Origin of the sequence: Caballeronia sp. LjRoot31 (assembly GCF_964253885.1) — a bacterium.
GTDB lineage: Bacteria > Pseudomonadota > Gammaproteobacteria > Burkholderiales > Burkholderiaceae > Caballeronia.
The window spans coordinates 2807918-2864497 of sequence record NZ_CAXURX020000001.1 but is presented as its reverse complement, the minus strand read 5'-3'; the positions used below and the strand labels follow the sequence as shown (position 1 = coordinate 2864497).

53 protein-coding genes, 1 tRNA gene and 1 pseudogene (2 of these 55 only partly in view) are annotated in these 56580 nt (G+C 60.2%); 38 read left to right on the top strand and 17 right to left on the bottom strand.

Annotation, left to right across the window (positions count from 1 at the left end):
• A protein-coding gene (locus ACSQ8V_RS12720) for an MFS transporter (RefSeq protein WP_436205917.1) crosses the window boundary here: on the bottom strand, positions 1 to 525 show its 5' portion. It extends 720 nt beyond the left edge of the window; 525 of the gene's 1245 nt are visible here — the first part of the coding sequence; it begins with the start codon at positions 523 to 525; the stop codon falls past the left edge of the window.
• A gap of 331 nt (positions 526 to 856) precedes the next feature.
• Here ACSQ8V_RS12720 and ACSQ8V_RS12715 point away from each other — a divergent pair, with 331 nt between their 5' ends.
• Both ACSQ8V_RS12715 and ACSQ8V_RS12710 read left to right on the top strand, forming a co-directional pair.
• On the top strand, positions 857 to 2512 hold the full coding sequence (locus tag ACSQ8V_RS12715; protein WP_213767409.1) for a methyl-accepting chemotaxis protein: 1656 nt from the start codon (positions 857 to 859) through the stop codon (positions 2510 to 2512).
• Between the two features lie 200 nt (positions 2513 to 2712).
• Entirely contained in the window at positions 2713 to 3162 is a 450-nt protein-coding gene (locus ACSQ8V_RS12710; RefSeq protein WP_436205916.1) for a hypothetical protein, read from the top strand.
• 111 nt (positions 3163 to 3273) lie between these two features.
• Here ACSQ8V_RS12710 and ACSQ8V_RS12705 read toward each other — a convergent pair whose 3' ends face one another.
• A complete protein-coding gene (locus ACSQ8V_RS12705; protein ID WP_213767408.1) occupies positions 3274 to 4749 on the bottom strand; it encodes an HDOD domain-containing protein in 1476 nt (491 codons plus the stop codon).
• A 229-nt stretch (positions 4750 to 4978) separates the two neighbouring features.
• Positions 4979 to 6991 carry a putative bifunctional diguanylate cyclase/phosphodiesterase gene (locus ACSQ8V_RS12700; protein ID WP_436205915.1) on the bottom strand — a complete coding sequence of 671 codons (2013 nt, stop codon included), beginning with the start codon at positions 6989 to 6991 and terminating at the stop codon, positions 4979 to 4981.
• 637 nt (positions 6992 to 7628) lie between these two features.
• On the opposite strand from ACSQ8V_RS12700, the gene ACSQ8V_RS12695 reads away from it, so the two are divergent.
• The 3 genes from ACSQ8V_RS12695 (at position 7629) to ACSQ8V_RS12685 (ending at position 10164) form a co-directional block, all read left to right on the top strand.
• Positions 7629 to 8969, top strand: a complete 1341-nt coding sequence (locus ACSQ8V_RS12695; protein WP_436205914.1) for an EAL and HDOD domain-containing protein — start codon at positions 7629 to 7631, stop codon at positions 8967 to 8969.
• A 117-nt stretch (positions 8970 to 9086) separates the two neighbouring features.
• A complete protein-coding gene (locus ACSQ8V_RS12690; protein ID WP_436205913.1) occupies positions 9087 to 9650 on the top strand; it encodes a peroxiredoxin in 564 nt (187 codons plus the stop codon).
• Between the two features lie 28 nt (positions 9651 to 9678).
• The gene (locus ACSQ8V_RS12685; RefSeq protein WP_436205912.1) at positions 9679 to 10164 is read left to right on the top strand and encodes a hypothetical protein; all 486 of its coding nucleotides are present in this window, start codon (positions 9679 to 9681) and stop codon (positions 10162 to 10164) included.
• A gap of 90 nt (positions 10165 to 10254) precedes the next feature.
• Here the strand turns inward: ACSQ8V_RS12685 and cydB are convergent, their stop codons facing one another.
• Both cydB and ACSQ8V_RS12675 read right to left on the bottom strand, forming a co-directional pair.
• The gene (cydB, locus tag ACSQ8V_RS12680) at positions 10255 to 11262 is read right to left on the bottom strand and encodes a cytochrome d ubiquinol oxidase subunit II (protein ID WP_436205911.1); all 1008 of its coding nucleotides are present in this window, start codon (positions 11260 to 11262) and stop codon (positions 10255 to 10257) included.
• Positions 11259 to 12722: a cytochrome ubiquinol oxidase subunit I gene (locus ACSQ8V_RS12675; RefSeq protein ID WP_436205910.1), complete on the bottom strand. Its 1464-nt coding sequence runs from the start codon at positions 12720 to 12722 to the stop codon at positions 11259 to 11261. The genes cydB and ACSQ8V_RS12675 overlap by 4 nt, the downstream gene beginning before the upstream one ends.
• A 436-nt stretch (positions 12723 to 13158) precedes the next feature.
• Between ACSQ8V_RS12675 and sugE the strand changes: the two genes are divergently transcribed.
• From sugE to ACSQ8V_RS12645, 6 genes are all read left to right on the top strand, one after another.
• On the top strand, positions 13159 to 13479 hold the full coding sequence (gene sugE, locus ACSQ8V_RS12670; protein ID WP_213767402.1) for a quaternary ammonium compound efflux SMR transporter SugE: 321 nt from the start codon (positions 13159 to 13161) through the stop codon (positions 13477 to 13479).
• A gap of 452 nt (positions 13480 to 13931) precedes the next feature.
• Positions 13932 to 14573 carry a DUF4126 domain-containing protein gene (locus ACSQ8V_RS12665; RefSeq protein WP_436182140.1) on the top strand — a complete coding sequence of 214 codons (642 nt, stop codon included), beginning with the start codon at positions 13932 to 13934 and terminating at the stop codon, positions 14571 to 14573.
• Positions 14574 to 14671: 98 nt separating this feature from the next.
• The gene (locus ACSQ8V_RS12660) at positions 14672 to 17176 is read left to right on the top strand and encodes an ABC transporter permease (protein WP_436206646.1); all 2505 of its coding nucleotides are present in this window, start codon (positions 14672 to 14674) and stop codon (positions 17174 to 17176) included.
• Positions 17177 to 17269: 93 nt separating this feature from the next.
• On the top strand, positions 17270 to 17680 hold the full coding sequence (locus tag ACSQ8V_RS12655; RefSeq protein WP_213767401.1) for a group II truncated hemoglobin: 411 nt from the start codon (positions 17270 to 17272) through the stop codon (positions 17678 to 17680).
• 69 nt (positions 17681 to 17749) lie between these two features.
• Complete coding sequence (locus ACSQ8V_RS12650) at positions 17750 to 18481, top strand: alanyl-tRNA editing protein (protein WP_436205909.1); 732 nt, start codon at positions 17750 to 17752, stop codon at positions 18479 to 18481.
• Positions 18481 to 19071 (top strand): DUF924 family protein, encoded by a 591-nt coding sequence (locus tag ACSQ8V_RS12645; RefSeq protein WP_436205908.1) that lies wholly within the window; start codon positions 18481 to 18483, stop codon positions 19069 to 19071. The genes ACSQ8V_RS12650 and ACSQ8V_RS12645 overlap by 1 nt, the downstream gene beginning before the upstream one ends.
• 20 nt (positions 19072 to 19091) lie before the next feature.
• Here ACSQ8V_RS12645 and ACSQ8V_RS12640 read toward each other — a convergent pair whose 3' ends face one another.
• From ACSQ8V_RS12640 to ACSQ8V_RS12615, 6 genes and pseudogenes are all read right to left on the bottom strand, one after another.
• Positions 19092 to 19838, bottom strand: a complete 747-nt coding sequence (locus tag ACSQ8V_RS12640) for an SDR family oxidoreductase (RefSeq protein ID WP_213767398.1) — start codon at positions 19836 to 19838, stop codon at positions 19092 to 19094.
• 22 nt (positions 19839 to 19860) lie between these two features.
• Positions 19861 to 20445: a TIGR00730 family Rossman fold protein gene (locus tag ACSQ8V_RS12635; RefSeq protein ID WP_436205907.1), complete on the bottom strand. Its 585-nt coding sequence runs from the start codon at positions 20443 to 20445 to the stop codon at positions 19861 to 19863.
• Positions 20445 to 21161 carry a TetR/AcrR family transcriptional regulator gene (locus ACSQ8V_RS12630; RefSeq protein ID WP_213767396.1) on the bottom strand — a complete coding sequence of 239 codons (717 nt, stop codon included), beginning with the start codon at positions 21159 to 21161 and terminating at the stop codon, positions 20445 to 20447. Before ACSQ8V_RS12630 ends, ACSQ8V_RS12635 begins: the two co-directional genes overlap by 1 nt.
• A gap of 166 nt (positions 21162 to 21327) precedes the next feature.
• Positions 21328 to 21825, bottom strand: coding sequence for a diacylglycerol kinase (locus ACSQ8V_RS12625; protein ID WP_436183164.1), 498 nt, complete (start codon positions 21823 to 21825; stop codon positions 21328 to 21330).
• 362 nt (positions 21826 to 22187) lie between these two features.
• A complete protein-coding gene (locus tag ACSQ8V_RS12620) occupies positions 22188 to 23219 on the bottom strand; it encodes a glycosyltransferase family 4 protein (protein ID WP_213767394.1) in 1032 nt (343 codons plus the stop codon).
• A 38-nt stretch (positions 23220 to 23257) separates the two neighbouring features.
• Positions 23258 to 24091, bottom strand: a pseudogene (locus tag ACSQ8V_RS12615) (UDP-2,3-diacylglucosamine diphosphatase); the annotation flags it as partial.
• A gap of 228 nt (positions 24092 to 24319) precedes the next feature.
• Between ACSQ8V_RS12615 and ACSQ8V_RS12610 the strand changes: the two are divergent.
• Both ACSQ8V_RS12610 and ACSQ8V_RS12605 read left to right on the top strand, forming a co-directional pair.
• Positions 24320 to 24532 carry a hypothetical protein gene (locus ACSQ8V_RS12610; RefSeq protein ID WP_436205906.1) on the top strand — a complete coding sequence of 71 codons (213 nt, stop codon included), beginning with the start codon at positions 24320 to 24322 and terminating at the stop codon, positions 24530 to 24532.
• Between the two features lie 148 nt (positions 24533 to 24680).
• Positions 24681 to 25388 (top strand): class I SAM-dependent methyltransferase, encoded by a 708-nt coding sequence (locus tag ACSQ8V_RS12605; protein WP_436205905.1) that lies wholly within the window; start codon positions 24681 to 24683, stop codon positions 25386 to 25388.
• A gap of 130 nt (positions 25389 to 25518) precedes the next feature.
• Here the strand turns inward: ACSQ8V_RS12605 and ACSQ8V_RS12600 are convergent, their stop codons facing one another.
• Genes ACSQ8V_RS12600 through ACSQ8V_RS12585 form a run of 4 tightly spaced genes read right to left on the bottom strand, consistent with a single transcriptional unit; the run spans position 25519 to position 27825 of the window.
• Entirely contained in the window at positions 25519 to 26043 is a 525-nt protein-coding gene (locus ACSQ8V_RS12600) for an RDD family protein (protein WP_436205904.1), read from the bottom strand.
• Between the two features lie 7 nt (positions 26044 to 26050).
• On the bottom strand, positions 26051 to 26800 hold the full coding sequence (locus ACSQ8V_RS12595) for a DUF3106 domain-containing protein (RefSeq protein ID WP_436205903.1): 750 nt from the start codon (positions 26798 to 26800) through the stop codon (positions 26051 to 26053).
• Between the two features lie 18 nt (positions 26801 to 26818).
• Positions 26819 to 27265 carry a DUF3619 family protein gene (locus ACSQ8V_RS12590; RefSeq protein ID WP_213767389.1) on the bottom strand — a complete coding sequence of 149 codons (447 nt, stop codon included), beginning with the start codon at positions 27263 to 27265 and terminating at the stop codon, positions 26819 to 26821.
• Positions 27262 to 27825: an RNA polymerase sigma factor gene (locus ACSQ8V_RS12585; protein ID WP_047844602.1), complete on the bottom strand. Its 564-nt coding sequence runs from the start codon at positions 27823 to 27825 to the stop codon at positions 27262 to 27264. Before ACSQ8V_RS12585 ends, ACSQ8V_RS12590 begins: the two co-directional genes overlap by 4 nt.
• A gap of 384 nt (positions 27826 to 28209) precedes the next feature.
• Between ACSQ8V_RS12585 and ACSQ8V_RS12580 the strand changes: the two genes are divergently transcribed.
• The 6 genes from ACSQ8V_RS12580 to ACSQ8V_RS12555 all read left to right on the top strand — a co-directional run bounded on the left by ACSQ8V_RS12580 (position 28210) and on the right by ACSQ8V_RS12555 (position 35271).
• Entirely contained in the window at positions 28210 to 29973 is a 1764-nt protein-coding gene (locus ACSQ8V_RS12580) for an acetolactate synthase 3 catalytic subunit (protein ID WP_436205902.1), read from the top strand.
• A 114-nt stretch (positions 29974 to 30087) separates the two neighbouring features.
• A complete protein-coding gene (gene ilvN / locus ACSQ8V_RS12575; protein ID WP_047844600.1) occupies positions 30088 to 30579 on the top strand; it encodes an acetolactate synthase small subunit in 492 nt (163 codons plus the stop codon).
• A 68-nt stretch (positions 30580 to 30647) separates the two neighbouring features.
• Complete coding sequence (gene ilvC / locus ACSQ8V_RS12570) at positions 30648 to 31664, top strand: ketol-acid reductoisomerase (protein ID WP_213767387.1); 1017 nt, start codon at positions 30648 to 30650, stop codon at positions 31662 to 31664.
• 136 nt (positions 31665 to 31800) lie between these two features.
• The gene (locus ACSQ8V_RS12565) at positions 31801 to 32445 is read left to right on the top strand and encodes a phosphatidylserine decarboxylase (RefSeq protein ID WP_062084542.1); all 645 of its coding nucleotides are present in this window, start codon (positions 31801 to 31803) and stop codon (positions 32443 to 32445) included.
• A gap of 66 nt (positions 32446 to 32511) precedes the next feature.
• On the top strand, positions 32512 to 33375 hold the full coding sequence (gene pssA / locus ACSQ8V_RS12560; protein WP_213767386.1) for a CDP-diacylglycerol--serine O-phosphatidyltransferase: 864 nt from the start codon (positions 32512 to 32514) through the stop codon (positions 33373 to 33375).
• A gap of 351 nt (positions 33376 to 33726) precedes the next feature.
• Entirely contained in the window at positions 33727 to 35271 is a 1545-nt protein-coding gene (locus tag ACSQ8V_RS12555; protein WP_213767385.1) for a 2-isopropylmalate synthase, read from the top strand.
• Between the two features lie 140 nt (positions 35272 to 35411).
• Here the strand turns inward: ACSQ8V_RS12555 and ACSQ8V_RS12550 are convergent, their stop codons facing one another.
• Together ACSQ8V_RS12550 and ACSQ8V_RS12545 are read right to left on the bottom strand one after the other, a co-directional pair.
• On the bottom strand, positions 35412 to 36068 hold the full coding sequence (locus ACSQ8V_RS12550; RefSeq protein ID WP_436205901.1) for a carbonic anhydrase: 657 nt from the start codon (positions 36066 to 36068) through the stop codon (positions 35412 to 35414).
• Positions 36069 to 36280: 212 nt separating this feature from the next.
• On the bottom strand, positions 36281 to 36790 hold the full coding sequence (locus tag ACSQ8V_RS12545; protein WP_436205900.1) for a hypothetical protein: 510 nt from the start codon (positions 36788 to 36790) through the stop codon (positions 36281 to 36283).
• A gap of 308 nt (positions 36791 to 37098) precedes the next feature.
• Here ACSQ8V_RS12545 and ACSQ8V_RS12540 point away from each other — a divergent pair, with 308 nt between their 5' ends.
• The 19 genes from ACSQ8V_RS12540 to nuoL form a co-directional block, all read left to right on the top strand.
• Positions 37099 to 38487, top strand: coding sequence for a branched-chain amino acid ABC transporter substrate-binding protein (locus ACSQ8V_RS12540; RefSeq protein WP_436206645.1), 1389 nt, complete (start codon positions 37099 to 37101; stop codon positions 38485 to 38487).
• 273 nt (positions 38488 to 38760) lie between these two features.
• Positions 38761 to 39039, top strand: a complete 279-nt coding sequence (gene rpsO, locus ACSQ8V_RS12535) for a 30S ribosomal protein S15 (protein WP_213767382.1) — start codon at positions 38761 to 38763, stop codon at positions 39037 to 39039.
• Positions 39040 to 39405: 366 nt separating this feature from the next.
• A complete protein-coding gene (gene pnp, locus ACSQ8V_RS12530; RefSeq protein WP_436205899.1) occupies positions 39406 to 41553 on the top strand; it encodes a polyribonucleotide nucleotidyltransferase in 2148 nt (715 codons plus the stop codon).
• Positions 41554 to 41734: 181 nt separating this feature from the next.
• The gene (locus ACSQ8V_RS12525; RefSeq protein WP_436205898.1) at positions 41735 to 42751 is read left to right on the top strand and encodes an NAD(P)H-quinone oxidoreductase; all 1017 of its coding nucleotides are present in this window, start codon (positions 41735 to 41737) and stop codon (positions 42749 to 42751) included.
• A gap of 172 nt (positions 42752 to 42923) precedes the next feature.
• Entirely contained in the window at positions 42924 to 43706 is a 783-nt protein-coding gene (tpiA, locus tag ACSQ8V_RS12520) for a triose-phosphate isomerase (protein WP_436205897.1), read from the top strand.
• A gap of 87 nt (positions 43707 to 43793) precedes the next feature.
• Entirely contained in the window at positions 43794 to 44171 is a 378-nt protein-coding gene (gene secG, locus ACSQ8V_RS12515) for a preprotein translocase subunit SecG (RefSeq protein ID WP_436205896.1), read from the top strand.
• Between the two features lie 114 nt (positions 44172 to 44285).
• Positions 44286 to 44370 (top strand) — tRNA-Leu (locus tag ACSQ8V_RS12510).
• Between the two features lie 166 nt (positions 44371 to 44536).
• Positions 44537 to 44896 carry an NADH-quinone oxidoreductase subunit A gene (locus ACSQ8V_RS12505; protein ID WP_213767377.1) on the top strand — a complete coding sequence of 120 codons (360 nt, stop codon included), beginning with the start codon at positions 44537 to 44539 and terminating at the stop codon, positions 44894 to 44896.
• 75 nt (positions 44897 to 44971) lie between these two features.
• Complete coding sequence (locus ACSQ8V_RS12500; RefSeq protein WP_027819582.1) at positions 44972 to 45451, top strand: NuoB/complex I 20 kDa subunit family protein; 480 nt, start codon at positions 44972 to 44974, stop codon at positions 45449 to 45451.
• A 123-nt stretch (positions 45452 to 45574) separates the two neighbouring features.
• A complete protein-coding gene (locus tag ACSQ8V_RS12495; protein ID WP_436182127.1) occupies positions 45575 to 46177 on the top strand; it encodes an NADH-quinone oxidoreductase subunit C in 603 nt (200 codons plus the stop codon).
• Between the two features lie 9 nt (positions 46178 to 46186).
• Positions 46187 to 47440: an NADH-quinone oxidoreductase subunit D gene (locus ACSQ8V_RS12490; protein WP_089164957.1), complete on the top strand. Its 1254-nt coding sequence runs from the start codon at positions 46187 to 46189 to the stop codon at positions 47438 to 47440.
• Positions 47441 to 47598: 158 nt separating this feature from the next.
• Positions 47599 to 48084, top strand: coding sequence for an NADH-quinone oxidoreductase subunit NuoE (nuoE, locus tag ACSQ8V_RS12485; RefSeq protein WP_213767375.1), 486 nt, complete (start codon positions 47599 to 47601; stop codon positions 48082 to 48084).
• Complete coding sequence (gene nuoF, locus ACSQ8V_RS12480; RefSeq protein ID WP_213767374.1) at positions 48081 to 49406, top strand: NADH-quinone oxidoreductase subunit NuoF; 1326 nt, start codon at positions 48081 to 48083, stop codon at positions 49404 to 49406. The genes nuoE and nuoF overlap by 4 nt, the downstream gene beginning before the upstream one ends.
• Positions 49407 to 49437: 31 nt before the next feature.
• Positions 49438 to 51777 carry an NADH-quinone oxidoreductase subunit NuoG gene (nuoG, locus tag ACSQ8V_RS12475; RefSeq protein ID WP_436205895.1) on the top strand — a complete coding sequence of 780 codons (2340 nt, stop codon included), beginning with the start codon at positions 49438 to 49440 and terminating at the stop codon, positions 51775 to 51777.
• Positions 51778 to 52842, top strand: coding sequence for an NADH-quinone oxidoreductase subunit NuoH (gene nuoH / locus ACSQ8V_RS12470; RefSeq protein ID WP_436205894.1), 1065 nt, complete (start codon positions 51778 to 51780; stop codon positions 52840 to 52842).
• Between the two features lie 18 nt (positions 52843 to 52860).
• Positions 52861 to 53349: an NADH-quinone oxidoreductase subunit NuoI gene (gene nuoI / locus ACSQ8V_RS12465; protein WP_050381450.1), complete on the top strand. Its 489-nt coding sequence runs from the start codon at positions 52861 to 52863 to the stop codon at positions 53347 to 53349.
• 189 nt (positions 53350 to 53538) lie between these two features.
• Positions 53539 to 54240 carry an NADH-quinone oxidoreductase subunit J gene (locus ACSQ8V_RS12460; protein WP_436205893.1) on the top strand — a complete coding sequence of 234 codons (702 nt, stop codon included), beginning with the start codon at positions 53539 to 53541 and terminating at the stop codon, positions 54238 to 54240.
• Between the two features lie 14 nt (positions 54241 to 54254).
• Positions 54255 to 54560, top strand: coding sequence for an NADH-quinone oxidoreductase subunit NuoK (gene nuoK, locus ACSQ8V_RS12455; RefSeq protein ID WP_158933863.1), 306 nt, complete (start codon positions 54255 to 54257; stop codon positions 54558 to 54560).
• A 17-nt stretch (positions 54561 to 54577) separates the two neighbouring features.
• Positions 54578 to 56580 carry the 5' portion of an NADH-quinone oxidoreductase subunit L gene (gene nuoL / locus ACSQ8V_RS12450; protein ID WP_213767370.1) on the top strand. Its footprint extends 70 nt past the window's final position, so the window shows 2003 of its 2073 coding nt (coding positions 1–2003); the start codon lies at positions 54578 to 54580; the stop codon falls past the right edge of the window.

Below are 56580 nucleotides of genomic sequence, written 5' to 3'. Positions count from 1 at the left end.
CGGCATCACGACCAGTGCGGCCAGCAAGGGCCCGAGGGAACTGCCCGCATTGCCGCCGACCTGGAACACCGACTGCGCAAGCCCGTGGCGTCCGCCCGATGCCATGCGCGCCACCCGCGAGGATTCAGGGTGAAATATCGACGATCCGCATCCGACCAGCGCCGCTGCTACCAGCAATACCGGAAAGCTTCCGGCCATCGACATCAGCAACAAGCCGCACAGCGTAAAACCCATGCCGACCGGCAGCGAATACGGTTTCGGATGTTTGTCGGTATATAAGCCGACCAGCGGTTGCAGCAGCGACGCAGTGATCTGGTAGGTCAGCGTAATCAAGCCGATTTGCCCGAACGACAACGAAAACTCGCTTTTGAACATCGGGTAGATGGCGAGGATCAGCGACTGGATCATGTCGTTGAGCAAATGCGCAAAACTGATCGCGCCGAGCACCGAGAAGGCCGTGCGCGGAACGGCAGGGCTCAGGGCGGGTGCGGCGCCGAGCGCGCTTTTATCGATACTTGTCTGCATGATGATGGCCGGAAGTTGTCTCTCGTCGTATTTCGTTATCGGGTAGAAGCGGGTCGGAAGCGGGTCAGAAGCCCCCGAATGCGCCGTCTCCTGATAATTTTAATGTGTCCGCTACGCATTGTCCGGCCAAAATTTGTCGCGAAACGGACAGCAGTTCGCCCCTGCGTGGAGCCGGTGCGCCCGCTTTTGGTGAGATCGACATGAATTTGTAACATGTAGCAGAAACACATCTAAAGAAGCCCCGTTTCCCGCCGTAGACCATTGATGTAGCCGTGCGCCCCGCCCAAGAAGCAGGCCGCGCGATGCCAATCAAAACTGGGGAATTCAATAGATGAAACCGTTTTCGCAGCTGGGCAATCCCGGCGCCGGATTTATTCCCGACGGCGGCGCCAAGGCCGCCGCCCGGGCGATGGCGAAGATCGCCGGCACGAGCGGCCGGTCGTTGTCCGTCAAGGCGTCGCTGCGCCTCGCGTTCGCGTTGCTGCTGGTCGGCACGCTGGTTATCGGCGTGATTGCGCTGACGCAGATCAGCCGTCTCAACGGTTCGACCGAATCCATTTATCGCGAGGGATATGTCGCCAGCCGCGACGTTGAGGAACTGCGCAGCGCCGTGCTGCGCGCGAGCCGCTCGCAAAAGATGCTGCTCACCGCGACCACCGCGAAGGAGCGCGACGAACTCGGCGCGGATATCGAACATGCGCTCGCCGATATAGGCCGCGGGCAACATGACCTGCAAAGCTACGCGGACCCCACGGGTGACCAGAAGCGCCTGGCGACCGCCGTTGGTGCGTGGAGCACCGACCTGCGCAGCTTTGTCAAGCTGGTGAAGGAACAACCGCTCGATCTGACGCAGATGAACTGGCAAGTGGGTATTGGGGACGTTTCGCTGCTGGTGGCGACGGGCAAGCTGGAAAAGCTCGTGAACGCGCTTATCGAACAGCGTGGCGCGGCGGCCAAGGCGACTATCGAATCGGCGGCTTCCATTTATCACGAATCGTTTGTGATGGTGGCCCTGCTGACGCTCGTGCTGATCGTGCTGGCGTTCGCGGTGAGCGAATGGGTCGTGCGGCGGCTCGCGAAACAGCTCGGCGGCGAACCGGTCTACGCAATGGAAATTGCGAGCCGGATCGCGGCGGGCGACCTGTCGAACCGCATCTCGATCGCGAAGCGCGACAACACCAGCATGCTCCACGCGCTCTCGGGAATGCAGAAGGATTTATCGACGACGGTCGGTGAAATCGCGGCCAGCGCGGAAGCGATCGCGTCGGCGTCAGGCGAAATCTCGCAGGGCAACGTGGACCTGTCGCAGCGCACGGAGCAACAGGCCGTCGCGCTGGAAAAGACGGCATCGAGCATGGAGGAGTTGACGTCGACCGTACGCCAGAACGCCGAGAACGCGAAGCAGGCGAGTTCGCTGGCTTACAACGCATCCGAGATTGCTGAGAAGGGCGGCGTGGTGGTCGCACGCGTGGTGGCGACGATGGAGCAGATCAACGCAAGCGCGAAGAGTATTGGCGACATCATCGGCGTGATCGAAGGCATCGCGTTCCAGACCAATATTCTCGCGCTCAATGCTGCCGTGGAAGCGGCGCGCGCGGGCGAAGAGGGGCGTGGGTTCGCGGTCGTCGCGGGCGAAGTGCGCAACCTCGCACAACGTTCGTCGGCGGCGGCGAAGGAAATCAAGGGCTTGATCCACACGTCGGTGGCGCGTGTTTCCGATGGCTCGACCTTCGCTCACGAAGCGGGCGCTACCATGGAAGAGGTCGTGAGGGCGGTCAAGCGCGTGACGGACATCATGGGCGAGATTTCGGCGGCGTCGGCGGAGCAGAGCAGCGGTATCGAGGAAATCAATCTCGCGGTGACGCAAATGGACGCGGGCACGCAGCAGAACGCGGCGCTGGTCGAACAGGCGGCCGCCGCGGCGCAGTCGCTGGATGACCAGGCACATGCGTTGAAACAACTGGTCGGGAAGTTTCAGTTGGCGTGATGTAACGCGGTGTGCACGCTGATCGAATGAACGCGGGCTTGCTGAACCGCAAGCCTTTGTTCTAGAATTCGCGACGGGCGCGGCAGGGCGCCCGGTCTCGCGAAAGTGAAAACACCTGTCATGCGTTATCGCTTCATCTGGATAAACCGCAACGTTGAACCTTTAGCCGCAGCGAGAACGGCGCAACAAGGAGAAACGTCATGTGGTCAACATCCTGTCCTCGCTTTGCCAATTCTGAACTCACCAACACCGAATTTCTTCGACGCCACGCGCGCCGGCTGCTTCGTCGCGCTCATGCGGACAATACAAGCACGGCGATGCCCGTCGTGCGCCGCCTGCTCGCAGCGGGCGTGACCCGTGCCGAGACGCTCGCGGAACTTCATAAAACGCGCACTGAGATTCAGCTCAAGCACGTATTGAACATGCTGGCCGTCGAGTTGGGTCATGCCGGCTGGGATGCTTGCAAGCCGGCGCTTGATACGCGAGAGCCTGCCGTCATCGATCGATACCGCTTCGATGCCGGCGCTTTCGGCGATTACGAGAAGGTGTGGTTTGCCGGCGCCGGCGCCGCGCGTGAATGGCAGAGCGAGCATGGTGGGTACATCGTGGAGTACGGCGACCAGGCGGTGGCGATACTCTGGCGCGAGTGAGGACGAACGCGAGGACAAGCGCGAGGACAAGCGCGAGGACGAACCACTCGCCATCGCGCTGCCGGTTCGTGATCATGAACCGGCAGCGCACCAGCTAAAGCGCAAAAAACGCTAAAGCAACTCCACTTCCTTCCAGTCCGCATTAGAAAAAAAACGGCTCAGTTCTCGCATGAGTTCATTCAGCGCGGACATTTCCGGCTGCGTGATCTTGCGAACGTGCTGCGCTTGTGTCCAGTCGCCATAAAGCATGGCGACGGTTGAACCGTTCGCCTTCACGGGCAGCAGCACGAACGCGTGGGCATCGCCGAATGAAGGCTTGAACCAGCGCGGCAAGCGGGCTTCAATCCGCGGATCGCGAGCATTCTCGATAAAAATCCCGACCGGGTTCGAGATCGCCAGATGGAACACGTCAGGCTCGAACGCCGCGGAAAATGTCAGCGACGGCAGCAGCCTGTCCACGCCCGCCCCAAGTCCAAGACGTGCGTGGAACTCATTGTTGGACTGGCGCACGAATACCACCGTGCGCGAAAACGTTAGCCCGGCCAGCACAGCTTCCGACGCCAGCGCAAGCACGGCGCCCAGCGCGTTCTTCGACGGCAGCGAGCGCAAATCCTCAAGCCCCGCGGCAATCCGCGCTTCCGCCGATAACCCCGCGCGCGCGATGGCATCGGCGTCCGCGCGCAGTTCCACGATCTCCCGCATCACGCCGTCGTTCGAGTCCTCGTTCGCGAGCGCGAGACTCATCGCGGCGAGCGTGGAGGCGTCGGTCAGCAACGCGCGGCTGTAACGGTTCGCGATATCCACCAGCGACGACTCGCGATGTGTCCCGTCGACATGCTGCGCGGTGAGCGCATCGGCGACTTCGGTGGAATAGTTGGTGACGGCTTGCAGCCAGCGGACATGGCGCGGCGTTTTTTCATCGATAGGGGCGAGCGGGTCGCGGGTCAGCATGCCGGTACGGATGGTCTCCGGCAGGCGCCAGCGGTCGGCGGCTTCCATGCCGATTTCCTCGAAGGTGACGCCGAGCAACGTGCTGCATGCGAGGCTGTCGCTGATACGCTCGGCCGTGGCCTTGCGGCGCAACTGATCCCACTCGGTCTCGAGATAGAACGCCACCAGCAGCTTGCCGATCTGACGCATCAGCGTGCAGACCACCGCTTCCTCCGAGGCCCGGAACTCGCTGTGCTCGGTCACTTGCCGCGCAACGGTGCCGGACAGCAGCGTGCGATTCAGTTCGAGCTTGGCGTCAATGCGTCGCGGCGCGCTTTGATGAAAGTGATCGACCAGTTTCAGCCCGACCACCAGATGGCCGACCGCGTCCATGCCCAGCACCATCAACGCGCGCGTCACGGTGGTGATGTTGCCGCCGAACGAGATGTACATCGCGGAATTGGCGAGGCGCAACACCTTCTGCGTGAGGCCGAAGTCGGATAGAACGACCTGGACCAGGGCGGTAAAGTCCAGGTCGTCGTCGCTCATTGCGGACACAGTGGTGCGCAGAGCCTGCGAGAGCATCGGAAAATCTCCGCGCTCGCTCATTTGGCCCCACAGCTTGTCCAGTAATTCGGCTTTGGAATTGCTTGCCATGCGATTGGTGTCAATGCCTTACACGTTCCGGACCGGGTGCCCGGAACGGCTTGAATCGTCGACCTGGGTCGAAGTGTAATGCGCGGAAAAAAGCCTGCATAAACCCCGCATAAACCTCGCATAAACCTTATAACGGCGCGTTCACACGGAAGCTTTACAGCAGACGATTATGAAATGCTGCAATAGTGCCGGTCATTAGCCCCTGCCGGCGCAAAAACGTGACGGTATCTTATAAAGGTGCCTGGAGAAAGAGCGATTTATCCTGAAAGCAACGCATCAGGTCGCCGGCGGGCAGGGCTTTGCTGATCAGCCATCCCTGGATCTGATCACAGCCCATCTCGATCAACAGTTCGCGCTGCGCCTCCGTTTCCACGCCTTCCGCCACGAGTTCGAGCCCCAGCGATTTTGCCAGGCCCACGACCGCGGCAACAATGGCCCGGTTGTTACGCGAGGTCAGCAGGTTTTCGATGAAGCTGCGATCGATCTTCAGCTTCGACAGCGGGAAGCGCTGCAGATAGGACAGGCTGGAATAGCCGGTGCCGAAGTCGTCGACGGCGAACGCAATGCCCAGCGCCGCCAGCGTTTCGAGCAGGCGGGTAGCTTCTTCCGGATCATGCATCAGCAGGCTTTCCGTGATTTCGAATACCAGCCGGCGCGGATCGAGGCCGGTCAGTTGCAGCGCATCTTTCACGTTCTGCGTAAAACGTTTGTCGCGGAATTGCTGCGGCGAGACGTTCACCGAGACATAGTCCAGCACGAAACCTTCGCTGTCCCATTGCATCAGTTGCATGCACGCGGCCTTGAGCACCCAGTTGCCAAGATAGTTGATCAGGCCGATCGATTCCGCGAGCGGAATGAAAGCTGCCGGGGGAACGAGGCCGTGCACCGGATGCTGCCAGCGGATCAGCGCTTCGACGCCGACCACGCCGCCGCCGCGGCTTTCGGTGATCGGCTGGAAGTGCAGCGAAAACTCGCCGTTGCGCACGCCTTCGTAAAGATCGCCTTCCAGGTTCAGGCGCGCGGCGTTGCGGGGGTCGTTGTCGGGAACGTGGAACACGACAATATTGCCGCCCGAGGTCTTCGCCTGCGCCAGTGCGTGGTCGGCCATGCGCAGCAGGCTGCTGCTGGCTTGCTCGACTTCATCGGGGAAGATGGCGGCGCCAATGCTCGCCGACAAATGTGTATGTTGTCCGCCGTACCGGTAGGGTTGCGCAATCGCGCTCAACACTCGTCGCGACACATCTTCGGCCGCCGCGGCCGCTTCGGCCGAGGTGCCTGCCGAGAACAGCACGGCGAATTCGTCGCTGGCCACGCGCGCCACGCGCTCACCGGCGCGTGCTGCATGCTGTATCCGGCGAGCGGTCTCGCGCAGCATGTCGTCGCCGGCGTCGTAGCCGAGTGCGCGATTAATGCGCTGGAAATCGTCGATATCCACCAGCAGCAACGCCGCATGCGTGCGCGTGTGAACGGCCTCGGCCTGGGCGGCATCGAGCGCGCTTTTCAGCGCTGTCAGGTTCTCGAGGCCCGTCAGCGAATCGTGATGCAGCGCGTGCCGCAGGGCGGTTTCGCGGTCGTGCCAGTGCGAAATCTCAAACGCGGCGAGTGCGAAGCCGGGCAGATCCGGCGTGTGCGTTGCGAGGACCCGCAGTTCGACGAGGATCGGCGTGGTCAAGGATTTCAGCAGATGCAGCGTCGCGGTCTCCAGCTTGCCGCTTTGCTGCGCGCGCGCGACGAGCGCATCGAGTTCATCGGTTTCCTGCGAGGGCACCAACTCGTGCAACGTGAGCGAGCTCAGGTAGTCGCGGTGATAACCCAGGAACTCGATGCTCCCCGCCGATACATAGCAAAACCGCAGCGACGCATCCACTTGCGCCAGGAAATCGACGGCGGCAAGCGTGGCTTCCGTGGCGACGCCTGGGGCGGGCTCAGCTTCATTCACCGCCGCCGGATGCAGCAGGTGAAGCGGCGCGGGCGAAGCCGAAGCCGGGACGGCCCATCCGGTTTTCGTCTCCCGTGCACGGTGCGGCATCGTCCCGGGGAGCGGCAGAGGCAGAGGGTCGCCTCGGCTACCCGTGGCCAGCACGGGCGCAGGCGTGGCTTCCACTGTAGCGAACCTGACGATGCAGCCTGGCAACGTGGTCGCGATCAACGTCCTGACAGTCGCGCGCACGGCGGCGCTGGTTTGGCCGGCTAGGGCGATCCATGCACTCAGGCGCTGGGCGGTGATCCGTTTTACTGGCATGTTTCGGTTATAGCCTGTCTGATTGCGCGCCGGGCCGGTAGGGGCGCGGCGCACGCTGTCCGGCCAAGCGCGCTGCATCGGGAATATGCTGACGATGGTCCGGCAATGCGGGCGTGAGCCACCGGAAGATCCGGTAACCGCGACTCGGACGCGTTCTTTGCAAGTTAACGGTTATGCCCCGAAATTCTTTAGGGCAATAGCGGAGCGTCCGCGAGCCACGGCCCCGGCGGGTTTGACGCAATTTGTCGGTATCGCGATTTGGGGTAGAGTGCGCGTTGATAGTTGCAAATTCTGAACCGGTCAGTTGGTCCGTCGTGCGTGGTGTCGAGCTATCGTCTGGCTGTTGCCCGACCGCTTATCGCGCTCCTTGGTGTTTGTAATTGTGTTTGTAAGTTTGATCTTTAAGCCAATCTCTCAAGCTGGTTGTTTGAGCTAACCGCTGTCTGGTCGCCCCATTCAGTCAACACCGTTCCATTGCTGCATTCCATGATCGCGTCCCCAAGCCGATTGCCGAAGCCGGCCCTGAAGCCAGGCGTATTGAACGCGCTGAACGCACGCATTGTGTCGTGCGAGGTCTCGGCGACGGCCGGCCACCGCATTGAGCCTGCGGTCTTGCATGAACACAGCAGGTCCATTCATGCCGGTTGATCGGAACCCGGTCCGGCGCGCCGCGCGCAACGCCGTGGGCAGTCCTGCGGCGAAGACCAAGGCCAAGCTTGCAGCGCCCGGTCTTCGCGAGCCGGAAAGTGTCTATCTCGGCCGCCAGCCGATCATCGATCGCGACGGTGCGCTGCATGCGTACGAACTGCTTTTTCGCGACAGTCCGGATAATCGCGCGCGCATTTTCGACGACGTGCAGGCCACTGCCCATGTTGTCACGCGAACGGTTGGCGAGATCGGTTTGTCGGCGGTGCTTGGCGATTACCGTGGCTACGTGAACATGAACCGCGACCTGCTGTTCGACGACATCGTTCATATCATGCCGCCCGAGCGTTTCGTGCTCGAGATTCTGGAAACCGTCACCTTCGACGCCAAGCTTTTCAAGCGCTGCGCCCAGTTGCGCGCGGCAGGCTTCCAGTTCGCACTCGACGACGTCGTGTCGCTCACCCAACCCCTGCACGACGCGTTGCCTTACGTGGATTACGTGAAGGTCGACTTCCTTGCCGCCCGGCGTGCCGATCTGCCCGAACTCGCGGCAACGCTCAAGCAACATGGCAAGACGCTGATCGCAGAAAAGATCGAAACGCATCAGGACTTCGAAGACGCCCGCAAGCTCGGCTTCGATCTCTTTCAGGGTTACTTCTTCGCTCGTCCGCAAGTGCTTGTCACGCGTCGCTCGAATCCGTCGCGCGCGGCATTGCTGCGTCTTCTGGGCGTGCTGTCGGGCAAGCCTGATATCAGCGAACTCGAGGCCGAGCTGAAGCTCAATCCGAACGTGGTCGCGCAGTTGCTGCGGCTGGCCAATTCGAGCGCGTTCAAATTGAGCCGGCCGGTGTCGTCGTTGCGCGAGGCCATTGCTGCGACCGGCATCCGGCAGATTTCGCGCTGGACCCAGTTGTTGCTCTATGCTGATGGCCGTCACTTGCCGTGGCGCTCGGATCCGCTGGTACAACTGGTCGGGACACGCGCGCGTTTCATGGAACTGGCGGCGCGTGTCATGCGGCCATCGAGTGAGGAATTCGCCGATGCCGCCTTCATGACGGGCATCTTTTCGCTCGTGCACGTGGTGGTCGATTTGCCGCCGGTCGAGATCATGGATCTGCTGAAGTTATCGAAAGAAATGAGTGCTGCGATCGTCGATGGCCGCGGTCCGCTCGGTGCGCTGTTGCGACTCTCGCAGGCGGCGGAAAGAGGCGATGCGCCCGAGCTCGATTCAAACATTGGTTCAGGCGTGGATTTCGAGGTGTTGACCCCGGCTGTGCTCGCCGATCTCCAGTTCGAGGCGGCTACGTGGTTCGGCGCGCATCGGGTGGCGTAGGTATTGTAGGTATTGCGGTTGCTGCGTTTGCTGCGTCAGTGGGTCGTCCCCGGGGCTGTTCCGGGTTGTTCCGTTGTTCGTCCTGTCGTGCGCGCGTCACGAAAATAGAGGAGTCTCATGAAGCGAAAATTTGCTGGGAGAATGCTGGGTGTGTCCCTGGGCGCAGCGTTGGCGGTGTACGCGCTGGTGGCTTATGCAACCCTGAAGCCCGGCGATCATGCGCCGGTGTTCACAGCGCAGGCGTCGCTTGGCGGCAACGTCTACAAGTACTCGCTCGCGGACGAACTGAAGAAGGGGCCCGTGGTCCTTTACTTTTATCCGGCTGCGTTCACGAAGGGCTGCACGATCGAGGCGCACGAGTTTGCTGATGCCGTCGATGAATACAAGGCCCTGGGCGCCACGGTGATTGGCGTGTCGCACGATAACATCGACACGTTGAAGAAGTTTTCGGTGAGCGAGTGCCGGAGTAAATTCCCGGTCGCGGCCGACGGCGATGCGAAGATCATCAAGCAATACGATGCGACCATGCCGCTGGTCAGTACCATGGCCAATCGCGTGTCATACGTGATTGCGCCGGACGGTACCGTGATCTATGAATATACGAGCCTGTCGCCGGACAAGCATGTGGCGAACACGTTGCAGGCGCTGAAAGACTGGAACGAGAAGCACAAGGCCCAATAACGTAACCAGTCCTGTAAGGTTTTGATCGATGCCGATTATTGTTGCGCTCGTTGTTCTGGTTGCCGTGATCTACGGTGCGTTCTGGTCGTTTCACGCGTTATCGGCGGCGTTTGGTGTGAGTGTTGCGATTGGCGTGGCGGTGATCGCGGGGCTGGTAGTGGTGAGCATTGCTGTGTATTTCTGGCTCCGGTGGAAGGAAGTCGCGCCGAATGTTCACGACGGTGACTGGACGCATGAACTCAAGCGGGATTGGGGCGGCGTGCGGCTCGCGGCGGCGAAGCGGTTGTGCGAAGTGCGGGTAGGCGGGCAGGTCGGCATGTATATTTTTGCGGACCTGCATGGAGCGCGGATGGAACCGGGCGCGTCAGGTGCGTCGGCAACAACGGGCGCCTGGCAAGTCGCGCTGAATGTGAAGGATACGACGCAGCCGCGCTGGAATCTGCCGATGCAGGATCGGCGCGAGGCGCACAAGTGGTGCCGGATTTTGGACAAGGCCGCCGCTCAGACTTTGTAACGGGCTGTTCGTTCGGGTCAGCGTTTAGTCAGTCCAGGTACGGTTCCTGGCCGAATCCGGACTGACTCACTGCCGAAAGCGGAGGGTGCGCTACATGTGATATCCCATGTCACCGCGCACTTTGCCGCGAAACACCCAATACGACCACACCACATAAAGCACGATAACGGGTAGCAGGAACATCGTCCCGATCAGCAGGAACTGCTGCGAAAGGGGCGTCGTGGACGCATCCCACAACGTCACCGACGGTGGCGCGATGAAAGGCCAAAGGCTGATTACAAGGCCTGTGAAGGCCAGGAAGAACAAACCGATCGAGCACATGAACGGGACCACTTCCTTGCGTTTTTCCAGCGCCGACCACAACGTCCAGACCAGCAACACCGTCAGCACCGGCACCGGCGCGAACACGAAGCTATTTGGAAAGCTGAACCAGCGTGCCGATATACGCGCGTCCTTCAGTGGCGTCCAGATACTGATCAGCAAGATAAACGCAACGACACCGAACAGCACTTTCTTTGCCATGCCTCGGGCCCATTCCTGCAACTCGCCTTCTGTTTTAAGCACGAGCCAGGTCGTGCCCTGCAGCGCGTAGCCGAAAATCAGCCCGGCGCCCGTCAGCAGCGGAAACGGCGCAAACCAGTCCCAGCTTGTGCCGGCAAACACGCGCCCGTGAATGGGAAAGCCCTGCATGAACATGCCGAGCACAACGCCCTGCGAGAACGTCGCGATCAGCGAGCCGTAGCCGAACGCGCCATCCCAGATCCACTTGCGCGCGCCGACCACTTCGCGGAATTCAAACGCCACGCCGCGAAAGATCAAGCCCAGCAGCATCAACAGGATCGGAAAATAGACCGCCGGCACGATGATGGCGAACGCAAGCGGAAAGACCGCAAGCAAACCGCCGCCGCCAAGGATCAGCCAGGTTTCGTTGAAGTCCCAGACCGGGGCGACGGAGTTGATCATCAACTGGCGTTCAACGGGGTCCCGACGCAGCAGGAACACCATGCCCACGCCGAGATCGAAGCCGTCGAGCAGCACGTACATGAATACCGCGAGCGCGAGGATGGCGGCCCACATCGGTACGAGGTCGAGCATCATGATCTCCTGGAAGGGGGAACGACGTCGTCCGGGCCGACGGATTTGGCTGCACTCACGCCGCCCGATGCATTAGCCGATGCCGCCGATAACGGCCGCGCCGCGCGCGTTTCCGGTTGCAGGAGGTCGCTGTCGGTATCGGCGTGTTCGTCGGCGGGGCCGATCCGCACGAGTCGTCGCAGCAGGATGAAGCCCGAGCCGAAGATGACGATATACGCCAGCACGTAGAGCAGCCACGAGAGCCCGACATCGCCGGCTGTCAGCGACGGCGTGACCGAGTCGCTGGTGCGCATCAGTCCATACACGGTCCACGGCTGGCGGCCGGCTTCGGTCGTCGTCCATCCTGCCAGCACGGCGATAAAGCCGAGCGGCATGCCGTACGTGGCGCAACGCAACCATCGCGTACTTGTCTCGAGTTTGCCGCGTGCGAACAGCACAATGCCGGAGAGCACCAGCGCGAACATCAGCAACGCGATACCGACCATGATCCGGAACGCGAAGAACACCACCGCCACGTTCGGCCTGTCTTCACGCGGGAAGTCCTTCAGGCCGCGTACCGTGCCGTTCGGATCGTGCGTGAGGTAGATGCTGCCGAGCACGGGTATCGAAATTTCGAAATCGTTGCGCTCGTTGGCCTGATCGGGAATCGCGAAGATGGCGGCGGGCACGCGCGAACCGGTGTTCCACAGACCTTCCATTGCGGCGACCTTGGCAGGTTGATGTTCGAGCGTGTTCAGTCCGTGTGCATCGCCGATAACCATCTGCACCGGCACCATGATCACGAGAAAGATCAGCGCCATCTTGGTCATCACGCGGCTTTCCTCAAGCGCGCGGCCTTGCCGCAAATAAAGCGCGCCTACGCCGAGAATCACGAACGCGGCCGTCACCAGGAAGGCGCTGACCGTATGACCGAGGCGGTAAGGGAAAGAGGGCGTAAAGATGGCATCGAAGAAACTCGTTACTTCGAAGCGGCCGTCTGGAAGGATCTTGTAGCCCGCCGGTGTCTGCATCCAGCTATTCACCGCGAGAATCCAGAACGACGAAATCACCGTCCCCGACGCGACGAAAACCGCTGCCAGCACGTGCGCCCATTGCGGCACGAGCTTGCGCCCGAACAGCAGGACGCCAAGAAACGCAGCCTCGAGAAAGAACGCGGTCAGCACCTCGTAACCCATTAGCGGGCCGATCACGCTGGCGGTGGCATCGGTGAACCGGCTCCAGTTGGTGCCGAACTGGAACGGCATCACGATCCCCGACACCACGCCCATGCCGAATGAAACCGCGAATATCTTCAGCCAGAACGCAGAAAGCCGCCTGTACACGTCCCGTTTGCTTAGCCACCAGAGCAATTCAAGCGTCGCGATAAAACACGATAAGCCGACCGTAAAGGCCGGCAACAGGATGTGAAACGCAATCACCCAGGCAAACTGGAAACGGGATAGCAAAACGGCATCGAACGCCATGAACACTCCGCGCGAGAAGTTTCAAATGGGTTGATTCAGCGGCACGTCAGCGTTGTGCCGTGCTCGTTGTGGCGGTGTTTCACGTATCAACTGCTGCGTACTGGTTTAGATTAAAGCAGGTTTTCGTGAAAGGACGTTTTTATTTCGCGTTGTCCTTTGAGGATGCATTCACTGCTCGAACGGATTGACGGAGCGCATAAAGGCATTCGCAGCAAGGCCGCTGCGGGTTATTTCAGCTTTTCGTATTTCTTATATGTTGACGCGAAAAATGGCGTAAAAGGCGCTGAAACCGGCTCGAATACCAGTAGATTGTGGTCGACCGCAAGCGGCTCATTCGGTCTATCGTTATAATTACACTTCTATTACATGCCGCAAGGACGACCTTGCGCGCCTCAGTCACATCGGGGACGGCCCCGTTTTTCGACGGGAGTTTCTTGTGTCCTGGTTTCTATTGCTGATCGCGGGCCTGCTTGAAGTGGCGTGGGCCGCGGGTCTCAAAACCTCCGAAGGTTTCACACGGCTCTGGCCGTCGGTGTTCACGCTGGTCACAGCCACCGGCAGCTTCGTGCTGCTGGCGCTGGCGATGCGCCAGTTGCCGTTGGGTACGGCTTACGCCGTGTGGACGGGTATCGGCGCGATTGGCGCGTTTGTGTTTGGAATTGTCATGCTGGGCGAAGCGCTGACGGTTGCGCGAGTCGCGAGCGCTGCACTGATCGTGGTCGGGTTGATTGGATTGAAAGTATCGTCAGGACATTAAATCCGACGATTTAGCGCATCGCAGCGGCCTTTTGTCACGGCCCATTCCCGACCCGCTCCTGGATCATTAAAGGGATCGCAAAAATGACCGTTAAAGAGTACAAGGCGGAGTTCAGGCCGCGTGTGCTGTGATTTCGTGATTAAGGGCTGAATCAGGAACGTTGGATGCTGTACACGTCGACATATGGCGCAATGCATCAACGCGCTGCGCGTGGCTATAATGACTTTCAGTTGTCTTGAAAAATTCACCGGGTTCGGCAGTCTTTTCGTCAGGTGAACCCGGAACAGCGCCAGAATAAGGTGGGCCGGGTCAATACCGGGCCTACCGGGCCGCATCCATTTATCCCCAGCCCGTCGCCGGGCAGCTTGAGCGGCGGGTCAGGCATTCGTAGCCAGATGCGCCGGAATCTCCGGCGCTCGGGCACGGGGCGAGCAGCGCGCAAGGAGACGGTCATGCTTGAAGCACTTTCGCTGGCAGCGGGTCTTTCGTGGGCCAGCGGGCTGCGACTGTACCTGACGGTTTTCGTCGCGGGACTGTTCGAGCGCATGGGACTGGTCCACTTACCCGACACCCTCGCGGTGCTGGGTTCTCCGTGGGTGATCGGCGTGGCGGCAGCGCTCGCCGTGGTCGAGTTTTTCGCCGATAAAATCCCCGCCTTCGATTCCCTCTGGGATGCCATCCACACCTTCATTCGTATTCCGGCCGGCGCCGTGCTGGCCGTTGGTGCGTTCGGCCACGCCGATCCGGCGCTGCTGACTGTTGCCGCGCTCGCCGGCGGTACGCTTGCGGGCGCTGCGCATCTGGCCAAAGCCGGCACGCGGGCGCTCATCAATTTATCGCCGGAACCGGTGTCGAACTGGGTGGCATCGGCGACCGAGGATTTCGGCGCGTTGCTGGGCATCACGCTCGCGTTGTTCGTGCCGTTGCTGTGCCTGGTCCTGATCATCGCGTTCCTGTTGTGTGCCGGCTGGGCGTTGCCACGGATCGTAAGAGGCGTGCGCGGCGGCTTCGGGCGGATGGCCAAGCACATGGTGCCCAGCGTCAGCGCACGGGTGAATCCGGGCGTCGGCCGGTTCAGGAGCAAGCACGATTGAGTACGAGTAGCCTGGACGGCGAGTTGAAGCAAGATTCCAAGCAGGATCCGAAGCAGCAAGGACTGAGCTTCACGCAGATTGCGCGCCAGTCGCTGCGAATGACCGCGCGCGACTGGCGTGCGGGCGAGTTGACCATGCTCATCCTGGCGCTCGTGCTGGCGGTCGCCGCGCTCGCGAGTGTCGGGTTTCTCGGCGACCGGATGCGCCAGGGGCTGGAGCGGGACGCGCGGCAGATGATCGCTGCGGATTTTGTCGTGCGCGCCGATCATCCTGTCGATCCCGCGTTCGCCGCAGAAGCGGCTCAACTCAAGCTCGAGACCGCGACCACCGCGATTTTTCCCAGCATGATCAGCGCGGGCGTTTCGGGAAATGCGTCCGCCACGCCTGTTGCCCGTCTGGCGGCGTTGAAGGCCGTTTCGCCAGGGTATCCGCTGCGCGGCGCGGTGAGCATTGCGACTGCTGTCGATCAGCCCGGCACGCCCACTACCTCCATTCCCGCGCCCGGCACTGTCTGGGTCGACCCCGCGTTGCTCGATGCGTTGAAAGTGCCTGTCGGCGGCACCGTCCGCGTCGGTACGCGCGCGTTCAAGGTGGCGGCGGTCATCACGCGCGAACTCGATCGCGGATTCTCGTTCGTCAGCTTTTCGCCGCGCCTGATGATGCGCTCCGATGAACTCACGTCCACCGGCCTCGTCACGTTCGGCAGCCGCGTGACCTATCGGTTGCTGGTGGCGGGACCGGATGCGCAGGTCAAGCAGTTCGCCACGTTCGCCCGCGCAAAAGTGGACGATGGCAAGCTGCGCGGCGTCGCGCTCGAATCGTTGCAGGACGGCCAGCCGCAAGTGCGTCAGACCATCGACCGCGCCAGTCATTTCCTCACGCTCGTCTCGCTGCTCACCGCGCTGCTCGCGGCGGTTGCCATCGCGATGGCCTCGCACCGTTTCGCGCGCCGGCATCTGGACGGCTGCGCGGCCATGCGCTGTCTCGGCGTGAGCCAGGGGACGTTGCGGTCTTTGTTTATTGGTGAATTCCTGCTGGTCGGGTTGCTGGGCAGCGCGGCGGGTGTGGTGCTGGGTTTCGGTGGACATCTGGTACTGCTGGACTGGCTGGGAACACTCGTCGATGTCGAATTGCCGCCGCCCAGCGTCTGGCCCGCGTTGCAAGGGATTGCAACCGGACTGGTGCTGTTGCTCGGTTTCGCTGTGCCGCCGTTGCTGCCGCTCACGCGTGTGCCGCCGGTCCACGTCATTCGCCGGGAACTCGGCGATGCCGGCCGGGTAGCGTGGATTGCCTACGGCGTGGGCGTGCTGCTGTTCGCCGGCCTGCTCGTGCTCGCGGCGGGCGAGTGGAAACTGGGCGGGATCGTGGCGGGCGGATTCGCGGGCGGTCTGGTGGTGTTTGGCGGCATTGCACGCGTGGCGCTTTGGGCGGCCGCCCGGTTTGTTCGAAGCGAACGCGTTGGCGCGGGCGTGGGCTGGCGGTACGCGCTGGCGTCGCTGGAGCGGCGCAGCGGCGCGAGCGCGTTGCAGATCACGGCGCTCGGTATCGGCCTCATGTGCCTGCTGCTTATCGCGATGACGCGCAGCGATCTGATCGCGGGCTGGCGGCAATCGACGCCGCCGGACGCACCGAACGAATTTCTCATCGATGTCCAGCCCGACCAGCGCGCCGGCGTCGCCGATTACCTCTCGCAACATGGCCAGGCCGACGCGGTGTTGTCGCCGATGGTGCGCGGTCGCCTGATCGCCGTGAACGGCAAGACGGTCAGTCCCGACAACTACGAAAAGGCCGACGCAAAGCGTCTGGTCGACCGCGAGTTCAACCTCTCGTACACAACCGAATTACCCAGCGATAACCGCGTGGTCGGCGGCGACTGGTACGGCACGGACGCAAAGGCGCAGGTATCGATAGAACAGGGGCTCGCGAAGATCATCCACGTGAAACTCGGCGATACGCTGCGTTTCGACGTCGCCGGCATGCAGGTCGAAGGGCCGGTCACGAGCCTGCGCAAGGTCGACTGGAATTCGTTCAAGGTGAATTTCTTTGTGCTGATGCCGCCGCCGTCCATCAGCGATCTGCCCGCCACGTTCATCACCAGTTTCCATTTGCCGCCGGGGCAGCAGGGTTTGATCGATGGCTTGATCAACAAGTATCCGAGCGTGACCGCCATTGATATCGCGCCGATTCTCGCGCAGATCCAGCGCGTGCTGGAACAGGTGATTGGCGCTGTGCAGTTCCTGTTTGTCTTCACGCTCGCGGCGGGCGTGCTCGTGTTGTACGCGGCGCTGGCCGGCACGCGCGACGAGCGTGTGCACGAGTCCGCGTTGCTGCGCGCGCTCGGGGCGTCGCACAAGCAGGTGCGCTCGGTGCAGACCGCGGAGTTCGTGGCAGTGGGCGCATTGAGCGGGCTGATGGCGGCGCTTGGCGCACAGGGAATCGGCTGGGTGCTGGCGACGTACGTGTTCGAGTTTCACATCGATTTCAACCCGTGGCTCGTGCCGGCGGGCATTGTGGCGGGTGTCGTGTGTTCGGGTGTGGGCGGCTGGATGAGCCTGCGCCGCGTATTGTCGCGGCCGGCGCTGCAATCGTTGCGGGATGCCTGACCGAGGCCCGGATAACGCGTGGCCGTGCGTCACCCGCCAAACACCAGACGAACCCCGCAGCGCTCCTTCCCCCGATAACCCCAAAGAAAACGCATGACCGAAGCAAATATTGAACAGGCGCCGCAACCCACGGCATTTGAACTCGTTGGCGGCGAGGAGCGCGTGCGTGCGCTCGTCGACCGGTTCTACGACCTGATGGATCTCGAACCGGACTTCGCGGCTTTGCGCGCATTGCATCCTCCCACGCTCGAGAATTCCCGCGATAAATTCTTCTGGTTCCTGTGCGGCTGGATGGGCGGCCCGGACCATTACATCAGCCGCTTTGGCCATCCGCGTTTGCGCGCTCGCCATATGAACTTCGCGATTGCATCGCCGCAACGGGATCAATGGCTGCGCTGCATGGCGTGGGCAATGGAAGATACCGGCCTCGACGCGCCCTTGCGTGAACGCCTCCTCACGTCCTTCTTCGATACCGCCGACTGGATGCGCAACCGCCCGGGCTAAGGAGGCTTGGCGGGCCGCCCGCATAATACGGGTTCATTTTCAGCCGGTGACAGACCAGGAGATTTCCCCATGAGCACACGCGCGTTGTTTCGCGAGGACGCCTATTTGACGCGCTGCGAGGCGACGATCACGGCTATCGACGAGCTTGGTATCCATCTCGATCAAACCGTGTTTTATCCGCTGGGCGGCGGTCAGGCCGGTGATGCCGGATCGCTGACGCTGGCGGATGGAACGCGCATCGAAATAACGGACACCCGCAAGGCCAAGTTCGAAGGCGCGACGCCCGATGACGCCGTCCATGTGCCCGCGCCGGATCAGGACGCGCTGCTCGCGAAGCTGAACGTGGGCGATCGGGTGACGGCCGAGATCGATTGGGAGCGGCGTTACCGGCACATGCGCCTGCACACGGCGACGCATCTGCTGTGCGCGGCATTACCCTATCCCGTCGATGGCTGCAGCATCACCAGCGGCTACGCGCGCATGGACTTCGCGACGGTCGAACCGATCGAACGCGAGGCGCTGGAAACCCGCTTGCGTGAGCTGATTGGCGGCGCGCATCCGGTAGCGACCGAGTGGATCACCGACCAGGAAATGGAAGAGCGTCCTGAGCTCGTGCGCACCATGAGCGTGAAGCCGCCGGCCGGCATGGGGCGTGTGCGTTTGTTGCGCATCGAAGGTATTGATTTGCAGCCGTGCGGCGGCACGCATGTGCGTAACACGAGCGAGATCGGTGAGCTGCGGATCGCGAAGGTGGAGAAGAAAAGTGCACGCACGCGGCGTCTTGTGATCGAGTTTGCGTGATGCTCGACGCACGCGCTCAAGCGGTGCTCGACGCGTGGTTCGGTGCGCCGGATTCGGCGGAGTACGGTCACGCGCGCCGTGCCTGGTTCAAGAAGAATGCGACCTTCGATGCCATGCTTCACGAGCGCTTCGGCGCTCTGCTCGAAGAGGCATTGGAAGGTCAGCTTGCTTCGTGGTCCGCTACACCGCTCGGCGCGCTTGCGTTGATCGTGTTGCTCGACCAGTTCACGCGCAATTGTTTTCGCAACACGCCGCGTGCATTCGCCGGTGACGCCGAAGCATTAAAGCTGGCTCGCATGCTGGTCGATACGCGCGGCGAGCTCACGTTGCCGACGATTCATCATCGCGTGTTCGTGACCATGCCGTTCGAGCACGACGAGACGCTGGCAAGCCAGCGTGAAGCCGTGCGTCTGCACCAAGCACTCTTCGATGAAACCGGCGACAAGGACATCGCAGACGGGCTGAAATACGCGCTGCGCCATGCCGAAGTGATCGAGCGGTTTGGCCGCTTTCCGCATCGCAACGTTATCCTCGGCCGCGAATCAACAGCCGAAGAACGCGCATGGCTCAAGCAGAAGGGCGGTTTTTAGCGTCCCAACGTCCCAACGTCCTAACGCCCGCCCGCCACGTCGAGCAATGCGCCGGTCACATACGCCGACGCATCGGACAACAGCCACACAATCGATTCCGCCACTTCATTCGCCGTACCGGGCCGCCCCAGCGGCGCGAGCGAGCCCAGCTGTGCTGCACGATCGGGCTTGCCGCCGCTTGCGTGAATCTCGGTATCGATCAAACCAGGCCGCACCGCATTCACGCGCACGCCTTCCGGACCGAGTTCTTTTGCGAGGCCGATCGTCAAGGTATCGATGGCGCCTTTCGACCCTGCGTAGTCCACGTACTCGTTCGGAGACCCAAGCCGCGCTGCCGCCGACGACACATTGACGATCGACCCGCCCCGTCCGCCCCGTTTGGTCGACATGCGCCGCGCCGCTTCACGCGCGCAGAGATACGCGCCGAGCACGTTGGTATCGAAGACGCGTTTCATGCGCGCGATGTCCATGTCGGCCAGCGCGGAACCCGGCGCGACAATGCCCGCGTTGTTCACGAAACCGTCGATAGGACCGAACGCGCGCACGGTTGCATCGAACAGGGCAATCACATCGGCTTCTTCGCAGACATCGCCCTGGATTGCGATCGCCTGGCCACCGGCGGCTTGCGCGCGGGCGACGGTTTCATCGGCGGCGCTGCGGTTGGTCGCGTAATTCACGCCGATCGACCAGCCACGCGCCGCGCACAGCAAAACGGCGGCACGGCCAATGCCGCGGCTGCCGCCCGTGATCAACACGACCTTCGACATCGTCAAATTCTCCGTTGGGATATCAAACAGCGTCGCGCTTTTCGGGCCAGCGATCTACCAGCGGCGGTTTATACGCGTTGAGCGCTTCGATCAGCTTCACGGGATCGGCGTTCACTTGCAGCATGTCGAGGAACGGCGCGCGCATGAACCCTTCTTCCACCGTATGGCGCAGCATGGCGAGCAGCGGATCGTAATACCCGTCCACGTTCAGCAGCGCGACCGGCTTCTCATGATAACGAAGCTGCGCCCACGTGTAGACCTCGAACAGCTCTTCGAACGTACCGACACCGCCGGGCATCGATACAAACGCATCGGCGAGATCGGCCATTTTCTTCTTGCGTTGATGCATGTCGGGCACGACGTACAGCTCCGTCAGACCTTTATGGCCGACTTCCTTGTTCATCAGCAATTCGGGGATCACACCGATGGCGCGGCCACCGAGCGCCAGGACTTCGTCGGCGATCGTGCCCATCAACCCCACGCTCCCGCCGCCGTAGACCAGCGCGAGATCCGCTTCGACCAACGCCCGGCCAAACGCTTTTGCCGCTTCGGCATAGACCGGTCTGGCTCCATTGGCGGAGCCGCAATATACGCAGACAGCTTTCATTAAATAGGTTCCTTAGGCGCGCCGTCTTCCTTGGGCGCGCGGTAATCGGCAAAGACGCGTTCCGGCATTTTCCCCGACACGAGGTCATCGAAAATCTGCCGTGACCGGCCACGGAGATACGGCGCCATCATCGAGATGATATGCAGGCTCGCCTGATGCAATTCCGAGCGGATGGTTTCCTGCTCGTTATATTTGCGCGGGTTCATGACGAACTGGTACGACAGCCAGTACGTCGCGATCACCCCCATGTTGGTCGCGATCACCTTGATTTCCGCGGGCGTTGCGACCATTTCGTGATCGGCTACGAGTGCATCGCACAGTTGCTGCGCGAAGTTGACCTTGTGGGTGATGATCTGTTTGAAATGCGTTTCCAGCGTGCGGTTGCGCGCGAGCAGATCATTCAGGTCGCGATACAAAAACCGGTACTGCCACAGGAAATCCGCCATGTACTGCAGGTACGACCACATCTCGTCAATCGTCGGACGATGGTCTTCGGGAAAGCGCAGCCGCTTTTCGATCTGCTGTTCGAACTGCGCGAAGATGCTGTTGATGATGTCGTCTTTGTTGCGGAAATGGTAGTACAGGTTACCTGGACTGATTTCCATCTCTTCGGCGATGGTAGTCGTCGTGACGTTCGGTTCCCCGATATCGTTGAACAGCTTCAGCGACAGTTCGAGAATCCGTTCACGGGTGCGGCGGGGAGGTTTGGCTTCCATGTCGTCCGGACCTGGTTGACCGGCTCCGGGTGGGGGCGGCCTGAGGCGGCCTGCGTGACGGCGTCACGAACCCGGAAATCGGTGGCTATCTTGAATATCGGACGATTATAAACGGCTGAGTGGGGACGGGGTCTGCGCGGGTGGCCAGTTGCGTGCCGCGGGGTGTTCAAAACAGCATCAAGGCCCATCGCCAGAGCAATGGGCCGACTATCAGGCCCCATGTGAGCACGCACACCAGCAGGGCGACCATGACCGCCGCGCTGCCGAAATCCTTCGCCCGTTTGGACAGTTCGTGCCGCTCCAGCGAAATCCGGTCTATCGCCGCTTCCACGCTCGAGTTCAGTAATTCCACCATCAGCACCAGCAGCACGGACGCCAGCAGCGCCGCCCGTTCGACCGGCGAGACCGGCACGAAGATGCCGCACGGCACCAGGATGGCGGCGAGCGTCAGCTCCTGGCGGAACGCGCTTTCCTCGCGGATCGCCACGCGAAAGCCGTTCAGCGAGTTTTTCATCGCGTGCCAGGCGCGGGTCAGGCCGCGGTTGCCCTTGTAGGGATTGAACGGCAACGGAGCGAGCGGATCGTCGGCGCTCAAGGGCTCGCCCGGATGCGGCGCGCCCTCGATGTCGTCGTCTTCGTTGCTGAAGGGTTCCCGGTGTATCAAGAGCAGGGATTTCGCTTGCACTGAAGGTTTGGCTTTCACATTGCGCTTCTTTGAAACTTGCTGTGGTTGTACTGACGCACGCTCCGACGCACTCTTCGAGCCACGCTCGAAGCCGCTTCGCGGGGCGGGGATGACTCGCGGCTGATTCGCGGCTGACTCGCGGCCGACTTCTCGAACGACCGCTGTGCGGAAGTCACCAAAGGCGAGTCCGCCGGCAGCTTGTTGCAGCTGCGAGCGGCCACGTCGCATTGTTGCCTTCTTTGGCCGGTGGATCACGAACCGCACAACGCGTTTTGACATCCGCCACGTTGCGCTGAGGGCAACGCGGATTCAATCATACCGTTGCCCTCGCGAAAGCCAGATTACGCCGTTGCTTGGCTTTGCGTCGCGCCGCGCGTCGCAAGCGGCTTCAGATTCGCCGCGAATTGTTCCGATGCCGCCCGCCACGAGAACTTCTCCGCCCACGCACGGGCATCGGCGCGTTCAATTTTCAGCGCCCGCAAACACGCTTCGCGCAGGTCTTCGTCAAGCGCTCCCGGGCCATCGGTGCCGAGTACATCGATCGGACCCGTTACCGGGTACGCCGCGACCGGCGTACCGCATGCCATTGCTTCGAGCAGCACGAGGCCGAAGGTATCGGTGCGGCTTGGGAACACGAATACATCAGCGGCCGCGTAGACCTTCGCCAGTTCAGCCTGCGACAACACGCCAAGATAGTTCGCGTTCGGATAGCGCGATTTCAGTTCGGCCAGCGCCGGTCCTTCGCCCGCGACCCACTTCGACCCGGGCAGATCGAGCTTCAGGAAAGCCTCGACATTCTTCTCGACCGCGACGCGTCCGACATACAAAAAAATGGGCCGTGTCGTGTTCAGGACCTTCGAATCCATCGGTCGAAAAATATCCAGATCCACGCCGCGTGTCCACAAGACCACGTTCGTGAAACCGAACTTTTCGAGGTCAGTTTTCACAACGGGCGTAGGCGCCATTACCGCTTGCGAAGGCTTGTGGAACCAGTGCAAAAACTTGTAGGTTGCAGCGAGCGGAATGTGGAACCGTGCCTGCACGTACTCAGGAAAGCGCGTGTGATACGCGGTCGTGAAGGGCAGTTTGTTGCGCAGAGCGAACGAGCGCGCTGCCATGCCGAGCGGGCCTTCCGTCGCAATATGCAGCGCATCCGGCGCAAATTCCTCTATGCGTTGCGCGACGCGGCGGCGCGGCAGCAGCGACAGGCGAATCTCGGGATAAGTCGGGCACGCGATGGTCCTGAATTCGAGCGGCGTCAGCAATTCCACGCGATGTCCCAGCGCAGTCAGTTCGCGGCTGGTGCTTTTCAAGGTACGCACGACGCCGTTGACTTGCGGTTCCCATGCGTCGGTAACAATCATGATTTTCATTCGATGGCCTCGATAAGTGAAAGCGCTCAGGCGGTTGCTCAGGCAGTCGCTGCGGCCTTTTGCGAATGGTGTTCAGGCGAGCGCAGGACGGTCCAGTAAATGATCTTCAGCTCGCCTTCGAACGTCTCGACGAGCGCCGACAGGCTTTCCACCCAGTCGCCGTCATTGCAGTACAGGACACCGTCGATATCGCGGATTTCAGCTTTGTGAATATGACCGCAGACAACGCCGTCACAGCCGCGGCGGCGCGCTTCATCGGTCATCACGTGCTCGAACTTCGAGATGAAGTTCACCGCGTTCTTGACCTGATGCTTGAGGTATTGCGAGAGCGACCAGTAGTTCAGGCCCAAGCGGCTGCGCACCCGGTTGAACCAGCGGTTGAGCAGCAGGATCAGCGTGTAGAGCGTGTCGCCGAGATAAGCGAGCCACTTGGCGTGCTGGATGACGCCATCGAAGAGATCGCCGTGCACGATCCACAGGCGCTTGCCCGCGAGCGTGGTGTGAAAGGCCTCGTTGCGTACATGGATGTCACCGAAAGCCAGGTCGCAGAACTGTCGCGCGGCTTCGTCGTGATTGCCCGGAATGTAGACCACCTGCGTGCCCTTGCGGGCTTTGCGCAGCACCTTCTGGATCACGTCGTTGTGTGCTTGCGGCCAGAACCAGCCTTTGCGCAGCTGCCATCCGTCGATGATGTCGCCAACCAGGTACAGGTACTCGGAATCGTTATAGCGGAGAAAATCGAGCAGATAGTGCGCCTGGCAGCCACCGGAGCCGAGATGGATATCGGATAGCCAGATGGTACGGTAGCGATGGTCGGCAGGTTCGTCGTCGGGGCGAGAGGTGGTTCCGGAAGCGGTCGGGGGAGCGAGGCTGGCGCCGGTGGTTTCAGCGGAAGGGGGAGGAGCCACGTCGGTGCGGAACGCGATGGCTTCTGCATCGCGGAGGGTAATGCCTAGGAGGTGACTCGCAGACGATTTAGTGGCCATGGGCACGCGCAACGGGTTGCAGTGCGGCCATTGCGCCATGCTCGCGTGACGGAGCCATGACAGTCACGAAAACTTCTTATTACTAAAGGTTGTGGCGGAAGTGCCGAGTGTGCGTTGAAGAAGGAAAAACGTCGCTATTTACGGGTCTTCGAGGTGTCTTGCGGGACAGATCGCAAGCCGGTCCGGTTGGCTCTACGGGCGCATGGCCGCATTGCAACCCGCGATGTTTATGCTCGATTTCGTTTCTCGATCGGGTTCGCGCAGATGGACGTTGCCCTGACGGACTATCGTTGCTTCAGCGCCACGACCACGCAAAAACTGGCATGACTCGCCGATAACCGGATGCGATACATCGCCGCAAGTACGCGGGGAGCTGAGCGTCCTCATCGTGTTGGCTTCGCCTATACTCTCGGATTTACGATGGAATCCTATGCAACTGGATAGCGGAACAGTGGGGCAGGCCGTTCGAATGTCGATGTGCAAAGTATGCAACGAACCGGCGCCTCTCTACGGCGTCACCGACTTCAACAAGAGTTGCGAAGAGCGGCGCGGGCGCTATCTGCCGCTCACCGGCGTGCCGGTCTATTACAATCGATGCAATGCTTGCGGTCTCATCTTCACCACTGCGTTCGATCATTGGAGCAAGGCCGACTACCTGCGGCACATTTATAACGATGATTACGTGCTGGTCGACCCTGACTACATTGATTCACGGCCTGCGGGCAATGCCGCTTTCATTCTCGATTTCATCAAGAAAGGTCACGGGTTAAGGTGTCTCGACTATGGTGGCGGCAATGGCACGCTGACGTCGTTATTGCGCAATGGCGGAGTAGACGGACATAGCTGGGACCCGATGGATGAAGAAGGGGTGCCGCCGTCCGGCTCATTCGATTTCATCAGCGCGTTCGAGGTTCTGGAGCACACGCCCGAACCGCTGGCGTCGGTCCAGGAAGCGCTCGGGCTGCTAAACGGGCGTGGTGTATTGCTGTTCTCCACGTTGACGATAGATCACGTGTCGCCGCGGGGGATGGACAACTGGTACATCGCGCCTCGCAATGGTCATATCACGCTTTATACGCGACGGTCATTGCAGACAATGTTCGGGGGATTGGGTTATCGGATCCATCACTTCAACGACAACCTGCATATGGCGCTGAAGCAAGATCCAGACTGGCTGAGCTGAGACCGACGAAAGCAAGATAGGGGAGAAGGCCGGATTTCAGCGCGCAACTGACGCTTCGGAGCCCTGAAATATTGCTTGAGGGTTTTTTTGTTGCCGTGGTCCACGGCGGTTCAACATTGCGGATGTTGGACTAAGCCGCCGGTGGGACCACGCCCACGATCCGTGTTCCGGCCAGCCGGTCATGCAAAAACTGTCGTGCCGGATCGAGCCACACTGCTGTGGCCCACAGCACGATCCACACGGCGGCCACTACAAGCGTGGCCGGAACGGAAAGCTTGAGCAACGGATGCAACGCCAGCGGCGGCAGGAACCACAACCACGCAAACACATAGCGCGCGATGGCGCGTGCGGTTGAAACCGGCGCTCCACGCGCATCGACCACTTTCAGCCTCCAGGTTTTCATGGGCAATGTCTGGCCGCCATGCGTCCAGAAGTAGACGAAATAAACTGCAAGCACAAACCCGATCCACGCCATCAGCAGATTGTGGTGGGTGAGTCCGTTGCGTTGCTGGGTGAGCGTGCTGAACAAATACCCGGCAACAAAGACGATCCCGAACAGGATCACGCCTTCATAGAGCATCGTAGCCAGTCGGCGACGCAGCCTGGGCGCGCTCAATTCGGGAGACTCGACAGATTCCAGGGAGGAAGCGCTCAATTTGTGCCTAAGACCCGTTGAATATGGACGGCGCCTGTTGCGGCGAAACCGGAATCGGCGTGGCCGGCACAAAACTGGCGGCGCTGGGAATGGCGGGAACAACGGGAGCGGCGGGCGCCGCCGGAGAAACAGACGTCCCCATTGCAGCAGCCTCGGAAGCACGCGAATGTTCCCGGGCGGTCATCAGCCGGTCGATATCCTTGACTTCGGTTTTACCGGAAGGCGGCGCGCTGACAACGGTCGGCCGGCGCGGGTGTTCGGTGGCAGCGAGCTTTTTCTTCTGATCTTCCGGGAGCTTTTGATAAGCATCCCAGGCGCGTTCCCGCTTCTCAACAGGGACGGACTTCGAAACCTGATAATTTTCGCGCGCGACCTTGCGTTGTTCCGGGGTCATGTGGACCCATTCGGTCATTCGTTCATGCAGGCGTTTTTGCGCATCGGGCGACATCTTCTTGTATCGCGACGCTATCTTGATCCAATTGCGCTTGCGTTCCTCGCTGAACTGGTCCCATTGCGAGGCGAATGGCGCGAGCGCGACCCGTTGCGCGTCGGTAAGCCGGGCCCAGGCCATAGGACTGGCGGGGGAGGAGAGCGAAGAAAGCGGCGACAGGACTTCTCCCGCGCTCGCCCCGGCCGGAGCGGCGGCAACAGGCACCGCCGAAGCGGACGAGTAGAAACGCGGATAGGTGGCGGCAAACGCGACAAGTCCCGCAATTGCGCATCCAAAGACAATCGCGAGGCCGCGCTTGTAACTCACCCGATGACTCCTGCAGTCTTAATGATTGCGCGTCAGGTACGCGTTGAAACCGTGGTCGAGATAGGCGTCGAGCGGGAGATTGTCGCTGAGCATGGCCGCGTCGATATCGGCGAGTTCCGCGGTGCGCTGCTGGTCCTCAAAATAAGCGATGCCAGCCAATCCGATCACGAGCGCGAGCAGCGGCCACGCCAGCGCCAGGCGCGAGAAGCGGCCGCGTTTACCCGCGTGGCCAGAGCCGGCCGGGCCGAGCGACCCCGGACCTGCCATGCCCGCCCCGGCGAGCGAAGGCGCGAAAACCGGCGCGGCGACCGCGACTTTTTCCGGCTTCTTGCGTGCGATCGCCGTCCGGCGCGCCGCTGCGAGCTTGTCGAGCGATGCGGCGGGTAGCGAATTGATGTTTTCGTCGAGCGCGCGGCGTACCTTCAGCGCGAACTCGGTTTCCTTGTGATCGAGAGCGTTGCTCATAGCGTGATTCCTTTCGCCTTCAGCGCGTGTGCCAGCGCGTGCGTGGCCCGCGAGCAATGTGTTTTTACGCTGCCTTCAGAGCAGCCCATTGCAGCGGCGGTTTCGGCGACATCCATATCCTCCCAGTAACGCATGAGAAACGCTTCCCGTTGACGTGCTGGTAGTTTTTGGATCTCCGCGTCGATCAGGTTGAGCACCTGTTCACGCTCGAGCCGGCTCTCGCTGCTTTCCGCACCGACCGTCCCGTCCTGCGATTCGAAGGTCTCCAGGGGGTCGAATTCGTCGTCGTCGGCGTTGCCGAACGAGGAGAACAGGCTTACCCACGTATTACGGACCTTTTGGCGCCGGAAATAGTCGTGCGTTGCATTCTGCAGGATACGCTGAAACAAAAGGGGCAATTCGGGCGGTGGCCGGTCGCCGTATTTTTCGGCGAGCTTGATCATCGCATCCTGAACGATGTCGAGCGCCGCATCGTCGTCGCGTACGGTGTACACCGTCTGCTTAAACGCGCGTCTTTCGACGCCCGCCAGAAAATCGGCGAGTTCCTTGTCTGATGCCATCCGTGAGGCCCGGCGCAACGAGCGTGCGTCGATAAGAGTTGGTGAGAGGTTTAAAACCTGCGGATGCTAGCAAACTTTTGAGTGAACAGCGAGGAAATGCGCCGCCGTTACAGGCTGAAACACAGAGTTTTCTTCAGTATTTCGGATAAATCCGAGCCTTTAAGCTGCGATTCCTGCTCGCTTCAGGCGGGATTGTGCAATTTTTCCTTGACGACCTTTATTGCCTCGGGCTATCGTTTCCGACTCGCATCATAAAGTGAACTGTCTCTTTGAGGCGAGCCCAAAAAGCCCGCTTCCCATTTAGACGCGCCGCTTGAACCCGAGCCATAAGCCCGGCAGAGAGCACCCAATCAATTTTTTGCCGAAAATTCGAAAGGTGAATGTATGAATATGCCCAGCGCGGAATTCTCCACGTCGGATACGACTCCCCCCCTCGAAGCTGAATCCATCGGCGGCACCGTGCTCATGCGCGCGCTCGCTGACGAAAAAGTCGAGTTCATTTGGGGCTATCCCGGCGGCTCGGTACTCTATATCTACGACGAGTTGTACAAGCAGGACCAGATCCAGCACATCCTCGTGCGCCACGAACAGGCCGCGGTTCATGCCGCTGACGCCTACGCGCGCTCCACGGGTAATGTCGGCGTGTGCCTCGTGACCTCCGGCCCCGGCGTCACCAATGCGGTGACCGGTATTGCCACTGCCTACATGGATTCCATCCCGCTCGTCATCATCAGCGGCCAGGTTCCTACCGCGGCAATCGGCCAGGATGCGTTCCAGGAATGCGATACGGTCGGCATTACGCGTCCATGCGTCAAGCACAACTTCCTTGTGAAGGACGTGCGTGAGCTTGCTTTGACCATCAAGAAGGCGTTTTACATCGCCCGGACGGGACGTCCCGGCCCGGTGCTGATCGACATTCCGAAAGACGTGTCAAAGACGCCGTGCAAGTACGAACCAATCAAATCTGTCTCGCTGCGTTCGTACAATCCGGTCACCAAGGGCCATTCGGGCCAGATCCGCAAGGCCGTGCAGTTGTTGCTCTCGGCGAAGCGTCCGTACATCTACACGGGCGGCGGCATCATCCTGGCCAATGCGGCGCGTGAGTTGAACCAGTTCGCGGACCTGCTCGGTTATCCGGTGACGAATACGCTGATGGGCCTGGGCGGTTATCGCGCGGACAACAAGAAATTCCTCGGCATGCTCGGCATGCACGGCACGTACGAAGCCAACATGGCCATGCAGCATTGCGACGTGCTGATTGCGATCGGCGCGCGTTTCGATGACCGCGTGATCGGTGATCCGGAGCATTTCGCGTCGCATGCGAAGAAGATCATTCACATCGACATTGATCCGTCGTCCATTTCCAAGCGCGTGAAGGTCGATATTCCGATCGTCGGCGACGTGAAGGAAGTGCTGAAAGAGTTGATCGAACAGTTGCAGACGGCCGAGCATGGTCCGGACACGGCGGCGCTGGCCGACTGGTGGAAGGACATCGAGGCATGGCGTTCGAAGGACTGCCTCAAGTTCGACCGCGCAAGCGAGATCATCAAGCCGCAGTACGTGGTCGAAAAGGCGTGGGAACTGACCGACGGCGAAGCATTCGTCTGTTCGGACGTTGGCCAGCATCAAATGTGGGCGGCGCAGTTCTACCGTTTCAACAAGCCACGCAGATGGATCAATTCGGGTGGCCTCGGCACCATGGGCTTCGGCCTGCCGGCGGCCATGGGCGTGAAGATGGCGCACCCGGACGACGAGGTCTTGTGCATCACGGGCGAAGGTTCGATCCAGATGTGCATCCAGGAATTGTCGACGTGCAAGCAGTACAACACGCCGGTCAAGATCATTTCGCTGAACAACCGCTATCTCGGCATGGTCCGGCAATGGCAGCAGATCGAATACAAGAAGCGCTATTCCAGTTCGTACATGGACGCGCTGCCTGACTTCGTGAAGCTGGCTGAGGCTTATGGGCATGTGGGCATGCGCATTGAGCACACGCGCGATGTAGAGCCGGCGTTGAAAGAAGCACTGCGCCTGAAGGACCGCACGGTGTTCCTCGACTTCCAGACAGATCCCACCGAAAACGTATTTCCGATGGTCCAGGCAGGCAAGGGCATCACGGAAATGCTGCTCGGATCGGAAGATCTATAACGGCTGTTTTCCCAAGCGCGGCTCGCGCGCGCCCGTCTTCACAAAAGACGATCGTGGCGCGTGAGTTTTGCGGGAACACGCTTATTCACTGGATAAATCAGGAACGCAACTATCATGAGACACATTATTTCCGTGCTGCTGGAAAACGAACCGGGCGCGTTATCGCGTGTCGTCGGGCTCTTTTCCGCGCGTGGCTACAACATTGAAACCTTGACGGTGGCGCCGACCGAAGACAGTTCGCTGTCGCGGCTGACCATCGTTTCCATTGGCTCGGATGACGTGATCGAACAGATCACAAAGCACCTGAACCGCCTGATCGAGGTGGTGAAAGTGGTCGACCTGACAGAGGGCGCCCACATTGAGCGCGAGCTGATGCTGATCAAGGTGAGAGCGGTCGGTAAGGAACGGGAAGAGATGAAACGGATGGCGGACATCTTCCGCGGCCGCATCATCGACGTTACCGAAAAAAGCTACACGATGGAACTGACGGGCGCGAGCGACAAGCTCGACGCGTTTATTCAGGGGCTGGACGCAACGGCGATTCTCGAGACCGTACGCACAGGCAGTTCCGGCATTGGCCGGGGCGAGCGAATCCTGAAGGTCTGAGAGCGCCTGAACAGCGCGCACGTTATTAGTACCCAATTCACACATTAATTCCAGGTAAAGGAACCACCATGAAAGTTTTCTACGACAAAGACGCCGACCTCTCCCTCATCAAGGGCAAGCAAGTCACGATCATCGGTTATGGCTCGCAAGGCCATGCACACGCGCTGAACTTGAAGGAAAGCGGCGTGAACGTGACGGTCGGTCTGCGCAAGAACGGCGCATCGTGGAGCAAGGCTGAGAAGGCCGGCCTGAAGGTCAAGGAAGTGGCCGAAGCCGTGAAGGGCGCGGACGTGGTCATGATGCTGCTGCCGGACGAGCAGATCGCTGAAGTCTACAAGAACGAAGTGCATGACAACGCCAAGGAAGGCGCTGCACTGGCATTCGCGCACGGTTTCAACGTGCATTACGGCCAGGTTATCCCGCGTGCTGACCTCGACGTCATCATGATCGCCCCGAAGGCGCCAGGCCACACGGTTCGCAGCACGTACGCCCAGGGCGGCGGCGTTCCCCACCTGATCGCCGTGGCACAAGACAAGTCGGGCGCGGCACGCGACGTGGCATTGTCGTATGCAGCAGCGAACGGCGGCGGCCGTGCCGGTATTATCGAAACGAACTTCCGCGAAGAAACGGAAACTGACTTGTTCGGCGAGCAAGCTGTGCTGTGCGGCGGTACGGTCGACCTGATCAAGGCTGGCTTCGAAACGCTGGTGGAAGCGGGCTACGCGCCGGAAATGGCGTACTTCGAATGCCTGCACGAACTGAAGCTGATCGTCGACCTGATCTATGAAGGCGGCATCGCCAACATGAACTACTCGATCTCGAACAACGCCGAATACGGCGAATATGTGACGGGTCCGAAGATCGTGACGTCGGAAACGAAGAAGGCAATGAAGCAAGTGCTGACCGACATCCAGACCGGCGAATACGCAAAGAGCTTCATCATCGAAAACAAGGCTGGCGCACCGACGCTGCAATCGCGCCGCCGCCTGACGGCTGAGCACCAGATCGAAACGGTCGGCGCCAAGCTGCGCGCCATGATGCCGTGGATCGCGGCAAACAAGCTGGTTGATCAGTCGAAGAACTAAGCAGCTTTAGAACTTAAAAAGCTGAACGACCGGCCTCGTATGCCGGTCCTGGTGAAGACCGCAAGCCGTCCGGTGTCGCTTGGCGCCGGACGGCTTTTGCTATCCTACGGTTTTACTAAAAACATAGAACTCGTTCATGAACTATCCACATCCGATCATCGCGCGTGAAGGCTGGCCGTTTATTGCCATTGCGGCTGTCATTGCCGTGTTGATCCAGGCCATCGGCGGCTTTGGTTTTGCCTGGCCGTTCTGGCTATTGACGATCTTCGTCGTCCAGTTTTTCCGTGACCCCGCCCGGCCGATTCCCGTTCAGGCGAACGCCGTGCTGTGTCCGGCAGACGGCCGTATCGTTGCCGTGGAAACCGCGCACGACCCTTACGCGGGCCGCGAAGCGCTGAAGATCAGCGTGTTCATGAACGTGTTCAATGTCCACTCGCAGCGCTCGCCGGTCGATGGCGCTATCAGCAAGGTCGAGTACTTTCCCGGTTCGTATCTCAATGCAGCCGTCGATAAAGCCTCGACCGAGAACGAACGCAATGCGATCGTGATCCAGACGGCGGCAGGGCATACGGTGACTTCGGTGCAGATCGCCGGACTGATCGCGCGGCGTATTTTGTGCTACGTCCACGTTGGCGAGCCGCTTAACCGTGGCCAGCGTTATGGCTTTATCCGCTTTGGATCGCGAGTCGATGTGTATCTGCCGGTGGGCAGCCGTCCGCGGGTGGCGATTGGCGAGAAGGTGTCGGCCTCGTCTACCATCCTTGCTGAGTTCGCAGAGTAGTCAGTGAACCGGCAGAGAATCAGTACAAATAAAGCGGTAAAACCAGGCTGCACAACGGAGGACTCGATGGCACTCAAACCGCGCCGAACGCGAAGCACGGCAACACCCCCGCGGGCGTTTCGCCGTAACAAGTCGGCGCAGGACATCGGCGTGCTGGAAACGCGGCGTGCGAAGCGGCAACAGTTTTTGAGGAAGCGCGGCATTTACCTGCTGCCCAACGCGTTCACCACGGCCGCGTTGTTCTGCGGCTTTTTCGCGGTCGTTCAGGCCATGAACGTGCGCTTCGAGATCGCGGCCATCGCGATCTTCGTAGCCATGGTGCTGGATGGCATGGACGGCCGGGTTGCACGCATGACGCATACACAAAGCGCGTTCGGCGAGCAGTTCGACAGCCTCTCGGACATGGTCTCGTTCGGCGTGGCGCCCGCGCTGGTGATGTACGAATGGATCCTGAAGGACCTGGGCCGCTGGGGCTGGCTCGCGGCATTCGTCTATTGCTCGGGTGCGGCACTGCGTCTTGCGCGCTTTAATACCAACGTAGGCGTGGTCGATAAACGCTATTTCCAGGGCCTGCCGAGCCCGGCGGCGGCGGCGCTGATCGCGGGTTTCGTGTGGCTCGCTACCGACAACCGCGTGCCGCTGAAGCTGGTCTGGCTGCCGTGGGTGGCGTTTGCGCTGACCATCTATGCTGGTGTCACGATGGTATCGAACGCGCCGTTCTACAGCGGCAAGGCGCTCGATGTGCGCTTCCGTGTCCCGTTCGCCGGCGTGCTGCTGGTGGTGGTGGCGTTTGTGCTGGTGTCGTCGGATCCGCCCTTGATGTTGTTCGGCTTGTTCGTGTTGTACGGTTTTTCCGGTTACGCATGGTGGGGGTACATGGCCATACGCGGCCGGCCGAATCCGGCCAGATCGTCTGAAAAAGCGCACTGAAAGAACCGCGCGCATCGGCTTGAACCCGGTGCGCGCTTTTTGCTTTTGGGCGCCGCGTGGTCCAAAACCACGCGGGTAAAGTCAATCGGATCGATCGGAAAGCCCAATTGCACGCTCTCAAAAATCTCGTTATAGTCTGCAAATGATTTTTTTCGCCCATCCCCTCTCGTTTTTCCTAGCTGGTGCGCCGCTACGCGCGCTACCGCTACTAGCGCGCCTGCCGCGCTAAGCTTCCCGCCTCCCGTCTGCTCGTTCGTGGTTTTCGACGCCAGCGGTGGCGCGAACACCCGGATTCCGTATTGTTTTTCCCCACCGTTTTCAACACTCTAAAACTCCCCACTGGAGCCCGACATGGCAGACAAACTGATCATTTTCGACACGACCTTGCGCGATGGCGAGCAATCCCCCGGCGCGTCGATGACGAAGGACGAGAAGATCCGGATCGCGAAGGCGCTCGAACGGATGAAGGTCGATGTGATCGAAGCAGGCTTTGCGGCCAGTTCGAACGGCGATTTCGACGCCATTCATACCATTGCCGGCTTGATCAAGGACAGCACGATCTGCTCGCTGGCCCGCGCGAACGATAAAGACATCCAGCGCGCCGCCGACGCGCTGAAACCCGCCGATCACTTCCGTATCCATACGTTCATTGCTACGTCGGCGCTGCATATGGAAAAGAAGCTGCGCATGAGCGCGGATCAGGTCTACGAGCAGGCGCGTCTCGCCACGCGTTTCGCGCGCAAGTTCACCGACGACGTCGAATTCTCGCCGGAAGACGGCAGCCGCTCGGATCTCGATTTCCTGTGCCGGGTGCTGGAAGCGGTGATCGATGAAGGCGCGACCATCATCAATATTCCCGATACGGTCGGCTACGCCGTGCCGGAAGGCTACGGCAACCTGATCAAGACCATCCGCGAACGCGTGCCGAATTCGGACAAGGCGGTGTGGTCCGTGCATTGCCATGATGACCTCGGCATGGCGGTCGCGAATTCGCTGGCCGGTGTCCACATCGGCGGCGCGCGTCAGATTGAGTGCACGATCAACGGCCTCGGCGAGCGCGCGGGCAACACGGCGCTGGAAGAAGTCGTGATGGCGATGAAAACGCGCAAGGATTACTACGGGCTGGAACTCGGTATCGATACAACGCATATTGTGCCGACCTCGAAGCTCGTCTCGCAGATCACCGGTTTTGTCGTGCAGCCGAACAAGGCTGTGGTCGGCGCGAACGCGTTTGCGCATGCTTCCGGGATTCATCAGGATGGCGTGCTGAAAGCGCGCGATACCTACGAAATCATGCGTGCCGAAGACGTGGGCTGGGCGACCAACAAGATCGTGCTCGGCAAGTTGTCGGGTCGTAACGCGTTCAAGCAGCGCCTGGAAGATCTCGGCGTGACGCTGGAATCGGAAACGGATGTGAACGCCGCGTTCGTGCGCTTCAAGGAACTCGCCGATCGTAAATCCGAGATCTTCGATGAAGACATCATGGCGATCGTCTCCGAAGAATCAGCGGAAATGCAGGCGAAGGAAACGTTCCGCTTCGTGTCGCTGGCTCAGCATTCGGAAACGGGTGAGCAGCCGCATGCGCGTGTGGTATTTGCGGTCGATGGTATCGAAGTGCAGGGTGAATCACGGGGTAACGGCCCGGTCGATGCCACGCTGCACGCGATCGAATCGAAGGTGACGAGCGGCGCCGAGCTGGTGCTGTATTCGGTGAACGCCATTACCACGGGTACGCAGGCTCAGGGCGAAGTGACCGTGCGTTTGTCGAAGAGCGGCCGGATCGTGAACGGCGTGGGCACGGACCCGGATATCGTGGCGGCGTCGGCGAAGGCGTATCTCGCGGCACTGAACAAGCTGCATTCGAAGGTCGAGAAGCTGAATCCGCAGCTTTCCTAAATTGATTCGATTGAGGCGCGTATCCGGCGCTTCATCGGTTAAAAAACGGCTCTCGCCAAAAGCGAGGGCCGTTTTTCATTGCAGCTTTATGCCCGACAGCAAGCGGGTGGTTTCGATCACGCGCCATGCGCCGGTGCGGGTCATGCTGCTTTCGCAGCTGTATTTGAAGAGCCGGTGGGCTCGCCCGCGGTGTCCGTATCGGAATCGGCGGGGTCTCCAGACGAAAGCACCTTGATGCGGCCGTCGCGCAGACCGAAGATCCAGCCGTGAACGCGCGGTGGACGTTCGGCGTCGCGCACGATGGGTGTATCGCGTAGCGCGCCCACTTGTTCAAGCACGCTCAGTTCCGCCAGCCGGTCGATGCGCGAATCCATCGTGCTCATGGCGTCGAGTTCGCTGCTGTGCTCACGCGCCAGCGCGCACAACGGGGCAATGCGGCGGTTGACGTGGGGCAGGGCGTCGGACAAGGGCAGCAACGACGCACGCACGCCCCCGCAGCCGTAGTGTCCGCACACAATCACGTGGTCCACTTTCAGCACCCTCACCGCGTATTCGAGGACGCTCATGGTGTTGTCATCGTCCGGTGAAAAGAGGTTCGCGATGTTGCGATGGACGAATAAATCTCCGGGCTTCGAGTGCGTGATGGTTTCGGCCGGCACGCGGCTGTCGGAGCATCCCAGCCACAGCACGGTCGGACTTTGACCCTGAGCCAGTGTTTCGAAGAAATCCGGGTCGCTGGCGGCAATTTCAGCCGCCCAGTCGGCGTTCTCAGCCAGCATGCGTTTAGGTCGATGCATGGGTATCAGCTCCAAAGCGTAACGAGAGGTACAGCACTGCAACGGTCAAATTATCGCTGGAAACGGGCTTCCGGCGTCATTGCTGCGCCGCGATTAACCTTGCGAATCACTTTTTATTAAAAGGTTCCGGCAGTCCAGGCGTAAAAAAATGCCGCTTTTTCGGGCGGCATTTTTTCGTCGACAACAGACTTCTTCGGTACTTTCCAGAGAAATCAGAAGAAATTCCGGGCGTCGGGATCGTGAAGCGGGTCGGGCGTTTTTTGCGTCAGGCGGAGCGTGCCCTGGTCATCGAAGTAAAAGCTGTACATCATGTACCAGACGTTTGCCTCCATGTACCGGTACGTCCATACCTCGCGTTTCATCAATGGGAAGTAGGACGTCTCCTCCGGACGGCCGAAGTTGATCAGCACGTCCTTGCGCGTCCAGGTGCCGATCTGCGCTTTGTAGAACTCGTTTTCATCGAGGACCTGCCGCACGCTCACGATCTTCCCCGATGCATCGATATCCGCCGCCGTCGTCACCTCGCCCAGCGGTTGGGTCGGCCACATCAGGCGCTTGCCGCCATTCGGCAGGTCATAGACCTCTTTCGGCGGCCCCAGCTTTGCCGTGATGGTCGATGAGTCGGCGCCAGCCTGGTAGTTCTGCCACGGCTGCGCGCACGCCGTAAGCAGCAGGGCGAGCGCCATTGCTGCCGCGGGTTTTCGTATTGCCTTGCTCAACATCGAAGCCTCCTTCGTATTCGTTTCCACGCTGTATCCACGGTTGGTTGTGGGTTTTTCTGGTGATCTGCGCTATGTCGCTTATTTTGACACGCGGTAGGCGGGCGGTTTTGATTGCGGTCGCCGGTTCGTCCTTCGGTCAGAGCGTGCTTGCGGTTATAGCTGGAACGCGCGGGCTCGGGTAGCTATTCCATTTCTGTTCGCATTTTCCTGGGCGGTTGCATGCAGCGTGCCGAACGCCCTATGATCCGCGATTCGCTTTGCTGTCATGTTCGCTGTCATTTACTCACGGATGAACTGTAATGGACTGTATGGGTCTCGGTTTGCAGTGCGTGGTTTCTTTCAGGGCAGGTAATCGGTTCCTGCCGGCAGGGTGGTTCGGCTTGCTCGGCCGCACATTGCGCGCCGGTAAGCGCCTGGGTGGTTCGTTGCTGGTGGCTTCATGTGTTGGCGGTGTGTTGGTTGCCCCCGCGTGCGCGGCGGATGCCGCTCCCGGTTTGCCGGCCATTCGAATCGCGATGATCGAAGGCATGTCCGGGCCGTTCGCGAACGCGGGCGCGGCCGTCGAGCGCAATCTGCGCTTCGGTGTGGAGCGCGTGAACGCGAACGGCGGCGTCACCTTGCCCGATGGCAAACACCCGCTGCAACTCGTGGTCCTCGACGGCAAGGGCAGCAGCGAAGCCAGCCTTGTCCAGTTGCGTGCGGCCATCGACCAGAATGTTGGCTTTGTCATGCAGGGCAATAGTTCGGCGGTTGCAGCGGCGCTCATCGACGCGATCAATAAACAAAATGCCCGCGATCCCGGGCATCGCGTGGTGTTCCTCAATTATTCCGCCGACGACCCCGCGCTCACCAACGCGGATTGCAGCTTCTGGCATTTTCGCTTCGATGCCCACGCCGGCATGCGCATGAATGCGCTCGCCGATGTCATCCAGCACGATCAATCGGTGAAGAAAGTTTATTTGTTCAACCAGGACTACAGCTTCGGCCACGATGTCAGCCATGAAGCCCAGCGAGCGTTGAAGGAGCGCCGTCCGGACATCGCGATCGTCGCCGATGAATTCATCCCCGCCGGCCGCGTGAAGGACTTCGCGCCGTACATTGCCAAGATCCGCGCAAGCGGCGCCGACGCGGTGATCACCGGCAACTGGGGCAACGACCTGACGCTGCTCGTCAAGGCCGCTCGCGAACAAGGACTCGACACGCATTTCTATACGTTCTATGGCAACAGCCTGGGCGCGCCCGCCGCTCTGGGCGACGCCGGCGTAAAGCACGTCGTGGCGGTGGCCGACTGGCATCCGAACGCAGGCGGCACGGCGTCGGATGCTTATTACGAAGCGTTCCGCGCCCGTTTCCCCGCGCCCGCCGACGATTACCTCTTCCTGCGCATGCCGCTCATGATCGAGATGCTCGCGCAGGCCATGGAGAAAGCACGCAGCGCCGACCCGGCCGCAGTCGCGCATGCGCTGGAAGGCATGAAGCTGGACAAGGGGTTCCAGACGATAGAAATGCGCGCCGCCGATCATCAACTGATCCAGCCCCTTTACGTGATCGAAATGGATAAGGCGGGGTCGGCCGGAGTGCGTGGTGTGCGCTTCGACAACGAAGGTTCCGGCTTTGGCTTTCGGACGCTGCTCAAGATCCCGGCCGCCCAGACCGCGATGCCGACCACCTGCCAGATGAAACGTCCGGCGTCGTAAAAACAATAAGCTTGGGCGCAGGCCTATTGCATCATTTCGCCCGTCGTCTCGAACCCGGTCGACGGCAAAAGTTGCTGTGCTATAATTCGCGACTTGCCGTACTCAGGGTTGAGTGGAATTGCGGGTTGCAAAGTCCGCTTAAAGCGTTCCTCAGGCCCGTCCGGCAAGGAAGTCCAAGGTCGAGATCAAGTTTCGGCGGCTGAGGACAGATGTAGAAAACCCACGGCACGGCCCTTCTTCCGTGACCGCCTGTCCGTTTCAAAGGAAAATCAAATGTCTACCGTAGTTGCTGCTCATGCAAAGAAGTCCGACGTCGTCGCAGAATACGCGCGCGCCGCTAATGACACCGGATCGCCAGAAGTGCAGGTTGCACTGCTGACCACCCGTATCAATGAACTGACCGTTCACTTCAAGGCTCACACGAAGGATCACCACAGCCGCCGCGGCCTGCTGCGCATGGTGAGCCGCCGTCGTAAGCTGCTCGATTACCTCAAGGGCAAAGACGCTGATCGTTATCGCACGCTGATCGAGAAGCTGGGCCTGCGTAAGTAAGCGGCCAGCGTTCACAACGAAATGCCTGTGTCAGTTTGCTGATACAGGCATTTTGTTTTTGAACGGCGCGCTCTTCATGGGCGCAGAAGTGAAAGTAGCGGGAAATATCGAAGGCTTGCATTAAAGCCAACCCCGGATCGGAAGCCGATTCGACTACAGGACCGGGCCTCGCGGCAGAGCTTTGTGTCATTCCAGCGCGTCATGCGCATCGCGTGTCGTGTTGCGTTGGAATGACATACACCCCTCTTTTCGCGCGGTTCCGGTCATCGCTTGGCTTCGCCGTTTTTTCAGCGCGTGCACGGGCTCCGGATGCTCTGGAGTCCACGACAACACGCTCGAACAAGCACGAGGCATAACGAAGAAGGAGTGAGAATGTTTAAAAAGATCGTCAAGGAATTCAAGTGGGGACAACACAACGTACGCCTGGAAACAGGTGAAATCGCGCGCCAGGCAAGCGGCGCCGTGATCGTTGATATAGAAGATACCGTGGTGCTCGCGACGGTTGTCGGCGCGAAGACGGCAAAGCCGGGCCAGGATTTCTTCCCGTTGACCGTCGATTATCTGGAAAAGACCTACGCAGCCGGCAAGATCCCGGGTGGTTTCTTCCGTCGCGAAGGCCGTCCGTCGGAAGGCGAAACGCTGATCTCGCGCCTGATCGATCGTCCGTTGCGCCCGTTGTTCCCGGAAGGCTATTACAACGAAGTCCAGGTCGTGATTCACGTGCTGTCACTGAATCCCGATGTGCCCGCCGACATCCCCGCGCTGATCGGCGCGTCGGCCGCGCTGGCTATCTCCGGCCTGCCGTTCAACGGCCCGGTGGGTGCTGCCCGCGTCGCGTATATCAACAACGAATTCGTCCTGAACCCGACGCGTCCGCAAATGAAGGAATCGGCGCTCGATTTGATCGTCGCCGGTACGGAACGCGCGGTGCTGATGGTGGAATCGGAAGCGCAGCAACTGACCGAAGAAGTCATGCTGGCCGCTGTTGTGTTTGGTCACGATCAGATGCAAATCGCTATCGACGCGATCCACGAACTGGTTGCCGAAGGTGGCAAGCCTGAGTGGGATTGGACGCCGGCGCCGAAGAACGAGCCGCTGATCGCTCGTGTAGCTGAACTCGCTCAAGCCGATCTGAATGCCGTGTACCAGATCCGCGACAAATCGGCTCGCACCGCGAAGCTGAAGGAAGTCTACGCATCGACGACCGCAAAGCTGACCGAAGAAGCCGTTGCCAAGGGCGAAACGCCCGCTGACAAGGCGACCATCGGCAACGTGATGTTCGACATCGAAGCGAAGATCGTCCGTACGCAGATCCTGAACGGCGAACCGCGTATTGACGGCCGCGACACCCGCACCGTTCGTCCGATCGAAATCCGTACCGGCGTGCTGCCGCGTACGCACGGTTCGGCGTTGTTCACGCGCGGCGAAACGCAAGCGCTCGTGATCGCGACGCTGGGCACGAAGGGCGACGAACAGAACATCGACGCGCTCGAAGGCGAGTATCGCGAACGCTTCATGCTTCACTACAACATGCCTCCGTTCGCGACCGGCGAAACGGGTCGCGTCGGTTCGCCGAAGCGCCGTGAAATCGGTCACGGCCGTCTGGCGAAGCGCGCATTGGTGGCAGTGCTGCCGAGCGCCGAGGAATTCGGCTACTCCATTCGCGTGGTGTCGGAAATCACGGAATCGAACGGCTCTTCGTCGATGGCATCGGTTTGCGGCGGCTGTCTCGCGCTGATGGACGCTGGTGTGCCCATGAAGGCGCACGTCGCGGGTATCGCGATGGGCCTGATCCTCGAAGGCAACAAGTTCGCGGTGCTGACGGACATCCTGGGCGACGAAGATCACCTCGGCGACATGGACTTCAAGGTGGCGGGCACGGCGCAAGGCGTGACGGCACTGCAGATGGACATCAAGATCCAGGGCATTACGAAGGAAATCATGCAGGTCGCGCTCGCGCAGGCGAAGGAAGGCCGCATGCATATCCTGGGCAAGATGACGACCGCTGTTCCGGGTACGAACACGAACCTGTCGGACTACGCGCCGCGCATGATCACCATGAAGATCAATCCGGAGAAGATCCGCGACGTGATCGGCAAGGGCGGTTCGGTGATCCGTGCGTTGACCGAAGAAACCAACACGACCATCGATATTTCCGATGACGGCGTGGTGACTATCGCCAGCACGAGCAGCGAAGGCATGGCGGAAGCGAAGAAGCGCATTGAGAACATCACGGCTGAAGTGGAAGTGGGTCAGGTCTACGAAGGCCCGGTACTCAAATTGCTGGACTTCGGTGCAATCGTGAATATTCTTCCGGGTAAGGATGGTCTGCTGCACATCTCGGAAATCGTCAACGAGCGCATCAAGGACATCAACGACTACCTGAAGGAAGGCCAGATCGTGAAGGTCAAGGTCATCCAGACAGACGAAAAGGGTCGTGTCCGTTTGTCGGCGAAGGCTTTGCTGAATGAAGGCGGCGCGCCTATCGAACCGATCCAGCCGACGCAGCAGTAATGCGGTAAGTTCGGAGTGGCCGGCGCGTGAAGGTCGCGCGCCGGCCATTTTTGAATGCGATGGTGCAATGTGATGGTTCGGATGTGATTCGATGTTATTGCGGGGTTCGGCTGAGTGAGCCCGCAATGCCATGGGGTTATGCATCGGTGTTACGCGCGTGTGACTTGAAGGGAACAAGCAGATGAAAGCCATCGAAATCACCGAGTTTGGCGCACCCGAAGTACTGAAGCTGGGCGAGCGTCCGATGCCGGAGCCGAAGGCCGGCGAAGTGCTGATCAAGGTCGCGGCATCGGGCGTGAATCGTCCGGACGTGTTCCAGCGCAAGGGGGGTTATGCGCCGCCGCCGGGCGCGTCGGATCTGCCGGGGCTGGAGGTCGCGGGTGAGATCGTGCGCGGTGACTTCGATCCGAAGCACAATCCGTTCGGTTTGAAAGCAGGGGACCGCGTGTGCGCGCTGCTCGCGGGCGGCGGTTACGCCGAATACGCGTGCGCGCCGCTCGAGCAGTGCCTGCCGGTGCCGAAGGGGTTGACGGATATCGAGGCGGCGTCGCTGCCGGAAACGTTCTTCACGGTCTGGAGCAACGTGTTCGAACGCGCGCATCTGGGCAAGGGCGAGAACGGCGCGGAAGAAACGCTGCTGATCCAGGGCGGGTCGAGTGGCATCGGCGTGACGGCTATCCAGATAGCAAAGGCGTTGGGGCATCGCGTGTTCGTGACGGCCGGAAACGACGAAAAGTGTCAGGCGTGCGAAAAGCTGGGCGCGGAACGCGCGATCAACTACAACACGGAAGATTTCGTCGACGTGGTGAAGTCGCTGACGAACGACCGTGGTGTGGATGTGATCCTCGACATGGTTGCCGGCGACTATCTTCCGCGCGAGCTGAAGGCGCTGGCCGACGGCGGCCGGGTGGTGGTCATCGCAACCCTGGGTGGTTCGAAGGCCGAGATCAACCTCAACGAAGTGCTGCGCCGCCGTCTGGTAATCACCGGTTCCACATTGCGGCCACGCTCGGTCGCGTTCAAGGGCAGGGTCGCGGTGCAACTGAAGACGCAGGTGTGGCCGGAAATCGAAGCGGGACGGATCAAGCCTGTCATTCACCAGGTTTTCCCCGCCGATCAGGCCGCCGCCGCGCACGCGTTGATGGAAGGTAGTACGCACATTGGCAAGATCATGCTGGACTGGAGTCAGGTCGCCTGATTCCGGACCCTGGAGTTGAAATGGGAGGCAGTTCAGATCACGTTGTTTAAGCGCGTGTTTGACCGTTTTCCGCCGCGCACAGTAAAATTGCATGTTGTGCTGGCGCGTTGCCTCCGAAAGTTCCAATTTTTCTATTTCAATGATCGGCAGCCTCGCTGCTACGACGAGACAAATGCCGAAAGAACAAGCCAAACGCGCCAAGCTGGTGGTCGGTAACTGGAAGATGCACGGCCGTCTGGCTGAGAACGCGGTCTTGATGCAAGCCGTGGCCGCCGGCGCCGCGACCTTGCAGAAGGGCGTGCGCACAGCGGTTTGCGTACCCACGCCGTATCTGGCGCAGGCGCAGGCGCTGCTGGGCGGATCGGTGGTCGCGTGGGGTGTCCAGGACGTGTCAGCCCACACGCAGGGCGCTTATACCGGCGAAGTCGCCGCAGGCATGGCGGCGGATTTTGATGCAACATTTGCGATCGTGGGTCACTCGGAGCGGCGCGCCTATCACGGCGAGCATTCGGACCTGGTCGCGGTGAAGGCGCAGCGCGCCCTGGAAGCGGGGCTGACGCCTATCGTGTGTGTGGGCGAAACGTTGGAACAGCGTGACAAGGGTTTGACAGAACAAGTGGTCGGCACGCAACTGGAAGCGGTGTTGCGGGTGCTGAGCGAAGCCCAGGCGGCGAAGATCGTCGTGGCGTACGAGCCGGTCTGGGCGATCGGCTCGGGGAAAAGCGCGACGACAGCGCAGGCGCAACAGGTTCACGCATTCCTGCGCGCGCAACTGGTGGGCAAGAGCGCGGCAGTGGCGGGCGTCCCGGTGTTGTACGGTGGCAGCGTCAAGCCGGAGAACGCGGAAGAGTTATTCGCTCAACAGGACATCGACGGCGGATTGATTGGCGGTGCATCGCTGAAGTCGAACGATTTCCTTGCGATTTGTCAGGCGGCACAAAACGTTTCGGTTTAATCGCCGAGTTTAAGCTTTCGAAAATGTAAGCATTAAAAGCGTGACGCAACAGTGTCACGTGAACATTAAAAGAGTCGGGTGAACGGAATGCTGTATTTAAAGACTTTGATTATCGTCGTCCAGTTGTTGTCGGCGTTTGGTGTTATCGGGCTGGTATTGCTGCAGCACGGTAAGGGTGCCGACATGGGTGCGGCCTTCGGTAGTGGGGCGTCGGGAAGCCTGTTCGGGGCAACCGGTTCGGCCAACTTCCTGTCGCGTACAACAGCCGTGCTCGCAGCCGTGTTTTTCATCTCGACACTGACGTTGACGTACCTTGGCAGCTACAAGCCGGCGGCCTCCGCAGGCTTGCTGGGCGGGGCGGCAGTGACCGCGCCCGCAGTCCATCCGGCAGTTGGCGCATCGGCGTCGGCAGCGGCTTCGGCACCTGTCGCATCGTCGGGTCCTGGCTCTGACGTTCCGAAATAATTTTTCGCCTGGATCGCTTTTTGTGCGTTGAACAAACTGGTTAACCCGGTTATAATTTTGTTCTTGAAGCGATTCCCGGCAATAAGAAGTTGTTTTTCCGGATTTCAAGACAGTGCCGACGTGGTGAAATTGGTAGACACGCTATCTTGAGGGGGTAGTGGCGAAAGCTGTGCGAGTTCGAGTCTCGCCGTCGGCACCAAAAGTTATCCAATGCCAGCCGCATGCATTGCTTCGGCTGGCATTGTCACTTCTGGCGAGTGAAAATCTGCTCAAGGTCTCTTGTGCAAGTTTCTCGGCTTTAGTTGAAAATCGGTTGGGCAGTCGTCCCGGCCGGCACACCAGATCAAACCGATTTGAGGATAGTCGTGAATCTCTCAGCCTATTATCCCGTCTTTCTGTTCCTTGTCGTAGGTACCGGTCTAGGTATTGCGCTGGTCAGCATCGGTAAGATCCTCGGTCCCAATAAGCCTGACACTGAAAAGAACGCGCCTTACGAGTGCGGCTTCGAGGCATTCGAAGACGCGCGTATGAAGTTCGATGTGCGTTACTATCTCGTCGCTATTCTGTTCATTATTTTCGACCTCGAGACCGCGTTCCTGTTTCCGTGGGGCGTTGCCCTGCGCGACATTGGCTGGCCCGGTTTCTTGTCAATGATGGTTTTTCTGCTCGAGTTTCTGCTTGGTTTTGCCTACATCTGGAGAAAGGGTGGGCTGGACTGGGAGTAACGGTATAACGGGCGGGTTGAAGATCACCGGATTGCTGGGCGGCTATGGCTGGCTGCTCATCTGGAGTGAAAGCAAATGAGTATCGAAGGGGTCTTGAAGGAAGGGTTTGTCACCACCACGGCTGACAAACTGATCAACTGGACGCGCACGGGTTCGCTGTGGCCCATGACGTTCGGCTTGGCGTGTTGTGCGGTCGAGATGATGCACGCGGGCGCTGCCCGCTACGATCTGGACCGTTTCGGCGTCGTGTTTCGTCCGAGTCCGCGGCAGTCGGACGTGATGATCGTCGCCGGCACGCTATGCAACAAAATGGCGCCGGCACTGCGCAAGGTCTACGACCAGATGGCCGAGCCGCGCTGGGTCATCTCCATGGGTTCGTGCGCCAACGGCGGTGGTTACTACCACTATTCGTATTCGGTCGTGCGCGGATGTGACCGGATCGTACCGGTCGATGTCTACGTGCCCGGGTGCCCGCCGACGGCTGAAGCGCTGGTGTATGGCGTGATTCAGTTGCAGGCGAAGATTCGTCGCACCAGCACGATCGCTCGCCAGTAATTGTCGTTAGTATGTGCGCCGATAGGTCATGGCGCACTCATGGCACAGATTAGGCACGCCAGTCAGCGTTGTTGAAGTCCCTGAAGTCCCATTAAGCGTCACCAAGGCCAGAGCCTCCCCAATATGGCAAGCAAACTCGAGACCCTGAAAGCGAACCTCGAGGCGGCGTTCGGCGACCGCCTGCAAAGCATCACCGAGTCGCTCGGGCAACTGACCATCGTCGTCAAAGCGGCGAACTACGCCGACGTGATACTCAAGCTGCGCGACGACCGTTCGCTCGGCTTCGAACAACTCGTCGACCTGTGCGGCGTCGACTACTCCACGTACGGCGAAGGCGCCTACGAAGGCCCGCGTTTCGCGGCCGTCCTCCATCTTCTTTCGATCGCGAACAACTGGCGTCTGCGCGTGCGCGTGTTTGCACCGGACGACGAAGTGCCTATCGTTCCGTCGGCAGTCGACGTCTGGTCATCGGCGAACTGGTACGAGCGGGAAGCATTCGACCTGTTCGGTATCGTCTTCGAAGGCCACCCCGACCTGCGCCGCATTCTTACCGACTACGGTTTTATCGGTCATCCGTTCCGCAAGGACTTCCCGGTGTCGGGTTATGTCGAAATGCGTTACGACCCCGAAGAGAAGCGCGTCGTGTACCAGCCAGTGACGATCGAGCCGCGCGAAATCACGCCGCGCGTGATCCGCGAGGACCGCTATGGCGGTCTGAAACACTAAGAGAACGCCATGGCAGAGATCAAGAACTACACGCTCAATTTCGGCCCACAACACCCGGCCGCGCACGGTGTGCTGCGCCTCGTGCTGGAACTGGACGGCGAAGTGATTCAGCGCGCCGATCCGCATATTGGGCTGCTACATCGCGCGACTGAAAAGCTCGCGGAATCGAAGACCTTCATTCAGTCCGTGCCGTACATGGACCGTCTCGACTATGTGTCGATGATGGCCAACGAACACGGCTACGTGTTGGCGATCGAGAAGCTGCTCGGCATCGACATCCCCATTCGCGCGAAATATATTCGCGTGCTGTTCGACGAAATCACGCGCGTGCTGAACCACCTGATGTGGATCGGCTCGCACGCGCTCGACGTCGGCGCCATGGCGGTGTTTTTGTATGCATTCCGCGAACGCGAAGACTTGATGGACGTGTACGAAGCGGTCTCCGGCGCACGGATGCACGCTGCGTATTACCGTCCGGGCGGCGTGTATCGCGATCTGCCTGACGCAATGCCGCAATACAAAGCGTCGAAAATCCGCAATGCGAAGGCGTTGTCGCGGATGAACGAGACTCGTCAGGGTTCGTTGCTCGATTTTATCGAAGAGTTTTTCGGCCGGTTTCCGAAGTGCGTCGACGAGTACGAGACGCTGCTGACCGACAACCGTATCTGGAAGCAGCGGCTGGTGGGTATCGGCGTGGTCAGTCCTGAGCGCGCGTTGCAGCTCGGCATGACCGGCGCGATGCTGCGCGGCTCGGGCATTGAGTGGGATTTGCGCAAGAAGCAGCCGTACGAAGTCTATGACCAACTGGACTTTGACATTCCGGTCGGCGTGAACGGCGATTGTTACGACCGTTATCTCGTGCGCGTGGAAGAAATGCGTCAGTCCACTCGCATCGCGAAACAATGTATTGACTGGCTTCGTAAGAATCCAGGCCCGGTGATGGTCGACAATCACAAGATTGCGCCGCCGTCGCGCGTCGGCATGAAGACCAACATGGAAGAGCTGATTCACCATTTCAAGCTCTTCACGGAAGGTTTTCACGTTCCCGAAGGCGAGACCTACGCGGCAATCGAGCATCCGAAGGGCGAATTTGGTATCTATCTGATTTCGGATGGCGCGAACAAGCCGTATCGGCTGAAGATTCGTGCTCCGGGTTATGCGCATCTTGCTTCACTCGACGAAATGGCTCGCGGTCACATGATTGCGGACGCGGTGACGATCATCGGCACGCAGGACATCGTGTTCGGTGAGATCGATCGCTGACATGCAGTCGTCAGGATTCTGCGCCGCACCACGCCGGCATGTACGCGCAATAGCGCTGAGCACGCCGGCGAACCAACAACAGCAGGACGCCAGGTCTGCCGCAAAAGAAGGGCGCGGTGGGTTTTCGTTCGGTAGGAACTGAAAGAGTCGTGTCTGAAATGATCTCAGCTGAAGGCCTGAAAGAAATCGATCGCGCGATCGCGAAATATCCCGTGGACCAGAAACAGTCCGCGGTGATGTCGGCGTTGACCGTCGCTCAGGAAGAGCACGGCTGGCTATCGCCGGAACTGATGCAGTTCGTGGCCGACTACCTCAGCATGCCCGCCGTGGCCGTGCAGGAGGTGGCGACGTTCTACACCATGTACAACACCTCGCCGGTCGGCAAATACAAGATCACGCTCTGTACGAACTTGCCGTGCCAACTCGGTCCGGACGGCGGCTCCGAAAGCGCTGCTGAATACCTGAAGCAAAAGCTCGGCATCGACTTTGGCGAAACCACCGCCGACGGCAAATTCACCTTGAAAGAAGGCGAATGTTTCGGCGCGTGCGGCGATGCCCCCGTGTTGCTCGTGAACAATCACCGTATGTGCAGTTTCATGAGTCGCGAGCGGATCGACACGCTCCTCGAGGAACTATCGAAATGACGTCTCTTCACGACCGCCACATCCAGCCCCTGATTCTCGCCGGCCTCAACGGCGACAACTGGCACCTCGAAGATTATGTGGCGCGCGGCGGTTACGCCCAGCTGCGCCGCATTCTCGAAGAAAAGATTCCGCAAGAGCAGGTCATTGCCGACGTCAAGGCGTCGGGCCTGCGTGGCCGCGGCGGTGCGGGTTTCCCGACCGGCCTCAAGTGGAGCTTCATGCCGCGCCAGTTCCCGGGGCAGAAGTACCTCGTCTGCAACTCGGACGAAGGCGAACCGGGCACGTTCAAAGACCGTGACATCCTGCGCTGGAATCCGCATTCGCTGATCGAAGGCATGGCCATTGGCGCCTATGCAATGGGCATCACGGTCGGCTACAACTATATTCACGGCGAGATTTTCGAGGTCTACAAGATCTTCGAACAGGCGCTTGAAGAAGCGCGTGCTGCGGGTTATCTCGGTGCGAATATTCTGGGTTCGGGCTTCTCGTTCGAACTGCATGCGCATCATGGTTACGGCGCGTATATTTGCGGCGAAGAAACCGCGTTGCTCGAGTCGCTGGAAGGCAAGAAAGGCCAGCCGCGCTTCAAGCCGCCGTTCCCGGCGAGCTTTGGCGTATATGGCAAGCCGACCACGATCAACAACACCGAAACGTTCGCGGCCGTGCCGTTCCTGCTGGCTATTGGCCCGCAGAAGTATCTCGAGATCGGCAAGCCGAATAACGGCGGCACGAAGATCTTCTCGGTTGCCGGCGACGTCAATCGTCCGGGCAACTTCGAAGTGCCGCTCGGTACATCGTTCGCCACCTTGCTCGATCTGGCTGGCGGTGTGCGCGGCAAGTCGGTGAAAGCGGTGATCCCGGGCGGATCGTCGGCACCCGTGATTCCGGGCGAGATCATGTTGAACACCGACATGGACTACGACGCCATCGCGAAAGCCGGGTCAATGCTCGGTTCGGGCGCCGTGATCGTGATGAACGAAACGCGCTGCATGGTGCGTTCGCTGCTGCGTCTTTCGTATTTCTATTACGAAGAATCATGTGGTCAATGCACGCCTTGCCGTGAAGGTACGGGCTGGCTGTATCGCGTGGTGCATCGGATCGAACATGGACTCGGGCGCAAGGAAGACCTGGATCTGCTGAACTCGGTCGCCGAAAACATCATGGGTCGCACCATCTGTGCTCTCGGCGACGCGGCGGCCATGCCGGTGCGCGGCATGCTGAAGCACTTCTGGGACGAATTTGAATATCACGTCGAGCATAAACATTGTCTCGTCGACGGACACGCGCATCATGCGCACACGTCCGAAGCGCTTACCGCGTGATCAGTGATCAGGCCAAGGACCATTCCCCATCATGGTTGAACTAGAAATCGACGGCAAAAGTGTAGAAGTGCCTGAAGGCAGCATGGTGATCCAGGCTGCGCATAAGGTCGATACCTACATTCCGCACTTTTGCTATCACAAGAAGCTGTCGATCGCGGCGAACTGCCGGATGTGCCTGGTCGAAGTCGAGAAAATGCCGAAGGCGGTTCCCGCCTGTGCCACGCCGGTATCGGCGGGCATGATCGTGCGCACGAAATCGGACAAGGCCGTGAAGGCGCAGCAGTCCGTGATGGAATTCCTGCTGATCAATCACCCGCTCGATTGCCCGATCTGCGACCAGGGCGGTGAATGCCAGTTGCAGGATCTGGCCGTGGGTTACGGCAAGTCGCAATCGCGCTACAACGAAGAAAAGCGCGTGGTGTTCCACAAGAACGTCGGACCGCTGATCTCGATGGAAGAGATGACGCGCTGCATCCATTGCACGCGTTGCGTCCGTTTCGGTCAGGAAGTGGCCGGCGTGATGGAACTCGGCATGCTGGGTCGTGGCGAGCATTCGGAAATCACGTCGTTCGTCGGCAAGACGGTGGACTCGGAACTGTCGGGCAACATGATCGACCTGTGCCCGGTCGGTGCGTTGACGAGCAAGCCGTTCCGCTACAGCGCCCGTACGTGGGAGTTGTCGCGCCGCAAGTCGATCAGTCCGCACGATTCTGTCGGCGCGAACCTGGTCGTGCAAGTGAAGAACAACCGCGTGATGCGCGTTCTGCCGATGGAAAACGAAGCCATCAACGAATGCTGGATCTCGGACAAGGATCGCTTCTCGTATGAAGCGCTGAATAGCGACGAACGTCTCACGCAGCCCATGTTGAAGCAGGGCGGCAAGTGGATCGAGACCGACTGGCAAACAGCGCTGGAATATGTGGCGAAGGGTATCAAGGGCATTACGGCCGATCACGGCGCGAATCAGATCGCTGCCCTGGCTACGCCGCATAGCACCGTCGAAGAACTGTATCTGCTGAAGCAATTTGCTGAAGGCGTGGGTACACCGAACGTCGACTTCCGCTTGCGTCAGAGCGACTTCTCGGCGCCGGTGTCGGACAGCGCGCCGTGGCTTGGTGTGAAGATCGCAGACCTGACGAATATCGACACGGCGTTTGTAGTCGGTTCGTTCCTGCGTCGCGATCATCCGTTGTTCGCGGCACGTCTGCGTCAGGCGGCCAAGGGCGGCGCGAAGCTCACGTTCCTGAACGCGACCAATGATGACTCGCTGATTCCGGCTGCGCATCGCGTGGTCGCGGCGCCGTCGGAATGGCTCGATCGTCTCGGCAGTCTGGCTGCTGCGGTAGCTGAAGCACGAGGCGTCGCAGTGCCGGAAGCGTTCGCTTCACACGAAGCGTCGGCGGCGGCGAAAGACATTGCCGCGTCGTTGTCGGCGGGTGACAAGCGTGTGGTGTTGCTCGGCAACAGCGCGGTTCAGCATCCGCAGTTCGCGCAGATTCAGGCGGTATGCCAGTGGATCGCGGACAGCACCGGCGCCACGCTGGGTTATCTGACGGAAGCGGCCAATACAGTTGGCGCGCATCTCGTCGATGCACTGCCGGGCGAAGGCGGTCTGAACGCACGTGAAGTATTCGAGCAGCCGCGCAAGGGTTATGTGCTGTTCAACGTCGAACCCGCATTCGATACCGCTAACCCAGCTCTTGCGCTCGCCGCATTGAAGCAGGCGGAAATGGTCGTCGCGCTGTCGGCATTCAAGCATGGCGCCGACTACGCCGACGTGTTGCTGCCGATCGCACCGTTCACGGAAACGTCGGGCACGTTCGTCAACGCTGAAGGTACCGCGCAGACGTTCAACGGCGTGGTGCGTCCGCTGGGCGAAACGCGTCCGGGCTGGAAAGTCCTGCGCGTGCTGGGCAGCATCCTCGGGCTGAAGGGTTTCGAATTCGATACCGCCGAAGAAGTCCGCGACGCCGCATTGGGCACGGGCGATCTGACGGCGCGTTTGTCGAACAAGACGAACGTGGCGATCAAGGCTGTTGCGAAAGCGGCTGCAGTGAAGGAAGGCAGCTACGAACGTCTCGCCGACACGCCGATTTACCACGCCGACGCATTGTCGCGTCGTGCTGAATCGTTGCATCTGACGACTGCTGCGCGCGACGCGAACGTGGTTGCGCTGCCGACGTCGCTGTTCGAGAAACTCGGTCTGAAAAACGGCGACGCAGTGCGTGTTGCCCAAGGTGATCTCGCGGTGGTCCTGCCGGCAGTTCGCGATGCGAACCTGGCGGAAAGCGTGGTGCGTGTATCGGCGGGAACGTCGGCCGGTGCAGCGCTCGGGGCTCTGTTCGGTGAACTGGTAGTGGAGAAGGCGTAAATGGGCTTGTTCGATACGATCAACACAGGCGGGACGCAGATTCTCGGCGTCGCCTGGCCGACGGTGTGGGCGCTAGTCCGCATTCTCGTGGTCTCGGTGGTGATCCTGCTGTGCGTGGCGTACCTGATTCTGTGGGAACGCAAGCTCATCGGCTGGATGCACGTGCGTCTCGGCCCGAATCGCGTGGGTCCGCTCGGTCTGTTGCAGCCGATCGCCGACGTGCTGAAGCTGTTGCTGAAGGAAGTGATTCAGCCGACGCAAGCCAGCCGCTGGATCTACCTGATCGCGCCAATCATGACCGTGGTGCCGGCGTTCGCGGTATGGGCGGTGATTCCGTTCCAGGCGAAAGCGGTGCTCGGCGACATCAACGCGGGCTTGCTCTATGTGATGGCGATTTCGTCCGTCGGCGTGTATGGCGTGATTCTCGCCGGCTGGGCGTCGAACTCGAAGTACGCGTTCCTCGGCGCAATGCGCGCGGCAGCGCAAATGGTCTCGTACGAAATCTCGATGGGCTTCGCGCTCGTCGTCGTGCTGATGGTCACGGGCAGCCTGAATATGTCGGCCATCGTGGTGTCGCAGGAACAGGGCATCTTCGCGAACTGGGGTATCAACTTCCTCTCGTGGAACTGGTTGCCGCTGCTGCCCATGTTCGTTGTGTATTTCGTGTCGGGCATTGCTGAAACGAACCGTCACCCGTTCGACGTGGTGGAAGGCGAGTCGGAGATCGTCGCGGGCCACATGATCGATTATTCGGGCATGGCTTTCGCGCTGTTCTTCCTCGCCGAATACATCAACATGATCGTGATCTCGGCAATTGCAACCACGCTGTTCCTCGGCGGCTGGAGCGCACCGTTTGGTTTCCTGTCCTTCATCCCGGGCATTTTCTGGTTCGTGCTGAAGATCTTCTTCCTGCTGTCGGTGTTCATCTGGGCCCGTGCGACGTTCCCGCGTTATCGCTACGACCAGATCATGCGTCTCGGCTGGAAAATCTTTCTGCCGGTGTCGGTGGTGTGGGTGGTCGTGGTCGGGTTCTGGATCATGTCGCCGCTGAACATCTGGAAATAATGGGCGGATGAAATAACCATGAACGCACTACAGAATTTCTTCAAAACGTTTTTCCTGACCGAGTTGCTGAAGGGCCTGGCGCTGACAGGCGGTTACCTGTTCCAGCGCAAGGTCACTGTTCAGTTCCCGGAAGAGAAGACCCCGATCTCCCCGCGTTTCCGTGGCCTGCATGCATTGCGCCGATACGAAAATGGCGAAGAGCGCTGCATCGCGTGCAAGCTGTGCGAGGCTGTGTGCCCGGCGCTTGCCATCACGATTGAATCGGAAACACGCGCTGACAACACACGCCGTACCACGCGTTACGACATCGACCTGACCAAATGCATCTTCTGCGGTTTCTGCGAAGAAAGCTGCCCGGTTGATTCGATCGTCGAAACGCACATCCTCGAATATCACGGCGAGAAGCGCGGCGACCTGTATTTCACGAAAGACATGTTGCTCGCAGTAGGCGACCGTTATGAAACGGAGATTGCTGCTGCGAAAGCGGCTGATGCGCCTTATCGGTAAGACGCGGTAAAAACGCAATAAAGCGGAGCGGGGCAGAGCAAGCTGAACACCGCCGCGCCCCTTGCTGTTCCTGCATTTGAATTGACCTGCTGTTCCGGCCCGCGCGCCAAGCTTGTAGGTTGCGTTCTTAAAAAACGCGACACGGCGTGCTTGTGTCAAAACACAAAGCCTAACGATGAACCGGTAATCATGGAATTCACGACCGTACTGTTTTACATCTTCGCGCTGCTGCTGGTTGTCTCGGCGTTGAAGGTGATCACTTCGCGCAATCCGGTGGCGTCCGCCTTGTTCCTCGTGCTCGCGTTCTTCAACGCGGCCGCGATCTGGATGCTGCTTGAAGCCGAATTCCTCGCCATTCTGCTGGTTCTCGTCTACGTCGGCGCGGTGATGGTGCTGTTCCTGTTCGTGGTGATGATGCTGGACATCAACCTCGACGTGCTGCACGGCGACTTCAAGAAGTTCGTGCCTATAGCGAGCATTGTGGGCGCGATCATCATCATAGAAACCGCGCTGATTCTTTGGCACGGTTACGGCGCGACGGTTACGCCGGTGCGCGACGCGATGCTGGTCAACGGGCTCGGTTCCGGCGTGGGCCCGAACGCGGTGATGTCGAACACGCAGCTGATCGGCAAGGTCATCTACACCGACTATATCTTCGCGTTTGAAATCGCCGGCCTGATCCTGCTGGTGGCCATTATCGCGGCCGTCTCGCTGACCGTTCGCGAGAAGAAGGACAGCAAGCGCCAGCGCATCAGCGACCAGGTCAAGGTGCGCGCGAAAGATCGCGTGCGGATCGTCAAGATGAAGTCCGAGAAAGAAGCGCCGGACGCCACGACCAATCCGCCCGTGACCGGCAACGCCGGCGCCGGCACGGTCGACAACAAAGGCTGAGGAGAAAAATAACCATGTTGAGTCTTGCCCATTACCTTGTGCTTGGCGCGATCCTGTTCGCGATCAGCATCGTCGGCATTTTTCTGAATCGACGTAACATCATCATCATCTTGATGGCGATCGAATTGATGCTGCTGGCGGTCAACACGAACTTCGTCGCCTTCTCGCATTATCTCGGCGACATCCACGGACAGATCTTCGTGTTCTTCGTGCTGACGGTCGCGGCGGCTGAAGCCGCAATCGGCCTCGCTATCCTGGTCACATTGTTCCGCAGTCTCGACACGATCAACGTCGAAGACCTCGATCAGCTCAAAGGTTAATTTCAGGCAAGACAGATATGTCCACGACACTCAATGAAAACCTTCTGCTCACGATTGCGCTGGCGCCACTTGCCGGTTCGCTGATCGCCGGCCTGTTCGGCTGGAAGATCGGGCGCAAGGCTTCGCACCGCATCACGATCCTCGGCGTGATGATCTCGTTCGTGCTCTCCTGCTTCGTCCTGGTCGACGTGATGCAGGGCGCGAGCTTCAACGCGACCATCTACGAATGGATGACGGTCGGTCCGCTGAAGATGGAGATCGGCTTCCTGGTCGACTCGCTCACCGCGATGATGATGGTGATCGTCACCTTCGTCTCGCTGATGGTGCACATCTACACGATCGGCTACATGGCCGACGAGAAGGTGGGCTACGAGCGCTTCTTCTCGTACATCTCGCTCTTCACGTTCTCCATGCTGATGCTCGTGATGAGCAACAACTTCCTGCAGTTGTTCTTCGGCTGGGAAGCGGTGGGTCTCGTGTCGTACCTGCTGATCGGCTTCTACTTCACGCGTCCGACGGCCATCTACGCGAACATGAAGGCGTTCATCGTGAACCGCGTGGGCGACTTCGGATTCCTGCTCGGCATCGGCTTGTTGCTGGCGTTTGCGGGTTCGCTGAATTACGGCGATGTCTTCGCTCACCGTACCGCGCTGGCCGGCATGACGTTCCCGGGCACGGACTGGGGTCTGCTGACCGTTGCCTGTATCTGCCTGTTCATTGGTGCGATGGGTAAGTCGGCGCAGTTCCCGCTGCACGTGTGGCTGCCGGACTCCATGGAAGGCCCGACGCCGATCTCGGCGCTGATCCACGCGGCAACCATGGTGACGGCCGGTATTTTCATGGTCACGCGCATGTCGCCGCTGTTCGAATTGTCGGATTCGGCGTTGTCGTTCGTGACGGTGATCGGCGCGATCACCGCGCTGTTCATGGGTTTTCTTGGTGTGGTGCAGAACGACATCAAGCGCGTGGTGGCTTACTCCACGCTCTCGCAACTCGGTTACATGACGGTGGCGCTCGGCGTCTCCGCTTACCCGGTGGCGGTGTTTCACCTGGCGACGCATGCGTTCTTCAAAGCGCTGCTGTTCCTTGGCGCGGGTTCGGTGATCATCGGCATGCACCACGACCAGGACATGCGCAACATGGGCGGCCTGCGTAAGTACATGCCGATCACGTGGATCACGTCACTGATCGGTTCGCTGGCGCTGATCGGTACACCGTTCTTCTCGGGCTTCTACTCGAAGGATTCGATCATCGATGCCGTGAAGGCCTCGCACATCGCCGGCTCGGGTTTCGCGTATTTCGCGGTGGTGGCAAGCGTGTTCGTCACGGCGCTGTATTCGTTCCGCATGTACTTCCTGGTGTTCCACGGCAAGGAGCGTTTCCGCGGTCCGAAGCATCCGGAAAGCCCGATGGCGATCGAAGCTGCGGCACATGCACACGACGCGCATGATTCACACGGTCATGACGATCACGGTCATGGTCACGGCCCGCACGTTCCGCACGAAACACCATGGGTCATCACGCTTCCGCTGATCCTGCTGGCGATTCCGTCGGTGATCATCGGCGCAATCGCGATCGGCCCCATGTTGTTCGGCGACTTCTTCGCGCATGGCGTGGTGTTCGACAAGGTGATCTTCATCGGCGAAAACCATCCGGCGCTGCATGAAATGGCCGAGGAATTCCACGGCTGGTTTGCGATGGGCCTGAGTTCAGTCGAGGGCTTGCCGGTGTGGCTGGCGCTCGCTGGCGTGGTGGTGTCGTGGTTCCTGTACTGGAAGCGCACGGATTTGCCGGGCGTGATCAAGCAACGCTTCCTGCCGATCTGGACCTTGCTCGACAACAAGTACTACCTCGACAAGATCAATGAAGTCGTATTTGCAAAGGGCGCGGTCGCCATTGGCCGCGGACTCTGGAAAGAGGGCGATGTCGCGGTTATCGACGGTATCGTCAACGGTCTCGCGAAGTTCGTCGGCTGGTTTGCCGGTGTGATTCGCTTCCTTCAATCCGGTTACATCTATCA

Excerpts from the sequence above, each read along its gene's own strand:
- ACSQ8V_RS12715 (WP_213767409.1), top strand. The coding sequence starts at position 857 with ATGAAACCGTTTTCGCAGCTGGGCAATCCCGGCGCCGGATTTATTCCC.
- ACSQ8V_RS12710 (WP_436205916.1), top strand. The coding sequence starts at position 2,713 with ATGTGGTCAACATCCTGTCCTCGCTTTGCCAATTCTGAACTCACCAAC.
- ACSQ8V_RS12705 (WP_213767408.1), bottom strand. The coding sequence starts at position 4,749 with ATGGCAAGCAATTCCAAAGCCGAATTACTGGACAAGCTGTGGGGCCAA.
- ACSQ8V_RS12700 (WP_436205915.1), bottom strand. The coding sequence starts at position 6,991 with ATGCCAGTAAAACGGATCACCGCCCAGCGCCTGAGTGCATGGATCGCC.
- ACSQ8V_RS12695 (WP_436205914.1), top strand. The coding sequence starts at position 7,629 with ATGCCGGTTGATCGGAACCCGGTCCGGCGCGCCGCGCGCAACGCCGTG.
- ACSQ8V_RS12690 (WP_436205913.1), top strand. The coding sequence starts at position 9,087 with ATGAAGCGAAAATTTGCTGGGAGAATGCTGGGTGTGTCCCTGGGCGCA.
- ACSQ8V_RS12685 (WP_436205912.1), top strand. The coding sequence starts at position 9,679 with ATGCCGATTATTGTTGCGCTCGTTGTTCTGGTTGCCGTGATCTACGGT.
- cydB (WP_436205911.1), bottom strand. The coding sequence starts at position 11,262 with ATGATGCTCGACCTCGTACCGATGTGGGCCGCCATCCTCGCGCTCGCG.
- ACSQ8V_RS12675 (WP_436205910.1), bottom strand. The coding sequence starts at position 12,722 with ATGGCGTTCGATGCCGTTTTGCTATCCCGTTTCCAGTTTGCCTGGGTG.
- ACSQ8V_RS12665 (WP_436182140.1), top strand. The coding sequence starts at position 13,932 with ATGCTTGAAGCACTTTCGCTGGCAGCGGGTCTTTCGTGGGCCAGCGGG.
- ACSQ8V_RS12660 (WP_436206646.1), top strand. The coding sequence starts at position 14,672 with ATGACCGCGCGCGACTGGCGTGCGGGCGAGTTGACCATGCTCATCCTG.
- ACSQ8V_RS12655 (WP_213767401.1), top strand. The coding sequence starts at position 17,270 with ATGACCGAAGCAAATATTGAACAGGCGCCGCAACCCACGGCATTTGAA.
- ACSQ8V_RS12650 (WP_436205909.1), top strand. The coding sequence starts at position 17,750 with ATGAGCACACGCGCGTTGTTTCGCGAGGACGCCTATTTGACGCGCTGC.
- ACSQ8V_RS12645 (WP_436205908.1), top strand. The coding sequence starts at position 18,481 with ATGCTCGACGCACGCGCTCAAGCGGTGCTCGACGCGTGGTTCGGTGCG.
- ACSQ8V_RS12640 (WP_213767398.1), bottom strand. The coding sequence starts at position 19,838 with ATGTCGAAGGTCGTGTTGATCACGGGCGGCAGCCGCGGCATTGGCCGT.
- ACSQ8V_RS12635 (WP_436205907.1), bottom strand. The coding sequence starts at position 20,445 with ATGAAAGCTGTCTGCGTATATTGCGGCTCCGCCAATGGAGCCAGACCG.
- ACSQ8V_RS12630 (WP_213767396.1), bottom strand. The coding sequence starts at position 21,161 with ATGGAAGCCAAACCTCCCCGCCGCACCCGTGAACGGATTCTCGAACTG.
- ACSQ8V_RS12620 (WP_213767394.1), bottom strand. The coding sequence starts at position 23,219 with ATGAAAATCATGATTGTTACCGACGCATGGGAACCGCAAGTCAACGGC.
- ACSQ8V_RS12605 (WP_436205905.1), top strand. The coding sequence starts at position 24,681 with ATGTGCAAAGTATGCAACGAACCGGCGCCTCTCTACGGCGTCACCGAC.
- ACSQ8V_RS12590 (WP_213767389.1), bottom strand. The coding sequence starts at position 27,265 with ATGAGCAACGCTCTCGATCACAAGGAAACCGAGTTCGCGCTGAAGGTA.
- ACSQ8V_RS12585 (WP_047844602.1), bottom strand. The coding sequence starts at position 27,825 with ATGGCATCAGACAAGGAACTCGCCGATTTTCTGGCGGGCGTCGAAAGA.
- ACSQ8V_RS12580 (WP_436205902.1), top strand. The coding sequence starts at position 28,210 with ATGAATATGCCCAGCGCGGAATTCTCCACGTCGGATACGACTCCCCCC.
- ilvN (WP_047844600.1), top strand. The coding sequence starts at position 30,088 with ATGAGACACATTATTTCCGTGCTGCTGGAAAACGAACCGGGCGCGTTA.
- ilvC (WP_213767387.1), top strand. The coding sequence starts at position 30,648 with ATGAAAGTTTTCTACGACAAAGACGCCGACCTCTCCCTCATCAAGGGC.
- ACSQ8V_RS12565 (WP_062084542.1), top strand. The coding sequence starts at position 31,801 with ATGAACTATCCACATCCGATCATCGCGCGTGAAGGCTGGCCGTTTATT.
- pssA (WP_213767386.1), top strand. The coding sequence starts at position 32,512 with ATGGCACTCAAACCGCGCCGAACGCGAAGCACGGCAACACCCCCGCGG.
- ACSQ8V_RS12555 (WP_213767385.1), top strand. The coding sequence starts at position 33,727 with ATGGCAGACAAACTGATCATTTTCGACACGACCTTGCGCGATGGCGAG.
- ACSQ8V_RS12550 (WP_436205901.1), bottom strand. The coding sequence starts at position 36,068 with ATGCATCGACCTAAACGCATGCTGGCTGAGAACGCCGACTGGGCGGCT.
- ACSQ8V_RS12545 (WP_436205900.1), bottom strand. The coding sequence starts at position 36,790 with ATGTTGAGCAAGGCAATACGAAAACCCGCGGCAGCAATGGCGCTCGCC.
- ACSQ8V_RS12540 (WP_436206645.1), top strand. The coding sequence starts at position 37,099 with ATGGGTCTCGGTTTGCAGTGCGTGGTTTCTTTCAGGGCAGGTAATCGG.
- rpsO (WP_213767382.1), top strand. The coding sequence starts at position 38,761 with ATGTCTACCGTAGTTGCTGCTCATGCAAAGAAGTCCGACGTCGTCGCA.
- ACSQ8V_RS12525 (WP_436205898.1), top strand. The coding sequence starts at position 41,735 with ATGAAAGCCATCGAAATCACCGAGTTTGGCGCACCCGAAGTACTGAAG.
- tpiA (WP_436205897.1), top strand. The coding sequence starts at position 42,924 with ATGCCGAAAGAACAAGCCAAACGCGCCAAGCTGGTGGTCGGTAACTGG.
- secG (WP_436205896.1), top strand. The coding sequence starts at position 43,794 with ATGCTGTATTTAAAGACTTTGATTATCGTCGTCCAGTTGTTGTCGGCG.
- ACSQ8V_RS12500 (WP_027819582.1), top strand. The coding sequence starts at position 44,972 with ATGAGTATCGAAGGGGTCTTGAAGGAAGGGTTTGTCACCACCACGGCT.
- ACSQ8V_RS12495 (WP_436182127.1), top strand. The coding sequence starts at position 45,575 with ATGGCAAGCAAACTCGAGACCCTGAAAGCGAACCTCGAGGCGGCGTTC.
- ACSQ8V_RS12490 (WP_089164957.1), top strand. The coding sequence starts at position 46,187 with ATGGCAGAGATCAAGAACTACACGCTCAATTTCGGCCCACAACACCCG.
- nuoE (WP_213767375.1), top strand. The coding sequence starts at position 47,599 with ATGATCTCAGCTGAAGGCCTGAAAGAAATCGATCGCGCGATCGCGAAA.
- nuoF (WP_213767374.1), top strand. The coding sequence starts at position 48,081 with ATGACGTCTCTTCACGACCGCCACATCCAGCCCCTGATTCTCGCCGGC.
- nuoG (WP_436205895.1), top strand. The coding sequence starts at position 49,438 with ATGGTTGAACTAGAAATCGACGGCAAAAGTGTAGAAGTGCCTGAAGGC.
- nuoH (WP_436205894.1), top strand. The coding sequence starts at position 51,778 with ATGGGCTTGTTCGATACGATCAACACAGGCGGGACGCAGATTCTCGGC.
- nuoI (WP_050381450.1), top strand. The coding sequence starts at position 52,861 with ATGAACGCACTACAGAATTTCTTCAAAACGTTTTTCCTGACCGAGTTG.
- ACSQ8V_RS12460 (WP_436205893.1), top strand. The coding sequence starts at position 53,539 with ATGGAATTCACGACCGTACTGTTTTACATCTTCGCGCTGCTGCTGGTT.
- nuoK (WP_158933863.1), top strand. The coding sequence starts at position 54,255 with ATGTTGAGTCTTGCCCATTACCTTGTGCTTGGCGCGATCCTGTTCGCG.